Raw genomic sequence first — 54,704 nt, 5'->3', positions numbered from 1 at the left:
CCTCCCGGAAGGAACCGGGGTCGAGGAGCAGTTCGATGCGCTCCCGTGCGGTCAGCTTGCCCTTGGCGTGCTGCGCCTCGGTCGCCTTCTCGCTCGGGCCGGCCAGAGCCCGCGCACGGATGTCGTGCAGTTCGGCCACTCGCCCGCGCGCGTCCGTCGGCTCGCCCGTCGACTCACCCGGCGCCTCATCCAAAACGGTCATGTAGCGACCTTACGAAGCCCGCCAAGAAAAGCTCGCCGTCGACTCCGTACAGTCTCCGGAGCGTTTTCCTGGTAGCACTGAACAGAACCTCACCGGCATGCAGCCGTTCCGACTGCTCAGGGGGCCCGCCCCTTGTAGGAGTCGCACAAAGCGGTCAGCTGAGAGTCACCTCACATTCATGCGTGACACAAGCCGTCCCCGGGGTGACACGGACGCGCAGACGGCGGCCCGTGGCCAGCACCTCGACCGAGTCGTCGGCCCGGATCACCCGGCGGACCGGGCGGTCCCAGGTGATCTCCAGCGGCTCACCGGTGCGGGGCGGCTCGCTGACGTGCAGGGTAGCGGTACGGCCCCGGCGGCGGACCAGGACGCTCGCACCGGCGGAGGCGGTCAGGCCGCCGGCCGTGCCGGCCCGCCAGAAGGTGGCCGCCGTCACCCCGGGGACCCGGACCGCCTGGCAGGTGGTGTCGTTGGCGAGGACCGACAGCCAGTGCCGGTCGGCGGCGCGGGCGGCGACCGTACGGCGGGAGGCTCCGGGCAGCAGGACGTAGCGGTAGCCGGCGTCCGTCGGGTCGGTGCCGTGGTCCAGCCAGAGGGTCTGCCAGCGGCGGGTGCGGCGCTCGGTCGCGCTGGTGGTGTTGATGTCGGACCAGGCGCCGGTGCGGTCCTCGCGCAGGGTGCGCAGCCCGCCGTCGGGGACCAGCCAGCCGCCGTGGCCCTCCAGATGGGCCCAGCCCCGTCCCCGTACGAACTCCCGCGTGCCGCCCTCCCCCAGGTTGCGGTTGTCGACGACCGTCTCCACCGGGACGCCGTCGGCGCAGGTGATGCCCGCGCCGAGGCAGACGATCGCGTCGGGCAGGCAGAACCACGACTTGCGGGCCTGGAGCGTGGATTCGAGCCCCTTGAGGTGTTGCCCGATCGCCGCGTACTCGCCGTCGGTGGCGCCGCCGACCCACCGCACGTCCGGCTTGGGCGCGCCCCACTCTCCGCCCGCCCGGTCGGGCAGGCGCTTGGTGGAGACGGTGGTGCCGGGCAGGCGGTACCAGTCGACGGTGGGCCAGAACCAGTCGGTGTACTGGTCGGAACGGCCGTCCGGCCACCAGGAGAGCATGCCCGCGCCGGTGTGCCAGCCGCGCGGGTTCTCGCCGTTGCCGCACTCGTAGTACGCGATACGGTCGCTCGCCATCGCGATGCTCGCGGTGAACCCGGGGCCGCGGTGGACGGCCCGGTCCATGGCTGCGAAGAGCCGGTGGCCGCGGGGTTCGGGGGCGGCCGGGACCGGGGAGGCGGCGACCGTGTGCAGGCGGGCGAGGTCGGCCACGTCGTACTGCGGGGCGGTCAGGATCGGCTGGACCGTGTCCCGTTCGATCCAGCCCTTGATCCGGCCGTACCAGCGCTCGCGCTCCGCCGGGCTCGCGCCGGCCGCGAGGAGGGCGATGGCGGCGATGACGCCCTGGCCGTGGAAGTGGTCGCCGCGCAGGACGTGGCGGTCGTCGCTCTTGAGCAGGCCCCGGCTGATGGCACGGCCGTTGACGCTGTCCATGACCAGGCCGTCGTGGATCAGGGGCGCGTAGGCGTGTTCGACGCTGTCCAGGACGATCTGCCGGTTCGGGTCGGTCACCTCCCACTCGGATCCGGCGAGCAACGCGAAGAGGCGGCCGAGCCCGTCGAGCATGACCTGTCCGTAGGTCCCCGAGTAGGCGACCCAGGTGTGCTGCACGAAGGAGCCGTCGGCGTAGAGGCCGTCGCCCCGGGTGACGTGGGGGAAGACCGGGGAGAGCGCGTCGCGGGCGAGGGCGATCCGGTCGGGGGCCCTGCCGACGATCCCCCGCACGGCGACCGAGCGGCACAGGTCGACGCGGTTGGCGCCGGTGGAGGTGCCGGAGTAGTCGGTGAGCATCGTGTCGGGGATGAAGTGGTCGACGGCGGCGCAGGCGGCGGCCCGCTGGGCGTCGGTGAGGTGGTCGTACAGGGCGGCCGTGGTGTCCATGAGCAGGCGGGGGCTGCCGATCTGCCATTCCCACCAGTTGCCGTAGCGGGTGGTGGAGGGGTTGTAGACGGTCGCGGAGAGGTGGTCCAGGCCGCGCAGGATGTCGGCGAGGAGGCTCTCGTCGCCGGTCGAGCCGGTGCCCGGGCAGACGTAGGCACGGGTCATGGTCCACAGGCGGCCGTAGCTCTGGGTGATGCCGGTGGGCGGGTCGTAGGGGTGACCGGGCCACAGGGAGGTGGGGGCCGGGGTCATGCTCGCGCGGAAGCCGCGGGCGAGCCGGCCGGTCTCGGCGAGGCGGGAGGCGTAGGGCTCGGCGGCGGGGTCGTGGCCGGTGCCGAGGGTGATGTCGAGCCAGCGGTGGCGGAGCGTGGCGTAGGGGTCGGCGGGGGCGGTGGGATCAGCGGGGTCGGCGGAGTCGGCGCGTCGGGTGGGGGCGGCCGTGGCGAGGAGCGCCGCCGTGAGCAGGACGGCTCGGCGGCTGGGCCGGCTCATGCCGGGGCTCCCGACGACTCTCGCGGCGACACTCCCGCCGAGTCACTCGCCGAGTCTCTCGCAGACACTTCGTCGATGATGTTGAAAGTTGAATGGAATAGGTCTACGGTCGTGCGCGTTAGGTAGTTCAACGTTCAACATCCTCACTTCTGGGAGCACGTCATGGCGAACACCGACCTGACCGCACTGACCGGCGACTACACGATCGACGCCGCCCACTCCACGATCGGCTTCACCGTGCGCCACGCCATGGTGACCAACGTCAAGGGCAAGTTCCTCGACTTCAGCGGCTCGCTGCACCTGGACGGCGGCGACCCGGCCGCGTCGACCGCCTCCATCGACGTCAAGATGGACAGCATCGACACGGGGTCGCCGGACCGTGACGGGCACCTCAAGAGCGCGGACTTCTTCAAGACCGACGAGTTCCCGACGATGACGTTCCGCTCCACCGCGGCGGAGGCGCTCGGGGACGAGGACTACCGCATCACCGGCGACCTGACGATCCTCGGCACCACCAGGCCGATCACCATCGACCTGGAGTTCAACGGCGCCGCCAAGGACCCCTTCGGCAACGAGCGCGTCGGCTTCGAGGGCAAGGCCGAGATCAAGCGCTCCGAGTGGGGCCTGACCTGGAACGCCACGCTGGAGACGGGCGGCGTCCTGGTCTCCGACAAGATCAAGCTGAACTTCGACATCTCCGCGATCAGGAACGCCTGAGCCCTCGGCGGTCATGCCGGTGGGTCCCCGGTCAGCCGGGTGAGCGCGGCCGACAGGCGCTGCGCCCGGCTCCGCGGGGTGCGGGCCCGCAGGAGCGGCAGCACGAGCAGGTAGCGGTCCGTCCTCCCGAGGCCTTCGAAGGCCGCCCGGGCCACCGGGTCCCGTTCCAGCGCGGCGGCCAGGTCGTCGGGAACCACGGCCTCGCTCTGCGACGCGTACGCCTTCTCCCACCGCCCGTCCGCCTGCGCCGCGGCCACCTCCGCGAGGCCCGCGGGGCGCATCCGGCCGGCCGCGGTCAGCTCCTCCACCCGGCGCACGTTGACCATCGACCAGAGGCTGCCGGGCCGGCGCGGGGTGATCCGCTGGAGGTAGTGCACGGCGTCGAGGCCCTTGCGGTGCCCGGTGATCCAGCCGTGGCACAGGGCCACGTCGTTGACCTCGGCGGCGGTCACGGAAGGCGGACCCGAGCCCTTCTTCGCGACCTTCACCCAGAGACCGGGGTACGGCGCGGGATGGGCGGTCAGCCAGGCGTCCAGGTCGGCGGCGGACGGGAAGGCCAGGGATTCGTCGGAGTCGGAGGACGGAAAGGCCACGGTTTCGTCGGAGTCGGAGGACGGCACGACGACACCGTAGAGGGGAACGCGTCCCGGCGCCGGGGGATCAACAGGTCCGGCGGTAGGGGATGTCCGGGAGGTACGTCTTCCAGTCGGCGCGGGAGAGGCCGGAGCCGGCGCGGGCGCAGACCTGGGCGACGAGGTGGTCCGGAGCGAGGTCGTACCGCTGTACGGCGATATGGGTGCCGGAGGCGTACAGCGTGCCGTCGTCCGGGCCGAACGCCAGCGCCTGCGTCTGGTCGCCCGGGGCCGGCAGGGCGGTGCCGAGCAGCCGTTGGGAGGAGACGTCCCAGAGCCGTACGGTGCCTTCCGAGCCCGCGACCGCGAGGGTGCGGCCGTCGTGGGAGAAGGCCAGCGCGGTCACTCCGCCCGTCGGGTCGGCACCGGCGTCGGAGGCGGATCCGTCCAGCACGCCCAGGCGGGTGCGCGCCGACCCGTCCCAGAGGGTGACGCGGCCCAGGATGTCGCCCACCGCCAGACGGGTGCCGTCCGGGCTGAAGGCCGCCGTCTGGAGCATGTCCTCGCCGAGCACGCGGGGCTCCATGCGTCCCGCGCCGAGGTCGGCGACCAGCCCGTCCTGGGTCACCAGCCGGTCCCCGTCAGGGCGCAGGGCCATGACCGTGCCGGTGGAGCCGAAGACGACGGAGTCGCCGGGGCGGCCGCTGTGCACGGTCCTCACCCGCTTCTCCCGGCGCAGGTCCCACACCTCGACGGACGGCCGGAACGCCGACCGGAACACCACCAGGGTGCGGGCGTGGGCGTCGAGGGCGATCCCGTTGACGGCGGGGGCGTCCTGCCCGTCGTTCGGGATGTCCACGGTGGCGTACGCGCGACGGGTCCTGAGGTCCCACACGGTGATCCGGGTCGCGTCCGGCGCCCCGGCCCGGTCGGGGTTCAGGCTCCGGCCGCGCGCGAGGTGGCGGCCGTCGTCGCTGAGGGCCAGGAGGTCGGCGCAGCTCTGGTCCTCGCCGTCGGGGCAGGTGCCGCCCGGGGGCTCGAAGACCACCCGGCCGCTGCGGGTGTCCACGACCTGCCAGCGCTGTCGGCCTCCTTGTTCGACCGCGCGGGCCAGGGTGCGGCCGTCGCCGGAGAGCCGCGCCCGGTACGCCATGGTCGTCGGCCACTTCCCGGTCGTGGCCCCGCCGAGGGCCAGTGAGCGCACGACGGTTCCCGAGCCGCTGAGGTAGCGCACGGCGCGGGCGCCGCGGTCGAGGGTGACGCCGGTCCACTCGTCGGCGGTCAGCCGCTTGCGCAGCACGGGCAGATACGGGTTCGCCACCCGCCACACCAGGAGTTGGTGGGGTCCCGTGGCCATGAGGAACCTGTCGTCGGCGCCGGACCAGACCTGGGTCAGCCCGGCCGCCTCCAGGTGCAGGGTCCGGCGGCCGGTGCGCAGGTCCCATCCGTGGACGCCGTCGTCGCCGACGGCGGTGAGTGTCCGGCTGTCCGGGGTGAACGCCAGGGTGTGGTCGAGGCAGTCGGCCGGGCGCACCCGCGCGGCCCAGGGGGCGGTGGTCTCCCTGCGGTGCGTGACGTCCCAGAGCCGCACCGACCGGGTGCCCGTGCACAGGGCGAGCCGGCGGCCGTCGGGGCTGACGGCCAGGCCGTCCGCGGTGACCCCGGAGATCCGCAGCATCCTGCGGCCGGTGCGCAGGTCCCAGGCGTGGACGGTCCCGTCCCAGTCCGCTGCGGCGAGGGTGGAGCCGCCGAAACCGACCTCCGGCTGCTCCGTGGCGTCCACACCGGGGAGCGTCCTGGTCACGCGCGCGGTCCGCACGTCCCACAGCCTGATCCCGTCGCCGGTCAGCAGCGCGAGCGTCCGGCCGTCCGGGCCGACGGCGGCCGGGACACCGTCCATCAGCTGTCCGGGACCCGGTGCGGAGACGGTGAGGCGGTGTGTCCGCAGGTCCCACATCCGGACCCGGTCGGCGGTGACGGACACCACCGATCTGCCGTCCGCCGTCACCCGGCGCACGTCGTTGCCCGAGCCGTCGAAGCCGTCGTCCGCGCCGGGCACCGCGAACACGTCCTCGTCCCGCTGGGCCATCGCGCCGATCAGCGCCGACCGGGTCTCCGTCGTGTCGGCGAGCCGAGCGGCGGCCACACCGAGCCGCATCGCCGTGCGGGGGTCGGAGAAGCGCACGCTCTCCGCCACCGCGGCGATCCGGCGGGCCTCGGCCTCCACATGGCGCCGGTCGCTGGTCCGGCCCTGCTGCCAGGCCATGGCACCGGCGACGAGGGCGAGCACCAGCAGGGTCGCGAGGGCCCCGACGAGACCGCGCCGCCTGCGCCGTTCGGCCCGGCGCGCACGACTGCTCGCGGTCAGGAAGGCGCGCTCCGGCGCGGTGAGCGAGGCGTCGGCGAGCTGCTCCTCGGCGGTGGCCAGCCGGGTGCCCCGGTACAGCGCGCCCGGGTCCCGGCCGAGCTCGTCCCAGGTGCGCGCCGCCTCGGTCAACCGCCGGTGCGCCCGCAGCTGTTCGCGCTCGGCGTCGATCCACCCGGACAGCCGCGGCCAGGCGGTGATCAGCGCCTCGTGCGCGAGATCCACGGTGCCGTGGTCGAGCGTGATCAGCCGGGCACGGGCGAGACGGTCCAGGACGAGGGAGATGTCGGCGGCCTCGGCGGGGGTGTGCGCGGCGAGGGGGGTGTCCGGTCCCGGGGAGCGCGTGAAGTCGAGTTCGGCGCGCTCGATCGGGCGGCGGGTGTCCTGGGAGCCCTCGCCGGGGGTGATCAGCCGCAGCAGGATCAGGCGGGCGAGTTCCGCGTGGTCGGCGGAGAGCCCGGCGTAGACCTCCTCGGCGGTCTGGGCGATGGCGCCGTGGACGCCGCCCGCGGCCTCGTACGCCTCCAGGGTCAGTGCCCGGCCGTGGCGGCGCCGCCAGGTCTCGCGCAGGACGTGGGACAGCAGCGGGAGACCGCCGGGTTCCTCCGCGGTCTCCTCCATCAGGCGGGCGGTCAGGGCCCGTTCGACGATGTGGCCCGCCGTCTGGGCCGGTTTGACGATCACCTCGCGCAGTTCGGCCGGCTCCAGCGGCCCCACCAGCAGCCCGGCCTCCCCCAACGCGTCCGCCAGGCCCCGGTGTTCGGCGCACCGGCCGTAGAAGTCCGCGCGCACGGCGATGACGACCCGCAGCCGGGACGCGGGCGCGCGGGCGGCGAGCAGCAGGTCGATGAAGGCGCGGCGCTCGGCCGCGTCCCGGCAGAGGGTGAAGACCTCCTCGAACTGGTCGACGACGAGGAGGACATCGCGGCCGGGCTCCCCCGACTGCGGAGCGGCCTCTTCCCGTACGGCAGGTTCTGCTACCGCCTTCAGGGCGTCGGCGTGGGTCCGCGCCGGGTGCTCGCCCGGGGTGAGGACGCGGATGGCGGCGAGTTCGCGCTCGGCGCGCAGGGCGGGGATCAGTCCGGCCCGCAGGAGGGAGGACTTGCCGCTGCCGGAGGGTCCGAAGACCGCGGTGAACCTGCGCTCGTGGACCAGCTCCCGCAGGGCGGTGACGAGGCGGTCGCGGCCGAAGTAACGGTCGTGGTCGTCGGGTTCGAAACGGGCCAGACCTTGGTACGGCGGCTCGGCGTCGTCGTCCTTACGGGCGGCGGCCTCGCGGACCTCCCGTTCCGTCTCCTGCCAGCGCCGCTCCCACTCCCGCTCGTCGCCCCCGCAGGCCCGGACGTAGGCCAGGGTCACCTGGAGCGAGGGCAGTTGCTCGCCGGCGGCGGCCTGGGAGAGCGCGGTGACCGAGAAGTGGGCGCGGCGGGCGAGTTCGCGGTAGGTGACGCCGCCGGCCTCCTGGCGCAGTTTGCGCAGCGCGTAGGAGAAACGCGGGACCGGCCCGGCGGCCGGATCGACAGGAGTCTCGCGACGGCCCATGTCCGCTCCGTCTCCCCCCGCCCCCGCCTGCCCCGTCCGACACAGACGCCTGTTCGCCGTCGCCACCCTAAGGAACCCCGCGGACCGCCCGCAAGGCGTCTCCCCGCCGACCACCAGGCACTTTCGCTTTGTTCGGAGTGGCGTGCGGTGGCTGCTGAACAACGCGCCGGCCGCTGAACTCGTTGTCGCGGGCCTCGTTCCAGGGACCGCACCGCATCCGTATCCGTGCGGTCCCTTCCGACGACTGCGACGACGCTCGTGCGAGGCGACATGACGATCACCCAGAGGGCCTCCACGCGGCCCTCGCGGACCGCCCGAGGTGTCCTCACGGGGGTGGGACACCTCGGCCGGTCCGCGTCCTCCGCTACCTCGGCCCGCCGGGCCCGGACCCACTGGACCTGGGCCTACTGGGCGGCGTGCGCGGGGTTCGCCCTCGTGCTGGCCGCGACGACGGCGCTCGGTCCGCACCGGGTGTGGGGCATCTGCGCGGCCGTCGGGTACGCCACGGCGGCGGTGCTCACCCTGCGGGACGCGCGTCCCCGGAACCGGGCCGGTGCGCTCGCCGCGCTGGCCGGCGCGGTCGTCGTACCGCTGGCGGTGCTCGTGGCGACGGGCGACGCCCAGTCCGAGGTCGGTGTCGTCGAGCGTTCCGGCGCGCTGCTGCTGCACTCCGGGAGCCCGTATCTGCCGGATCCGGCGCGGACCGTGGAGTACACCCCGTATCTGCCCGGCATGGCGCTCTTCGGCCTGCCCCGGGCCCTGTTCGGCGGCGGAGCGCTCACCGACGCGCGGGTGTGGTTCGGCGTCGCGTTCCTGGTCTGCATGTTCTTCGCCGCCCGGCGGCCCGCCCGAGCGGCGCTGGTCCCGTCGGCGGCGGGGCCCGTGAGCGCGGTGACGCTGCTCGCCGGATTCCCGGCGGTCGCCCTCCCGCTGGCCGTCGGTGGAGTGGACCTGCCGGTGGTCGGGCTGATGTGCCTGGGCCTGGCGCTGGCGGGCCGGGGCGGGTCGGGCGTGGCGGCCGGTGCGGCCATGGGAGCCGCGGCCGCGCTGAAGTGGACGGCGTGGCCGCTGCTGCCGGTCGGGCTGGTCCTGCTCGCGGTCACGGCGGGCCGCCGGACGAGCCTGCGCGCGGCGGCCACCGCCCTGTCCGTGTCGGCCCTGGCCGTCGTACCCGTCGCCCTCGCCGACCCGCACGCCTTCGTCGAGCACGTCGTCCTCTTCCCCCTCGGTGAGGGCGGTGTCCGTTCCCCGGCCGCCAGCCCCCTGCCGGGCCACCTGCTGGCCGCCCACGTCCCCGGTGGCTCCACCCTCGCCACAGCCGCCCTCGGGCTCGCCGCGCTCGGGGTGGCGCTCTCGCTCCTGATACGCCCGCCCCGCACCGTCCGGGCCGCGGCGTACCGGCTGGCCCTCGGCCTGGCCATCGCCATCTGCCTGATCCCGGCCACCCGCTTCGGCTACCTCGTCCTCCCCCTGGTCCTCACGGCCTGGTTCCGGCTGCCGTCGTTCGCCGCCGAACGCTCCCCCACCGCGTCCCCTCCCGCCGGCCACCCGGACCGCGTTTATTCGGTCGCCTCGCCGGCCGCCCGCGAGTAGCCTGCCGCCGTGTCCAGTCCCGAGGCGTCCAGACTCCGGCCACCGGTTCTCCGGTGGCTGGTCGTGATGCCGGGCTGAGTCCCCTCTCCTTCTCCGGGTGGTGTGTTCCGCACCCCGGAAGTCGTCGTGCCCATGTCGCTCGCCGCTGCCGGACGGCCGGTTCCGCGTGTCGTGTGTGTCTTCTTCTACGACTTCGGGTTGCGGAGTTTCCTCATGCCGTTCGCGTTGTTCCTGCTGGGCGTCGCCGTGTTCGCCCAGGGCACGTCCGAGTTCATGCTGTCCGGTCTGGTGCCGGACATCGCCCGGGATCTGCACGTCTCCGTCCCCGCCGCGGGGGCGCTCACCTCGGCCTTCGCCGCGGGGATGGTCGTCGGGGCGCCCCTGATGGCCGGGCTCGCCCGGCGCTGGTCGCGGCGGGGTGCGCTGCTGGGTTTCCTGGTCGCCTTCGTGGGTGTCCACGTCGTCGGTGCGCTGACCGACAGTTTCGGGGTGCTGCTCGCCACCCGGGTGGTGGGGGCGCTCGCCAACGCCGGGTTCCTGGCCGTCGCGCTGGCGACCGCCGTGGCCATGGTGCCGGCGGACGCCAAGGGCCGGGCCACGTCGGTGCTGCTGGGCGGGGTGACCCTCGCCTGTGTGGTGGGGGTGCCCGCCGGGGCGCTGCTGGGCCAGTTCTGGGGGTGGCGTTCGGCGTTCTGGGCGGTGACGGTCCTGTCGTTGCCCGCCGTGGTGGCGGTGGCCCGGTCCGTGCCGGCCGGTACCGCCGAGTCCGTACGGCCCGCCCCGGCGCTGCGGGCGGAACTGGGGGCCCTGCGCGAACCCCGGCTGCTCACCGTCCTGCTGCTGGGTGCGCTGGTGAACGGGGCGACCTTCTGCACGTTCACCTATCTCGCGCCGCTGGTCACGCAGGTCACCGGGCTGGACGGGGGTGGGGTGCCGGTGGTGCTCGCGCTGTTCGGGCTCGGGGCGTTTCTGGGGGTGCGGGTCGGCGGGCGGTTCGCCGACCGGCGGCCCGGGGCGGTCGTCGGCGCGGGCGGCACCGTCCTCTGCCTCGGCTGGTGCGCCCTCGCCCTCGGCGCCGGGCACCCGGTGCTGGCCCTCGGGCTCGTCCTCTCCCAGGGCGCCCTCTCCTTCGCCGTCGGCTCCACCCTCATCTCCCGGGCCCTCTACACGGCCCCCGCCGCTCCCACCCTCGCCGGTGCCTTCGCCACGGCGGCCTTCAACATCGGCGCCGCGTGCGGGCCCTGGCTCGGGGGCGCGGTGATCGACGCCGGGGGCGGTTATCGGTCACCGGTGTGGGTGAGTGCGGGGCTGGTCGCCGTGGCGATGGTCGTGGCGCGTGGGGTGGCGTGGCAGGGCACGGGCGCGGATCGGGGCCGTACTCCCGCGACGCGGCGGGCCTGACCGGCGTGACGGAGGCCGGGGCGCTTCGGTGGCTCGGCCTCCTCCGGTCCCGGCGGCAGAGCTGTGCTGGCCGGTTCTCGCCCCTTGTGCGGGTGCTCACAGGGTTCTCATAATCCAGCAACAGAAATTTGTCCTGCCCATGCCATCCGGTGGGCCTTTCTTTGTTGCCCCTTATGACATGTGCGCGTCAGTTCTGTGGTTCGTCTCTGTGGTTCGTTCGCACGTCCCCCGGTCAACCCCCCACGGAAGGCATCACGTTGAAGAGACTTCTCACGGCCCTCAAGAGATGCGCGGCCGTCGGCGCCGTCGCCCTCGCGGTCGCCAGTCTTCAGCCCGTCTCGGCCGCCCAGGCGGCTCCCGCGCCCGTCGTCGGCGGAACCCGCGCCGCGCAGGGTGAGTTCCCGTTCATGGTCCGGCTCTCCATGGGCTGTGGCGGCGCGCTCTACACGCAGCAGATCGTGCTCACGGCGGCGCACTGTGTGGGTGCGACCGGGCCCAACACCAGCATCACCGCGACCGCCGGGGTCGTGGACCTCCAGTCCAGCACCGGGCGGGTGCAGGTCAGGTCCACGTACGTGTACCGGGCGCCCGGGTACAACGGCACCGGCAAGGACTGGGCGCTCATCAAGCTCGCGCAGCCCATCAATCTGCCGACCCTGAAGATCGCCACCAACACGCAGTACAACACCGGGGACTTCACCGTCGCCGGGTGGGGGGCGGCGCGCGAGGGCGGTGCTCAGCAGCGGTATCTCCTCAAGGCCACGGTGCCGTTCATCAGTGACGCCACCTGCAAGGCGTACGGCGGGCTGTACAACGGGCTCGTCGCGGGTGAGGAGATCTGTGCCGGGTTCGACGCGGGTGGGGTCGACACGTGCCAGGGGGACTCCGGTGGGCCCATGTTCCGCAAGGACAACGCCGGTGCGTGGATCCAGGTCGGGATAGTCAGTTGGGGTGACGGGTGTGCGCGTGCGGACGCGCCCGGCGTGTACACCGAGGTGTCCACGTTCGCCACGGCGATCGCGGCGGGGGCGGCGACTCTCTGACGCGGTCCCTTCTCTCGTACGGCGTCCCACGGGCTCGGCGGGTGTTTCGCGCCGGGTCCGTGGGGCTGTCCGGGCGGGATGTTTCTCGCCCCCGCCGCCCCTACCCGTCCCATCCCCAGGGCTGCCGCCCCCAGGGGGCTCCGCCCCCTGGACCCCCGTATCGACCCTGAAGGGGCCTCGTCCTCAAACGCCGGACGGGCTGAAAACGCCCGGGCCGGTGACGAGGAAGCCAGCCTCGCCCGCACCCGCACCCGCACCCGCGTGCTCGGCTTCCGCGCCGGCACCCACACCCGCACCTCGCCGACGGCGCTGCATCCCCACCGGAGCCACCCGCACCCGCCAACGGCGTTACACCCCGCCGAGGCCACCCGCACCCGCCAACGGCGCCGCACCCCCGCCGGGCCACCCGCACTTGCCGACGGCGTTACATCCCCACCGAAGCCACCCCCACCCACCGACGGCGTCGTGCCCCCACCAGAACCACCCGCACCCGCCGACGACGCCCAGCCCCCACCAGGGCCACCCGCACCCGACCACGAAAGTTGCACGGGTGGTGCGAGTGGGAACAACCGGCCCGGCCGAAGGCCAGGGCCGGGGCGGGCCGGAGACGCCTCGGGGTCAGAATCCGCCGCCGCCGAAGTCTCCTCCGCCGCCACCGAAATCGCCGCCGCCCCCGAACCCCCCGCTGAAGTCGTCGCTGTTGAAGTCCGCGCCGGAGACGTCGCCGCCCTGGTGGCCGGTGCCGAAGTCGCCGTAGCCGGAGCCGTAGTCGGCGGCGTAGGCGGGGGTGGACATGAGGGAGCCGAGCATGGTGCCGACCAGGAGGGCGGGGAGGAGGCCGGAGGCGAAGTAGCCGCCGGCCCAGGGGCCGTAGGCGGGGCCGGCCTCCCAGTAGGGGCGGCGGCCGTACTCGGTGTCGACCTCGCGGATGACGGGGTCGCGGCCGTCGGCGAGGCGGGTGCGGTCGGCGGCGCAGACGGGGACCTCGCGGGGAGCGCCGCCGGGCGGGGTCCAGGTGGCGTCGGCGACGGACGGACCGTGGCGGGGGTCGAAGAAGCAGGGGGACCGGCGCTCGGGCGGCGGCCGCCCCTCGCGGCGGGCGGCGAGCCGGGCGAGGGAGAAACGGCCGTCCGCCAGGGCCTGGGTGACGGCCCGCACGTCCTCCGGTTTCCGGGCCGCGCCCATCAGGGACTTCGCCTGGTCGTAGGTGTCCAGCGCCCGTTCGTAGTCCGCGCGCATCGCGTCGTCGGCGCCCGCCTCCCCCGGATGGAAGTCCAGTCGGTCCAGTTCCTCGCCGAACGCGGTGATGTCCTCGTCGACCACCACCCGCAGCTGCTCCAGCGCGGCCCGCTGCTCCTCCTCGTGCCGCCGGCGGTTGCGGCGAACCAGGGCGTACGCGCCCCCGCCGCCGGCCACGAGCACCGCGCCGACGGCGATCAGCGCGGTGGCGGAGACCCGGCCGCCGTCGTCGGAGGAGCTCCAGGACGACGGGGCCGAGCCGCCCATGTTCAGCAGGGCGCGGTCGGTGAAGTCGTCCAGCTGGGTCCGGGCGCTGCTCGTGCCCTCGACGCTGGTGACCAGGTTCCGTACGGCGGTGCGGGGCAGGACCGAGGAGTCGGCGCCGGCGTCGAAGCGGTCGCCGACCCGGACCGCGTACAGGCCGGTCACGCCGGTGGCGGTGCGCAGGTTCTTCAGGAGGTTCTCGGTCGGGAAGTCGGCGGGCAGGACGGCCACGAAGAGGGCCTTGTCCGCGCCCCTGATCCGGTCGGCCAGCGCGTCCGCGTCCGCCGCGGACAGCTGGGCGGAGGCGGCCGGGTCGACGTAGACGGGACTCTCGCGCAGGGCCTCGCCGACGGCGGACACGCTCGTGGCCGCCGAGGCGCGCGGGGCGCCCGCCGTCAGGACCGCCAGAGCGGCCAGGACGGCGAGCGCCGCGGCGAGCAGCAGGGCGAGGGGGCCTCGGTTCGTGAGCGCGGCCTTCATACCTCGAACATACCGCGAACCCATCCGAAAGACGCACAATCGGACATGTGTGCAAGCGGGGTTCTCAGGCCGCCCGGTAGGCCGTCGTCAGCCGGTCCACCGCCTCTGCGTACCGTCCGGTCAGGAGCAGGTGGTCCGCGTCGGCGAAGGGTTTCGCGAACGCGGCGGTGATGTCCTGGCCGGCCTTCCCCTGGACGATCAGCCGCGCCTTGCCGACGATCGCGCGGCCCGCCTCCTCGGCACCGGTCCGCTCGGCCGCCCGTGCGGCCACGGCGAGCGCCCTGAGGGTCGCCTCACCGCCGTCGGGGATCCTGGTGAGGGTCGTCAGGCCCCAGCCGTAGGGATACTGCGGGTCGTAGGCCGTGTCGCCGACGTTGATCGGCAGCTGGGCCTCGGACCTCGGCCAGGTCACCGGGAGCTGCCCCGTGAAGGGGCGCCTGCCGTACAGGACGTCGGCCACGCCGTCGCCCTCCGTGCCCGGGAGCCAGGAGGCGACCAGCGCGTCGATGTCACCGAGCCGGTCGCCGAGCAGCTGGGGGCGCCCGGAGACGATCAGCACCGCGCACTTCATGGCCGCGCACACCGTGTCGACCGCGGCCTTGTCGGCGGCGGAGAACTCCAGGTCGTGGCCGTTGCCCACGTCGCCCTGGCCCTCGGCGTACGGGGTCTCCCCGACGACGACCACACCGACGTCGTGGCCGGTGGTCGGGGCCGAGGCGTCCTTGGAGTACGTCAGCCGCCCGGAGTCGGCCCGCATCGCCTCCAGGATCGTCGTGCCCGGGGTGATGTCACCCGAGGACCCCTGCCAGGTGACGGTCCAGCCGCCGGACTGGTTGCCGATGTCGTCGGCGTTGGATCCGGCGACGTACACCTTCTGGTCCTTGCGGAGCGGCAGGACACCGCCCGCGTTCTTCAGCAGTACCTGCGACTCGGCGGCCGCCTCGCGGGCCACGGCCCGGTGCGCCGCCGAGCCGATCCGGTCCGCGCCGCTGGTGTCGGCGTACGGCTTCTCGAAGAGCCCGAGCCGGAACTTCTGCGTGAGGATGCGGGAGACGGCGTCGTCGATGCGCCGCTCGTCGACGCGGCCCGCGCGGACCTCGGCGACGAGGGTGGTGTGGAAGTCCCGGTAGGCGTTCGGGACCATGATCATGTCGAGTCCGGCGTTGACCGACGTACGGACGTCGGAGGCGTAGTCGCCGGGCAGTTGGTCGATGGCCGCCCAGTCGCTGATCACGAAGCCGTCGAAGTCCATACGGCCCTTCAGCACGCCGGTGAGCAGGTCGGCGCGGGCGTGCATCTTCACCGGACCCCGTCCGTCGCCGACGATGTCGAGCGAGGAGAACGAGGGCATGACCGTACCGACACCGCGGTCCACGGCTGTTCGGTACGGCGCGAGGTGGACGGCCTCCAGCTCCTGCCGGGTGACCTTGGTGACGCCCTGGTCGATGGTGTACCCGTCCGTGGTGGAGGAGCCGTACTCGGTGCCGCCGTCGCCGACGAAGTGCTTGGCGGTGGCGAGGACCTTGTCGTCGTCCTTCAGGTCCCGCCCGTCGCGGGCGCCCTGGAAGCCCTGGACGACGGTGGCCATGGCGTCGACGAGGGCCGGGTCCTCGCCGAAGGACTCGTAGGCGCGGCCCCAGCGGTCGTCGCGGGTGACGCAGAGGCAGGGGGCGAAGTCCCACGGGACGCCGGTCGCGCGGACCTCGGCGGCGGTCACCGAGGCGGTCCGCTGCGCGAGGCGGGGGTCGCGGGAGGCTCCGAGTCCGATGTTGTGCGGCATGATCGTCGCGCCGACCAGGTTGTTGTGGCCGTGCACCGCGTCGACGCCGTAGATCAGCGGGATCTGGAACCGGGTGGCCCGCGCCCGGAGCTGGAAGCCGTCGATCATCCGCGCCCAGGCCTCGGGGGTGTTGGGCGTGGGCGTGGAGCCGCCGCCGGACAGCAGCGAGCCGAGGTCGTACGCGGCGATGTCGCCGGGAGCGGCGCCGACGGCGGCACGCTCGGCCTGCGTCATCTGGCCGGCCTTCTCGGTCGGGGTCATCCGGGCCAGGAGGTCGGCGACGCGCTTCTTCACCGGCAGCCGCGGGTCGAGATACGGCAGGCCGTGCGCGTCCACGACGATCTGCGGGCTCTCGGCCGGGGGCTTGGCGCCGGTGACGGTGAGCTTCAACGGGACGGTCTCGGCGGCCTCGGCGCCCCTGTCCTTCAGGGTCGGGACCCGGACGGACCGCGTGGCGCCCGAGGCGGTGCCCGCGGGGAAGGTGAGGGTGCCGGAGACGGGTGTGTAGTCCTTGCCGGGTTCCGCGGTGCCGGTCGCGGCCGTCTCGTAGGCGACGGTCACCGGCTCGTCGAGAGGGGCGGAGCCGGTGGTGGCGACAGCGACCTCGACGGTGGCCGTGCCGCCCTCCGTCACCGGGTACACGGCGGCGTCGGTCAGGACGTTCGCCCGCAGGGACTGGTCGGCCCTGCCGTACAGCTCCACCCCGTCCATGGCGAACCGGCCCTTGACGCCGGTGGGCAGGGTGACGGCGTACCCCCACATCTCGGTCAGTCCGAGGATGTGGTCGATGCCTCCGACGGGCTGGTAGTCGGTGCGGTACGCGAAGTCGGTGAAGGGGATCTCGATCTGCTTCCAGCCGCTGAAGTCGTCGGTGAACGACGTCGTCCACAGCTCGGACGCCTCGCCGTTCGCGCCGCCGTCCTTGAGCTCGAAGGCGATCTTCTGGCCGTTGTCCTGTCCCTCCCACCAGAAGCGGATCCCCTTGCGGGCGGACCAGTCGTGGGCGGGCTCGGCGAAGGCGAAGTCGTGCGTGAAACCGCCGTAGCCGCTGATGTCGTAGGTGCCGGAGAGCACGTGCGCGCCCTCGGGGGCGTCGGTCCGCGGGGTGAGTTCCAGTCGCGGCGGGTCGTCGGTGTCGCCGCCCCAGGTGAAGATGCCCTCGGCGGGCGGCGACGCGAAGGGGACCTCCCCCTCGAAGCGGTCGACGGGGGTGGGGGCGGGGTCGTCGGGGGCCGCCTGTGCGGTGGTCAGCGGGATCAGTGCGGCGAGCAGGGTGGCGGAGGCTAGCAGGGCGGTTCTTCGCATGGAACGTCCCTTCGGCTCTCATGGTCCACGTGTGGCTTGGAGCACGGCGTGAGTGAACTGAACTGGTGTCCCTCGACACCGTCAAGACCAACGACTTGCGCGCCAGTGGGATTTGGGCATCCGGGAAACAAGTGCCCCCGCGCCCCATACGATGCGTTGTTGCCGCCGTGGGTCGCACGGTCGGCCGGCGACGGCGGAAGGGCAGGGGCGGCATGGTCATCAGGCGCAGACCCGCGGACATGGTGGTGTCCGAACTCACCGAGCTGGACCGCTCGCGGAGCCGGGCGGACCTGCTGTGGGAGCTGTTCCGGCACGCCGAGGCCGAGGTGACCACGGCGATCGGCTGGTATCTGGAGCGGCGCCGGGCGCCCTCCCGCTGGTCGCGCTCACTGCGCGCCCTCGCCGCCCTGCTCGGGATCGTGGGCACGCTCACACCGCTGGTGCACTCGGCCGCCCCGGCGGCCGTGCGGCCGGAGTGGGGCTTCGTCTTCCTGGCCGCCGGCGCGGGCTGTGTCCTGTTCGACCGGATCTTCGGCTTCTCCGCGTCCTGGACCCGGTACATCCGTACCGAACTGGCCCTTCAGCAGGTCCTGAAGAGGGCCCAGTCCGACTGGGCGCAGCTGTATCTGCGGGCCACCGACGCGCCCAGCGACAAGGAGCAGACGGCCCTGCTCGCGGTGATCGAGCGGCTCCGGCGGGACACCCAGCGCGTGATGGAGGAGGAGAGCGCGGCCTGGGTCGGCTATCTGGCGGAGGGGGTCGAGGAGTTGACCCGTTCCACGGCCGGCGGGGCCGGTCAGCGACCGGCGCCCGCGGGTCTGTTCCGCATGGACCGGCTGTCCGGCCGTGACCGGGTCGGCGAGCAGACCCAGCGGCCCCGCGACACGGCTCTGTGACCGCGGGGCCGCCGGCCCGCCCGGCGCGCCTGCGCCCCGCTCCCTACTCCGCCGGTGCCACCCCGGCGCGCAGCAGCCCGTACGCGTAGGCGTCCTCCAGGGCCTGCCAGGAGGCCGCGATGACGTTCTCGGCGACGCCCACGGTCGACCACTCCCCCGCCCCGTCCGAGGTGGAGATCAGGACGCGGGTGGTGGACTGGGTGCCGTGGACGCCCTCCAGGATGCGGACCTTGTAGTCGACGAGGTCGAGCTTGGCGAGCTGGGGGTAGATCTTCTCCAGGGCCACCCGCAGCGCCCGGTCCAGCGCGTTGACCGGGCCGTTGCCCTCCGCCGTGGCGACGATGCGCTCGCCCTTGGCGAAGAGCTTGACCGTGGCCTCGTTGGCGTGGGTGCCGTCGGGGCGGTCCTCGACGATCGCCCGCCAGGACTCGACCTGGAAGTACTTCAGGGGGCGGCCCTCGACCTCCGACCTCAGCAGCAGCTCGAAGCTCGCGTCGGCGGCCTCGTAGGTGTAGCCCTTGAGTTCGCGCTCCTTGACCCGTTCGACCACCCGGCCGACCAGTTCGCGGTCGCCGCCCAGGTCGATGCCGAGTTCCTTGCCCTTGAGCTCGACGGAGGCCCGGCCCGCCATGTCGGACACCAGCATCCGCATGGTGTTGCCGACCTGCTCGGGGTCGATGTGCTGGTACAGGTCCGGGTCGACCTTGATGGCCGAGGCGTGCAGGCCGGCCTTGTGGGCGAAGGCCGAGACGCCCACGTACGGCTGGTGCGTGGACGGGGTGAGGTTGACGACCTCGGCGATGGCGTGGGAGATGCGGGTCATCTCGCGCAGCCTGCCGTCGGGCAGGACCTTCTTGCCGTACTTCAGCTCCAGGGCCGCGACCACCGGGAAGAGGTTGGCGTTGCCGACCCGCTCGCCGTAGCCGTTGGCCGTGCACTGGACGTGGGTGGCGCCCGCGTCCACGGCGGCCAGGGTGTTGGCCACCGCGCAGCCGGTGTCGTCCTGGGCGTGGATGCCGAGCCGGGCGCCGGTGTCGGCGAGGACGGTGGCGACGACCGCCTGGACCTGGGCGGGGAGCATGCCACCGTTGGTGTCGCAGAGGATGACGACGGAGGCGCCGGCCTCGGCGGCGGTCCGTACGACGGCCTTGGCGTACTCGGGGTTGGCGCGGTAGCCGTCGAAGAAGTGCTCGCAGTCGACGAAGACGCGGCGGCCCTGTGCGGTCAGGTGGGAGACGGTGTCGCGGACCATCTCCAGGTTCTCGTCGAGTGTGGTGCGCAGCGCGAGTTCCACGTGCCGGTCGTGGGACTTGGCGACCAGGGTGATCACCGGGGCGCCGGAGTCCAGGAGCGCCTTGACCTGCGGGTCCTCGGAGGCCTTGGCGCCGGCCCGGCGGGTGGCGCCGAAGGCGACCAGCTGGGCGTGTTTGAAGTCGATCTCCGCTTGCGCGCGGGCGAAGAACTCGGTGTCCCGCGGGTTGGCGCCGGGCCAGCCGCCCTCGATGAAGCCCACGCCGAAGTCGTCCAGGTGCCGTGCGATGGCCAGCTTGTCCGCGACGGTGAGGTTGATGCCCTCCCGCTGGGCGCCGTCGCGCAGGGTGGTGTCGAAGACGTGGAACTGATCGTCGAGCTCGCTGGTTTCGGTCATGGTCTCAAGGCTCCTGAGGATTTGGATCTCGGTCGTACCGGAATGACCGGCTCCACCGCCCCCACACAGTCCCTCACGCTCTCGCCTCCGGCTACGGATGGGCCAGAAATGCGAAAAACCCCTCGCGGGTGCGAGAGGTCTGCGCGCGGGTCGAGGACGACGGTGTCCACCCGTACCTGGTCGTACGTGGTGGTCACTGCGGACCGGCGCGCCTGCTGCCAATAATCATGGCGAACGAGAGCACGGGGGCAGTCTGGCACAACCGGCCCCCGCGCTCACCGCCCGTCTCAGGATGCGAGCAGAGTGCTGGTCACCGCAGGTGGCGCACGAAGGCGTCGGTGGCGTCGTTGGTGTCGCCGGCCGGGATCAGGGTCGGGTCGGCGGACTCGAACATGATGCGCCGGGCGCCGTCGGAGATCCGCCCCGGCAGGACGTCGGCCGTGGCCGTGCCGCCGTTGGTGTCGGGGGTGACCAGGGTGGTGGTGCCCTTCTTGAGGTCCCGCAGGTAGACGGGGTACTCCGTGCCGTACTGGCTGCCGGGCTCGGTCACCTCCGACTTGAACGTGACGTACCGGCCGTCGGCGCTCACCGCGGCGTTGCGGGTGTAGACCTGGCCGGGCCCGCCCTGGGTGCCGTGGATGCGCTGGTTCTTGCCGCCGGCGATGTCGTGCACGAAGACGTTCCAGCTGGCGTCGTTGTCTTCGGGGACCAGGTGGGTGTCCCGGGACTCGAAGACGACCGTGCGGCCGTTGCCGCTGATGGACGGGTTCAGGGACTCCTTCTCGGTCTGCGAGCCGTCGTGGGAGCGGTCGATCTGGGTGCGCTTGCCGCTGGTGCGGTCGTACATCCAGACGTCGCCCCAGTCGTCGCCGCGCGGGCCGTTGGCGTAGTTGTACTGGTAGACGATCCGGCGCCCGTCGTCGCTGACGGTCGGTTCGGAGGCGTTGCGGGGCTCCCAGGTGGGCCTCTCGTGGCTGATCCGCTCGGTGGTGCCGGCGATCCGGTCCCGCAGGAAGACCACGCTCGTGCCCTCGGCGTCCTGGAGCGTGTAGACCGCGAAGCGGCCGTTGGGGCTCACCGACAGGTCGGCCGGCTGCCCCGAGTACCCCTCGGGGATCTCGATGCCGAAGCCGACGCGCTCGCCCGTGGCGTGGTCGTGGATCCACACGTCCGTGTCCTCCGGGGGCGAGGTGAACTGGGCGTAGACGTAGCGGCCGTCGTTCAGGACCGCCAGCAGGCCGCCGAACCCGGCGAAGCGGAGCTTGCCGGTGTGCGGGTCGCGCAGGTACATGCCGCTGTGCGGCACGTTGGGGTCCAGGTCCTCGGCGTCCGAGCTGAGGGCGATGTGACGGCCGTTGCGGCTGATGACGGCCACGCGGTTCTCGCCGTTGCCCGCCTTGCCCTCCGGTGTGACGCTGACCGGCTCGGTGTACGGCGCCCTGGGCGCGGCGGCGGCGCTCGTGGCCGGAACGGCCAGGGTCGCCGTGGCGGCGACGGCGGCGATCGCGAGCGCCAGGACGCGCTTGTTCCTGTGCATGCTTGTTCCCCCGTGATGGTGCATGGCTGTTCCCCCGTCGTGATGCATGCTCGCTCCCCCTGAAGTCCCCGTGGACGCATTTTCCCCGGCCCCGCGCCGAGGGCTCTCCATGAGGCAAACGCACCACACGGCACACAGTCAATCCCCCGAATTGAGTACAACCCGGACAGGATCTCAAGCGTCCGCGAGAAGACCGGTGTCCAGGAACTCCCGGACGTGGCCGAGAATCATCCCCCGGTCCGTGCCCCGGAGTCCGATCGCCACGTGGATGGAGAAACCGTCCAGGAGCGCCCGCAGCCGGGCGGCGAACCGGTCCGGGTCGACCGTCCGGAACTCCCCCCGGGACATCCCTTCCGCGATCAGCGCCACCAGGTCGCGGTGCCAGGCGCCCTCGATGGCGGCCTGCCGGTCGCGCGCCTCGTCGTCGGCGTTCTGCGAGCGGTTCCAGACCTCCAGCCAGAGGGTCCAGTGCGGGTCGCGGTGGCCGTCGGGGACGTACAGGTCGACGTAGGCGTCGAGCCGTGCGCGCACCGTGCCCGTGCGCGTCAGCAGCCGGGCCCGCTCGGCGCCGAGGCGTCCCTCGCTCCACTCCAGGGTCTGGAGCAGCAGTTCGTCCTTGGAGCGGAAGTAGTAGAGGAGGTGGCCGCTGCTCATGCCGACCGCCCGGCCGAGCGCCGCCATGGTGAGCTTCTCCAGGCCGCGTTCGGCGATCATCTCCATGGCGGCGGCGAGGACGTCCTCGCGGGGCGGGGCCTGCTTTCGCCCACCGGCCATGCGCGCTCTCCTAGCTCCTCGGTTGCTGCTGCTGCGGGCGGATCCTCGGCTGCTGCTGCGTGACGCAGTGGATGCCGCCACCGCCCGCGAAGATCGTACGGGCGTCCACCGGCGTCACGGTCCGCTCGGGGAACAGCCGGCGGAAGATGCCGGCCGCGATCTCGTCGCGCGGGTCGTCGAAGCCGCACAGCACGACCCCGCCGTTGCAGAGGTAGTGGTTGATGTAGGAGTAGTCGGCCCAGTGGCCGTCGGCCTCCAGGACGGTCGGGGCGGGCACCTCCACGACCTCCAGGCGTCGGCCGCGCGCGTCGGTCTGCGACCTGAGCAGGCCGATGAGCTCCTCGGTCACCTCGTGGTCGGGGTGGGCCGGGTCCGGCTGGGAGTGCGCGACGACCACGCCGGGGCGCGCGAAGGCCGCGACGATGTCGACATGGCCGAGGGTGCCGAAGCCGTACGGAGGATAGTCACCGGTCAGTCCGCGCGGCAGCCAGATCGCCTTGCGGGTCCCCAGCATGGCGTGGATCTCGCTCTCCACCTCCTCCCGCGTCCAGCCGGGATTGCGCTCGGGACCGAGCTGGACCGTCTGGGTCAGCAGGACCGTTCCCTCGCCGTCGACATGGATCGCGCCGCCTTCGTTGACGAGCCTCGAGGCGTACGTCCGGTGCGAGCCGGCCAGCTCCGAGACATGCGCGGCGATCTTCGCGTCGTGCTCCCAGCGGGCCCACTCCTGGGCGCCCCAGCCGTTGAACGTCCAGTCGACGGCGGCGAGTTCACCGCGGTCGTTGGTCAGGAAGGTCGGCCCGACGTCCCGCATCCAGGCGTCGTCGAGATCGCGTTCGACCGTCTCGATGCCGTCGCCGTCGCCGAGCAGACCGCGGGCCTCCCGCGCCTCCCCCGGCCCGCAGACCACCGTCACCGGCTCGAACCGGCGGACCGCGCGGGCCACCGCGGCCCAGGCGCGGCGGGCCTCGGCCAGGTCGGCGGGGTCGTCGAAGGTCGGGTTGGGGCCCGGCCAGGCCATCCAGGTGCGTTCGTGCGGGGCCCATTCGGCGGGCATGCGGAAGCCGTCGGCGGCGGGCGTGTTCATCAGGCGGATCCTCAGAGGAAGTACAGGCGGTTGAGGGAGACGGAGTCGGCGGGCTCGGAGCGCAGCGGTTCGCCGTCGAGGGTGACCAGGCCGGTGCGCTGGTCCACGTCGACCGATCCGGTACGGGAGTTGAGGCGCAGGTCGGCCGGTCCGATGCCCCGGGTGCCGCGCACGGCGACCCTGCGGCGGCGCGTCGGCATGGTGTCGTCGCCCTGGTCGAGGGCGGCCTGCGCGACGAAGGCGACCGAGATGTCCGCGGGCGTGGCGCCGTACGCGCCGAACTGCGGGCCCAGGACGAGCGGTTCACAGGTGTCTGTCGCCGCGTTGGGGTCGCCGGTCACGCCGTACGCCGGGAAGCCGGACTTCAGCACCAGCTGGGGCTTCGCGCCGAAGTACTCCGGGCGCCACAGCACGATGTCGGCCAGCTTGCCGACCTCGATGGAGCCGACCTCGTGCGAGAGTCCGTGCGCGATGGCCGGGTTGAGGGTCAGCTTGGCCATGTAGCGCAGGACGCGTTCGTTGTCGTGGCCGTCGTCCGGGGCGCCGAACTCGGCCTTCATCTTCCCGGCCATCGCGAAGGTGCGGCGGACGGTCTCGCCCGCCCGTCCCATGCCCTGCGCGTCCGACGAGGTGATGCCGATGGCGCCCAGGTCGTGCAGCACGTCCTCGGCGCCCATCGTCCCGGCGCGGATGCGGTCGCGGGCCAGGGCGGCGTCGCCGGGCAGGTCGGTCTTGAGGCCGTGGACGGAGACGATCATGCCGTAGTGCTCGGCGACGGCGTCCCGGCCGAAGGGGAGGGTGGGGTTGGTGGAGGAGCCGATGACGTTCGCGACGCCCGCCATCTTCAGGACGTTCGGCACGTGCCCGCCGCCGCAGCCCTCGATGTGGAAGGCGTGGACGGTACGGCCTTCCAGGACCCCGAGCGTGTCCTCGACCGAGAGGCATTCGTTCAACCCGTCGCTGTGCAGGGCGACTTGGACGTCGTACTCCTCGGCGACCCGGAGAGCGGTGTCCAGGGCCCGGGTGTGGGCGCCCATGTCCTCGTGGACCTTGAACCCCGAGGCGCCGCCTTCCGCCAACGCCTCCACGAGAGGCGCCGGACCGGACGACGAACCCCGGGCCAGGAACCCGATGTTGACCGGCCAGGCGTCGAAGGCGTTGAACGCGTGCCGCAGCGCCCAGGGCGAGTTGACCCCGACGCCCCACACCGGGCCGAACTCCTGCCCGATGATCGTGGTCACCCCGGAGGCGAGCGATGCCTCCATGATGCGCGGCGACAGCAGATGGACGTGCGTGTCGACGGCCCCGGCGGTGGCGATCAGCCCCTCGCCGGAGACGATGGAGGTGCCCGTGCCGACCACGACGTCGACCCCGTCGAGGGTGTCCGGGTTCCCGGCCCGCCCGATCGAGCTGATCCGCCCCTCCCGGATGCCGATCGAGACCTTGCGGATGCCCTGCACGGCGTCGATCACGACGACATTGCCGATCACGACGTCACAGGTCTCCCGCACGGCGGCGGCCTTGAGGTGCAGTCCGTCCCGGGCGGTCTTGCCGAAGCCGGCCAGGAACTCGTCGCCGTGCCGCTGGGAGTCGGACTCGACGCGGATCACCAGCCCCGAGTCACCGAGGCGGATCCGGTCGCCCGCGCGGGGGCCGTGGGTGGCGGCGTACTCGTACGGATTCACCGCGCGCTCCCCTCGGCGGCCGCCGCGCCCAGATACCCGCAGGCGGCGGCCCGGAGCAGGGCCTCCTCCTTCGCTCCCGGCGCGTCCAGCGGTCCGTCGACGAGCCCCGCGAACCCGATCGCGATCCGCTCGCCCCCGATCGGCAGCAGCCCGACCTCGACGCTCTCCCCCGGACCGAAGCGCACGGACGACCCGGCGGGGACGGCGAGCCGCATGCCGTAGGCGGTCGCCCGCTCGAAGTCGAGCCGCGGGTTGACCTCGAAGAAGTGGAAGTGGGAGGTCACGGAGACCGGCACACCGGCCGTGTTGGTGACGGTGAGCCGTACGACCGGCTCGGGTTCGGTGTGCGCCGGTCCCGGCAGCAGCGCGCCGGGCCCTTCCCGGTCCCGCCCCGCGCCGATCGGATCGCCGACCACCGCGAGCCGTGAGCCGTCGTCGAAGACGGCTTCGACATGCACCTCGGTGACGATGTCGGCGACCCCCGGCAGCACGTCGTCCGGGCCGAGCACCGACCGGGCCCGCTCGACCGCCTCCGCCAGCCGCACACCGTCCCGGGCGGCCTCGCACACGGTGTCCGCGATGAGCGCGGTCGCCTCGGGGACGTTCAGCCGCAGCCCTCTGGCCCTTCTCGCCCGGGCCAGCTCGGCCGCTCCGAAGAGCAGCAGCCGGTCACGTTCCGTCGGGGTCAGTCTCATGGCGTGGCACCTTCTTGCCTTGTCTCGCTTTAGAGCGTCACTCTAAAGCGAGACACCACCGATCGAAAGACCCAAGCCGGATCATTGAGCCCTCTTCTTTGAACATCACTCCAATCGAGGCGGCTCCGGAGGCTCAGCGCGCCTCGGCGACCCCGTAGGCGGTCCGTGTCTCCCGCAGGTCCTCGTCCTCGGTGAACGCGCCGCCGCCCGCGAGCGCCCCGCCGAGGAGGGCGGTGAGGAGGGCAGCGACGCCGATCGACATCCGCCGGCGGGAGGGCCCGTGCCGTACGGGCGAGGGTTCGGGGGGCACCGCCCCGCACGCGATGCGGCTCCGCGCGTCCACCCACGCCTCCGCCTGCGCCCCGCGCAACCCGCAGGCCGCGACGAACGCGGCGACGAGTTCGGCGCGGGGCAGCCGGTCGCGGCCGAGCATGGTGGCCGCCGTGGAGTAGGGCAGCGCGTGCCCGGCGTCGGCCGCCCGGCGCTCCAGCGACCGGTAGCTGAGGCCCGACCAGACCTTGAGGCGGCGCAACGCCGCGACGAAGGCGGCCGGGTCGGTCTCGGGCGGTGCGGGCGGTGCGGTGGTCATCGTGGCCCCCTGTGAGCTGGACGTACGCGGTCTCGCACAAGCTCGAACACCCTGACAGCTTGAGGAACGGCGAGAGCGGTGGTCAACCTCGGTGCGGATTCCCGGTGTTGGAGGTCACATGGTTCTGTACCGCAGCTCTCGCCGTCATTTCGGCACCACGGTCGCGGGCGTCGCGGCACTGCTGACGCTCGGCGTCCCCGCCGCCGGGTCCCGGTCCCGGCCGGCGCGCCGCGACGGCGACACGCTCGCCGACTTCGTCCGGCGCACCTGGCCCGAGGGGGCCGGCGGCACCGTGCTCGCCGCGCGGGGCACCGAGCCGGTGTACTGCGCCGGGTTCGGCGCGTCGGACCGCGCCGTCGGCACCCCGGCGAGCTGCCGCACGGTGTACGACGTCATGTCGGTCACCAAGCAGTTCACCGCGGCCGCGGTCCTGAAGCTGGAGGTGCTGGGGCGCCTGCGGGTGAGCGACCCGGTCAGCCGCCACCTGGGACCGGTGCCGGACGACAAGCGCGCCGTCACGATCGAGCACCTGCTCACGCACACCTCGGGTCTGGTCGAGGGGCTCGGCGACGACTACGACCCGCTCTCCCGCGAGGAGTTGGTGCGCGGGGCGCTGGCGTCGAGGCTCCGATCGGCGCCGGGAGCGGAGTTCCGCTACTCCAACACCGGGTACAGCCTCCTCGCCGCGATCGTCGAGAAGGCGTCCGGGGAGGGCTACGAACCGTTCCTGGCCCGGCACCTGTTCGCCCCGGCCGGGATGACCCGGACCGGATACGTGCTGCCCCGGTGGCCACGGCACCTGGTCGCCGTGGAGTACGACAGCCGGGGACGGAGCCAGGGCAGGCCGTACGACCATCCCTGGGCCGCCGACGGGCCGTACTGGAACCTGCGCGGCAACGGCGGCATGCTCTCCACCGCGGGCGACATGCTCCGCTGGCACCGCGCACTCCTCGGCGAGCGGATCCTGCCGGCGCAGGCCAGGGACAGGCTGTTCGCGCCACACGTGCCGGAGCCCGGCTCGGAGAGCTTCTACGGCTACGGCTGGAGTGTCCAGGACACTCCCGAGGGCCCGCTGGCCTGGCACGACGGCGGCAACGACTGGTCCTCGGCACTCCTGGGCCGCTCCCTGCGCGACGGCGTCCTCGTCTTCTGGGTGAGCAACCAGGCCCGCCGGGACGGGAAGTGGAACCTGGAGGACCGGGCGGAGGACCTGACCCTGGGCATCATCGAGCGGGTACGGGCCGGGGACGCGTGAGCGCCGGGACGGACGGAGCCCGCCGCACGGTCGCGGCGGGCTCCGACAGGGCCGGACAGGGCGGACGGGCTCAGCCCAGCTTGTGCATCCAGCCGTGCTTGTCCTCCGTGACACCGCGCTGGATGCCGAGGAGGGCCTCGCGCAGACGGAGGGTGACGGGGCCGGGTGTGCCGTCACCGTGGCTCCAGGCGGCGTCCTTGGTCTTGGCGTGGCCGATGGGGGTGACGACGGCGGCGGTGCCACAGGCGAAGACCTCGGTCAGGGCGCCGGAGGCGGCGTCCTCACGCCACTGCTCCAGCGTGACCACGCCCTCCTCGGCGGTGTACCCGAGGTCGCGGGCGACCTGGAGGAGGGAGTCACGCGTGATGCCCTCCAGGATCGAGCCGGTGAGCTCGGGGGTGACGATCCGGTCGCCGTAGACGAAGGCGATGTTCATGGAGCCGGACTCCTCGACCTTGGTGCGGGTCACCGCGTCGAGGTAGACGACCTGGTCGCAGCCGTTCTTCGCGGCTTCGGCCTGCGGGAGCAGGGAGGCCGCGTAGTTGCCGCCGGTCTTGGCGTCGCCGGTGCCGCCGGGGACGGCACGGACGTAGTCCTCGGAGACCCAGATGGTGACCGGCTTGACGCCCCCGGCGAAGTACGCGCCGGACGGGGAGGCGATCAGCATGAACAGGTACTCGTTGGCCGGGTGGACGCCGAGCGCGGCCTCCGTGGCGAACATGAACGGGCGCAGGTAGAGGGACTCCTCGCCGCCGTGCGGCGGGACCCAGTCGCCGTCCTGCGCGATCAGCGCGTCGAGGGCCTCGATGAACAGCTCCTCGGGCAGCTCGGCCATGGCCATCCGGCGGGCGGAGTTGCGGAAGCGGCGGGCGTTGGCCTCGGGGCGGAAGACCGCGACCGAGCCATCGGCCTGGCGGTAGGCCTTCAGGCCCTCGAAGATCTCCTGACCGTAGTGCAGGACGTGGGTGGAGGGGTCGAGGGAGATCGGCCCGTACGGGACGAGCTGGGCGTCGTGCCAGCCGCGGCCCTCGGTCCACTTGATCGTCACCATGTGGTCGGTGAAGTGCCGGCCGAACCCGGGGTTGGCCAGGATCGCCTCGCGCTCTGCGGCGGCGAGCGGACTGGCGGAGGGCTTGAGCTCGATCGTGGGCTGCGTCATGAGTGGGTGTCCTTCACCGGTGTGGGTAGTGACGGGCCGCGCTCACGCCCGTACTGCCAGTGGCCAGTGCTAGGACGTCCGAGCATTCCCTCATTCCGCGGCTCCGCGTTCGATTATCGCAAGCGGAGGTCCGTGGACGAAACGGCGTGATTGCGACCCAGGGATGATGGTGGCACCCGGCGGGGACATACGAAAGCCGCCGGGTGGTGAGTGACCCGGCGGCTTCGAGGGTGATCGAGTGCGCGGCGGGTCAGCCGGCTACTCGTACGGCGAGCGCGTCGCCGATCTCGGAGGTGCTGCGGGCGGGCTTGCCTGCGCGCTCCGCGAGGTCGGCGGAGACGGCCTCCTCGATGCGCGCGGCCTCGGACTCGTGGCCGAGGTGACGCAGCAGGAGGGCGACGGACAGGACCGTGGCGGTGGGGTCGGCCTTGCCCTGGCCGGCGATGTCCGGGGCCGAGCCGTGCACGGGCTCGAACATGGACGGGAACTCGCCGCTCGGGTTGATGTTGCCGCTCGCGGCGACGCCGATGCCGCCGGAGACGGCCGCGGCGAGGTCGGTGATGATGTCGCCGAAGAGGTTGTCGGTGACGATGACGTCGAACCGGCCCGGGTCGGTGACCAGGTAGATCGTGGCCGCGTCGACGTGGATGTAGTCGGTGGTGACGTCGGGGAACTCCTCGGCCACCTTGTTGAAGACGTTCGTCCACAGGTGACCGGCGAAGGCCAGCACGTTGTTCTTGTGGACCAGCGTGAGCTTCTTGCGGGGGCGGGCCTGGGCGCGGGCGAAGGCGTCCCGGACCACGCGCTCGACACCGAAGGCCGTGTTCACGGAGACCTCGGTGGCGACCTCGTGCGGGGTGCCCTTGCGGATGGTGCCGCCGTTGCCGGTGTAGGGGCCCTCGGTGCCCTCGCGGACCACGACGAAGTCGATCTCCGGCTCGCCGGCCAGCGGGGTGGCGACACCCGGCAGCAGCTTCGACGGGCGCAGGTTGACGTGGTGGTCGAAGAGGAAGCGGAGCTTCAGCAGGAAGCCGCGCTCCAGGACACCGGACGGCACCGACGGGTCGCCGATGGCGCCGAGCAGGATCGCGTCGTGCTTCTTGAGCGCGTCCACGTCGGCGTCGGTGAGGGTCTCACCGGTGGCGTGGTAGCGCTTGGCGCCGAAGTCGAACTCCTTGGTCTCCAGCTTCACATCCTGCGGAAGGACGGCGGAGAGGACCTTGAGACCTTCGGCCACGACCTCCTGGCCGATGCCGTCACCGGGAATCACTGCGAGATTGATGCTGCGAGACATGCCGGGCACACTACTCCTCGTCCCATGGGATGACACGGGCCGTCCGCCATACGGACAAGGCGACCGCCCCGACGGTCAACCCGTTGCCACCCGTTCACCCGTACGTAGGACGGGTGTTGAGGTCCGCTGGGAAGTTCTCCCTCATGACTGTGCCTTCCAGGGGGAAACCCCCCGGACCCCCCGTCCCCGACTGCGGCATTCCGCCCGAGCTCGCGCGCCGGATGAGCATGGCCGAGCAGTACGAGTACCTGCGGACCCGGCTGACCCGGCGGCGCACGCTGGTGACGGCGGGCGCGGTGGCGGGCGGCCTGCTGACCGGTTGCTCGGGCGGGGACGGCTCCCCGGTGCGGAACACCCCGTCCCCCTCCCCCACGCCGACGGTCTCCGGCTCGGTCGTCTCCCCCTTCGGCCGCCACCTCGCCTTCGGCGCGGACCCCACGTCGCAGATGCGGATCTCCTGGCAGGTACCGCTCGCGGTGAAGAAGCCGTACGTCCGGATCGGCACCCGCCCCGACGACCTGGGCCGGAGGATCGAGGCCGAGATCCGCGACCTGCACACCCCCGGCCTGGAGGGGGTGCGTGCCGCCCTCGACCAGTTCTACGTCCACGCGGCCCTGGACACCCTGCGGCCGGGCACGACGTACTACTACGGCGTCGGCCACGACGGCTTCGACCCGGCCGCCCCCGAGCACCGCCGGACGATCGGCTCCTTCCGTACGGCGCCGGCGACCCCGGAGCGGTTCGTCTTCACGGCCTTCGGCGACCAGGGGGTGAGCCGGGCCGCCGCCGCGAACGACGACCTCCTGCTGCGCGAGAAGCCGGCCTTCCACCTCCACGCGGGCGACATCTGCTACGCCAACGGGAACGGCAGGGGCACCAAGGAGGACGGCTACGACCCGGCGTTCTGGGACCTGTTCCTGAAGCAGAACGAGCCGGTGGCGAAGTCGGTCCCGTGGATGGTGACGACCGGCAACCACGACATGGAGGCCTGGTACTCGCCGGACGGCTACGGCGGCCAGCTGGCCCGCTGGTCCCTCCCGGACAACGGCTTCGACCCGCGCACAGCGCCGGGTGTGTACGCCTTCACCTACGGCAACGTCGGCTTCGTGGCACTGGACGCGAACGACGTGTCGTACGAGATCCCCGCCAACCTCGGCTACAGCGGCGGACGGCAGACGGCCTGGCTGGACCGGAAGCTGGGTGAGCTGCGGGCGTCCTCGGCGGTGGACTTCGTCGTCGTCTTCTTCCACCACTGCGCGTACTCGACGTCCACGCACGCCTCCGACGGCGGGGTGCGGGCGGAATGGCCGCCACTGTTCGCCAGGCACCAGGTGGACCTGGTGATCAACGGGCACAACCACGTCTACGAACGCACCGACGCGATCCGCGACGGCCGGGTCGGCCGGCCGGTCCCGATCGGCGCGTCGACCGACCCGACCCGCGACGGGATCGTGTACGTCACGGCGGGCGGCGGCGGCCGTGATCTGTACGGCTTCCCCTCCGGCGTACCGGAGAGCTACGAGGGCCACGTGCGGGACCGCGAGTCCGTCGAGACCTTCCGGTGGACGAAGTCGCAGAAGTCCGACACGGAGACCGTGGAGTGGTCACGCGTGCGCTACCGGGGCTTCTCGCTGCTCTCGGTGGACGTGGAGAGCGGGACGAGGCCGCGCCTGAAGGTGTCGGCGCTGGCGCAGAACGGTGAGCGGATCGACCATTTCGAGGTGCGGCGCGGCGGTTAGACCGCGCCGCACCTCGTGCGGGTGCGGCTCCCGGGTCTGTGTGATGCGTGGCGCGCGGCTCAGTGGCCGGTCGAGCCGCCGTTGTCGCGGCGGTCGAGGGCGCGCTGGAGCGCGGCGGCGGCGTTCTTGCGGTCGGACTCGCTGGTGCGGGAGCTGTGACGGACTCGACGGCGGGCGGTCGTCTCGGCCATGGGAAATCGACTCCTTCGAAGGCTTCGAGAGGGGTTACGACGAGACGCCGGAAGAGGCGGGGAGCGCTGGCCGCAGGGGTTGCCTGCACGGGGCCCGGCTCACGACCGCCATTCGCTGGATCGAGCGAGACGTTCGGCTTCTACAAAGCTAGAGGAGGAGGGCCGGTCTGTCTCCACAATTACTCGGACTTCCTACTATCTGAGACGGCGGGTCGGTGGGAAGTGGACGCGCGGAGGGGCCGGGCATGGTGTGCCCGGCCCCTCATGACATCCGACCGACGGTCAGCCCATGTGCGGGTAGGTGTAGTCGGTCGGCGGGACCAGGGTCTCCTTGATGGCGCGGGTCAGGGTCCAGCGCATCAGGTTCTGCGGGGCGCCGGCCTTGTCGTTGGTGCCGGAGGCGCGACCGCCGCCGAAGGGCTGCTGGCCGACGACGGCGCCGGTGGACTTGTCGTTGATGTAGAAGTTGCCGGCCGCGTAACGGAGCTTGTCCATCGTGTACGCCGCCGCCGCACGGTCGGCCGAGATGACCGCGCCGGTCAGCGCGTAGTCGGAGGCCGACTCCATCTGGGTCAGCATCTCCTCGTACTGCTCGTCCTCGTAGACGTGCACCGCGAGGAACGGGCCGAAGTACTCGGTGGTGAAGACCTCGTTCGCCGGGTCCGTGCACTCCACGACGGTCGGCCGGACGAACCAGCCCACCGAGTCGTCGTAGGAACCGCCCGCGACGATCGTGCAGGTGGGGTCGGACTTCGCCCGGTCGATGGCGGCCTTGTTCTTGGCGAAGGCGCGCTCGTCGATGACCGCGCCGATGAAGTTCGACAGGTCGGTGACGTCCCCCATGGTGATGCCGTCCACCTCGGCCGCGAACTCCTCCTTGAAGCCGGAGTTCCAGATCGACGCCGGGATGTACGCCCGGGAGGTCGCGGAGCACTTCTGGCCCTGGTACTCGAAGGCACCCCGGGTGAGGGCGGTCTTCAGGATCGCGCGGTCGGCGCTCGGGTGGGCGACGACGAAGTCCTTGCCGCCGGTCTCGCCGACCAGGCGGGGGTAGGTGCGGTACTTCTCGATGTTGGCGCCGACCGTCTTCCACAGGTGCTGGAAGGTCCGGGTGGAACCGGTGAAGTGGATGCCGGCGAGGTCGCGGTGCTCCAGGGCGACCTTGGAGACCTCGATGCCGTCACCGGTGACGAGGTTGATGACGCCCTTGGGCAGGCCCGCCTCCTCCAGCAGCCGCATGAGCAGGACGGCGGCGTGGGTCTGGGTCGGGGACGGCTTCCAGACGACGACGTTGCCCATGAGGGCGGGGGCCGTCGGCAGGTTGCCCGCGATCGCCGTGAAGTTGAAGGGCGTGATCGCGTAGACGAAGCCCTCCAGCGGACGGTGGTCGAGGCGGTTCCAGACGCCCGGGGAGTTCGCCGGGGGCTGCTCGGCGAGCAGGTCGCGGGCGTACTTGACGTTGAAGCGCCAGAAGTCGATCAGCTCGCAGGGCGTGTCGATCTCGGCCTGCTGGGCGGTCTTCGACTGACCGAGCATGGTGGAGGCGGCGAGCGTCTCGCGCCACGGGCCGGACAGCAGCTCGGCCGCGCGCAGGATGATCGCCGCGCGGTCGTCGAAGGCCATCGCGCGCCAGGCGGGCGCGGCGGCGAGGGCCGCGTCGATGGCGTCCTGGGCGTCCTGCTGGGTGGCGTTGCGGTAGGTGCCGAGGACGGCCTTGTGGTTGTGCGGCTGCACGACCTCGAAGGCGTCACCGCCGCCCAGCCGCTTCTCGCCGCCGATGGTGCAGGGCAGGTCGATCGGGTTCTCGGCGAGCTCCTTGAGCTTGGCCTCCAGCCGGGCGCGCTCGGGAGAGCCGGGGGCATAGCCGTGCACGGGCTCGTTGACGGGGGTGGGGACCTGGGTCACAGCGTCCATGGGATCCGTAACTCCTTGTACGTGAGCGGGTGTTCGGTCAGCCCTTGCTGAGGGTCGAGCGGGCGAAGAAGAGGAGGTTGGCGGGCTTCTCGGCCAGTCGCCGCATGAAGTAGCCGTACCAGTCGGTGCCGTAGGCCGTGTAGACGCGCATCCGGTGGCCCTCGGCGGCCAGCCGCAGGTGTTCGTCGCCGCGGATGCCGTAGAGCATCTGGAACTCGTACTCGTCGAGCTTGCGCCCGGCGCGGTGGGCGAGTTCCTGGGCGATGGAGATCAGGCGGGGGTCGTGGGAGCCGATCATCGGGTACCCCGCGCCTTCCATGAGGATCTTCAGGATCCTGACGTACGCCTTGTCGATCTCGTGTTTCTGCTGGTAGGCGACGTCGGCGGGCTCCTTGTAGGCGCCCTTGACCAGGCGCACCCGGCTGCCGGCGTCGGCGAGGCGGCGGGCGTCGGCCTCGGTGCGGAAGAGGTACGCCTGGATCACGCAGCCGGTCTGCGGGAAGTCCTTCCGCAGGTCCTCGTGGATGGCGAACATCGAGTCGAGGGTGGTGTGGTCCTCGGCGTCGAGCGTGACGGTCGTACCGATCTCGGCGGCGGCCTCCACGACCGGCCGGACGTTGGCGAGCGCCAGTTCGTGGCCGCCCGGCAGGGACTGGCCGAACATCGACAGCTTCACGGACATCTCGGCGCGGGTGCCCAGTTCGAGGGGCTTGAGCCGGTCGACGAGCTCCAGGTAGGCGTCCCGGGCCGCGGCGGCCTGCTCGGGGGTGGTGATGTCCTCGCCGACGACGTCCATCGTCAGCTCCAGGCCCTTGGCGGTCAGCTCCTCGACGACCGGGACGATGTCGTCCACGCGCTCGCCCGGGATGAAGCGGTCGACGACCTGCTTGGTCACCGGGGCCGCCGAGACCAGGCGTCGCATCCGGTCGCTGCGCGACGCGGCGAGAATCACGGGACCCAGCACGGGGCACCTCCACAAACCAGCAGAACCAGCAGACAGGACCACCGTGAAACCTAAGGATCCCTCCGATCCCCGACCATCGACAGCTGTCACGCGTTCGTGCCGCAGATCTCAGACAGATGTATGAAGTGTCGGCGAAATGCGGGAGAATGCCCGGGTGACGACGTCGGACCACAAGGACTACAAGGACCACAAGGGCGAGTACCAGGAGCTGGTGGACGAGCTCTCGGAGCTCCTCGGCGCCCCGGCGACGCTGGAGAACCGCGACTTCGAGCTGATCGCCTTCGGCGCGTACGACAGTGAGGGCGAGCTCGACGCGTCCGCGCTGGATCCGGTGCGCACCCGCTCCATCCTGACCCGCCGGTCGACGGCGGCGGTCCGGACCTGGTTCGAGGGCTTCGGCATCACCCGGGCGACCGGCCCGGTCCGCATCCCGCCCACCCCGGAGGCCGGGGTGTACCGCGGACGCGTCTGCCTCCCCGTCCGCCATCGCGGTGTCGTCCTCGGCTACGTCTGGCTCCTGGACGACGATCCGGGCCCGACCGAGCGGCAGCTGGACGCGGCCATGGAGGTGACGGCCCGGATCGGCGCGCTGCTCGCGGACGAGGCGCAGCACGGGGCGGATCTCAGCCGGGAGCTGCGGGCCGTCCTCACCGCGGAGCGCGGCTGGCAGCAGGACATGGCCGTCGCCGACCTCCGCACCGCCCTCGGCCCCCGCGCCGACACCCTCCACGCCCTCGTCTGCGTAACCCCCTGGCCCTCGGCCGACCCCGCCGACGCCCCGTCGGTCCGTACGATCCCGGGCGCGACCGCCCTGTGCACGGTGCCGTGGGGGACGGCCGCCCAGTCCCTCGCACTCCTGGTGCGCCTCCGCTCGGCGGACGCCCTGACCCCGGCGACATCGGCGGCGGGCCGGCTGCTGGAACTCGCGGGCCGAGGGGACGGGGAGGGACGCCGGGAGTCCGGAGCCGAGGGGCGCCCACGGACGGGGACGCCGGGGCGCGGGACCGGTGGCGCGAAGGCCGCCGGAGCATCCGCCGCCGGAAACGCGGGTGCCGGAAACGCGGGTGCCGGGGCCCCCTCCGTCCGGACCGTCGGGATCTCCGCCGCCAGGGCCGGCCTCGCCGAGCTGGGCACCGCCTGGCAGGAGGCTTCCGCCGCCGCCCGGGCCGCCCTGGCGGAGCCGCACCTCGGGCCGGTCGCCGAGTGGGCGTCCATCGGGCCGTACCGGCTGCTGACCTCCCTGCCCGCCGACGCGGCCCACGACCCCGCCGTACGCGCCCTCCTCTCCCCCACCCACCGCGAACTCGCCCGCACCGCCGAGGTCTACCTCGACTGCGCGGGCCAGGCCGGCCGTACCGCCGCCGAGCTGGGCATCCACCGCCAGACCCTCTACTACCGCCTCTCCCGCGTCGAACAACTCACCGGCCTGGATCTCGACGACGGCGAGGACCGGCTGTTGCTGCACATGGCGTTGAAGGGGACGCGGCTCTAGGTGTGCTGTTCGGAGAGGTCGGTGACGCGGGCTGCGGTGTGCCCGCTCACGGGAGCGTGATGAGGGCGATGCTGTCCGTCTGCGCGACGGCCAGCCGGGTGCCGTCGGGGTGGAGGGCGGCCACGGGAGAGGGGATGTCCTCGGCGCTGAAGCAGGTGTCCTTGACGGGGAAGACGACCTCGGGCCATTCCGCGACGAGGCGCCCGGTGGCCGTGTCGATCAGGCGCGGATGACCGCGGAAAGAGACCACTTGATCGCCGCGGGGCAGCAGAAGGACACCCGGCTCGGCGTGGGCGAGCGGGTTGCGGTGGAGCCAGCGTCCCTCGGACATCGACCACACACCGAGACGGCCGGGAGGAAGCTCGGACTCGTCGGCACCCCCCGCTTCCGTCCCCGTCGCCAGCACCAGCCGATCGGCGTCGAGCCAGCAGCCCGCCGTCACCTCGCCGTTCGCGGCGTCGGCCGTCGGCACCAGACCGTCGCCGTCCAGAGTGCCGGGGTCGGTGAGCGCGCGTGCCGTGTCGTAGACCATGGCGACCCCGAAGGGATGCCAGAGCCATGCGACCGAGAGCAGGTACCGGCCGTCCGGGCTCAGACTGAGCCTGGAGTGGAAGACGTCCTGCGGCTCGCGCTCGCCGACGGTCAGCCGCTCGCCACTGGCCGCGTCCTCGATCTGGAGCGCGTTGTACTCGTCGGGGCAGTGCACGACGACCTCGCGCCCGTCGCTCAACGCGCCCAGGGCGAGCGGGTAGTCGTAGTCCCCCGCCAGCTCGTCGAAGCGGTGCAGCTCCCGCACGACCCGTCCTCGTTCGAGCAGCACCCCCTCGATGCCGCGCTCGTGGTACAGCGCGGAGTACCGGCCCGAGGCCGAGGTGGTCCCGGCGTCGAAGTAGTAGCTCTCCGCGAGGGCCTCCTCCCGCTCCACCCCACCGCGGCCCAAACCTCGACCGCCGGCCGCGGAGACCAGCTCGTCGCCTTGCCACACCAGCGATTTCGGCGCGGCCGGCACCGGTATCGACTCCACGGTCATGGATGACCACCCCCCTGTTGATGGTACGTGTGGTGCGGGGCCGGGCCGTGCTGATCAGCAGATGGACCCGACTGTTGAAAACGATTGTCATCGTGTTAACGTCAGCGCACTCACCCTTGACCGCCCCTTTACCCGGAGGGTTCCGTGCGCCTGTCCGCCCGCCGCCTGCTCCCCGCCACGGCCCTCACGGCCGCCTCCGTACTGCTCACCGGCTGCTTCGCCGGCGCGGAGTCGACCACGGGTGAGGGGGGCGACGGCAAGCGCGTCCGTCTCGCGATGATGCAGCCCCCACGTTCCGGGCTGTCTCCGCTCACGGACGACGCCTTCAAGCTGTCGCGCTGGTCGACGGCGGAGACGCTGGTGAAGCTGGACGCCGACGGGAACGCCGTACCGGCACTGGCCACCGAGTGGCGGCAGTCCGGCCGTACCTGGACCTTCGAGATACGCACCGGTGTCACCTTCCACGACGGCACGAAACTGGACGCGCAGGCCGTCGTGCGCTCCCTGACCAGAGCCGCCGGCGCGGCCCCCAAGCCCCGCATTCTGGACGGCGTCGAGCTGACCGCGAAGGCCGTGGACGCCGGCACGGTCACCGTCACGACCGCCGCAGAGGACCCCCTCGTCCCGCAGCGGCTCAGCTCGCCGCAGCTGTCGATCCTGGCGGCGAAGGCATACCGGGGGAAGTCGGTGAACCCGCTCGACGCCGGCACCGGCCCGTTCGAGCTGACCAAGGTCAACGGCACCTCGTCCGCGAGCCTCGACCGCTACGACACCTACTGGGGCCGCAAGGCCAAGGCCCCGGGGATCGACGTGAGGTTCGTGCCCGACGGCACCGCCCGCGCCGCCGCCCTGCGCAGCGGTGAGGCGGACATCGTCGAGGCCGTGCCGGTGTCGCAGGCCGCGCTGCTCGACGAGGACCTGATCACCGAGGTGCCGATGCCCCGCACCAACACCCTCTACCTGAACACCGGCAAGGGCGTCTTCAAGGACGCCGCGCTGCGCGCCGCCGCCCGCGAGGCGATCGACGCGAAGTCGATCGTGGACGGTGTGTACGAGGGGCGGGCGGACGTCGCCGAGGGGCTGCTCGGTCCCGCGCTGCCCTGGGCGGCGGAGCTGCGCACCCCGGTCGAGCGGACCAAGGCCCGCGCGGCCGACGGCGAGACGATCACCATCGGCACCTTCACCGACCGCGCCGAACTGCCCGAGGTCGCCGCCACGCTCCAGCAGCAGCTGCAGAAGGCCGGCTTCAAGGTGAAGCTGGACATCCGCGAGTACGCCAATATCGAGGCCGACATGCTGGCCGGCGCGTTCGACGCGTTCATCCTGTCCCGGGCCACCGTCCTCGACTCCGGCGACCCTGCCGCCTACCTCTACAGCGACTTCGCCTCCGACGGCTCCTTCAACATCCCCCAGCTCGCCGACACCAAGGTGGACGCGGCGGTGACGAAGGCCGGCGAGACCAGGACCGGTGAGACGCGCCGCAAGGCGGTCATGGCCGCCGAGGCCGCCGTGCTCGGCACCGACGCGGCCGTACCGATGCTCCACGAGCGGGTGATCCAGGGCGACGCCGCCGGAGTCGTCGGCGCCGCCCACGACCCGCGCGAGCGGGAGCTGGTCACGGCGGACACCTACGTCAAGTGAGGATCCGCACACGGAGGCCGGTGAGCGCGGCCGGGCTGACCCGGCTGCTCTGCCTCCTCGCCGTCCTGGCCGCCGTCGGTCTGCTGCCCTGGCTCTCCGGCAGGGACCCCGCGCTGACCGTGCTGCGGGCCCGTTCCGCCGAGCAGGAGCCGACGAAGGAGGCGCTGGACGCCGTACGACGGGATCTCGGGCTGGACGCGGGTCCCCTGTCCCTGCTGGGGAGTTGGGCGTCGGACCTGGTGCGCGCAGACCTCGGCACGTCCTGGGTGTCCGGCACCGACGTGCTGCCGTCGGTCCTCGCCGGGCTCCAGGTGTCCCTCGGTCTGATGGGCGCGGCCTTCGGGGTGGCCCTGCTGCTGGCCTGCGCCCTGGTCGCGCCCGTGCTGGTGCGGGGGCGCCGGTCGGCCGGGGCGTGGGGCGCGATGCTGGCGGCGGTCCCGGAGTTCCTGCTGGCCACGGTCGCGCTGCTGGTGGGCGGGGTGTGGCTGGGCCTGCTGCCGACCTCCGGCTGGCAGGGCCCCGCGTACATGGTGCTGCCCGCGCTCGCGCTCGGCGTCCCGGCGGGCGGTCTGCTCGGCCGGCTGGTCGCGGACGCGCTGCCCGCCGTGCTGGACGAGCGGTGGGTGGAGCTGTGGCGGGGCGCCGGAGTCGGCCGGGGCAGCGTCTCGGCGGCCGCCCTCAAGCGGGTCCTGCCGCCCCTGGTCCCGCAGTTCGGCATGGCCGCCGTGGGGCTCACCGGCGGCGCGGTCGCCGTGGAGACGGTGTTCGCGGTGCCCGGGATCGGGCGTACGGCCCTCGGCGCGGCGAAGTCGCAGGACCTGCCGCTGCTCCAGGGGTCCGTCCTGGCCCTGCTGCTGCTCGGCCTGGTCGCCGGCGCGGCCTCGGCCCTGCTGCGGCGCCGGCTGCTCGGTCCTGCCCTGCGGGACGCCGGGCTGTCGCTGCCGCCGGTCCGTCCGGTGCGTACCCACCCGGCGATCCCGCTGGCCCTGTTCGCCGCCCTCGCCGTGACGATCGGCTGGGGTCTGCTGCGCGACCCGTACACCGTGACCACGACGGCCCGCCTGGCGGCGCCCTCCTGGTCGCATCCGCTCGGCACCGACGGTCTCGGCCGCGATGTGCTGGCCCGGCTCGGCCACGGCGCCGCCCCGACGGTCGGCACGGCCGCGGCCGTCTGCCTGCTCAGCCTGGTGATCGCCCTGGTCCTGGGCTTCCTTCCGGGCGTCGCGGCGGGCGCGGCCGACATCGCCAACGCGCTTCCCCCGGTGATCGTCGGCATCCTGGTCGCGGCGGCCGCCGGTCCCGGCACCGGCGGGGCGGCCTTCGCGGTCGCGCTGATCTCCTGGCCGCCCCTGGCCGCGCACGCGGCGGCGCTGGTCCAGGAGGTGCGGGCGTCCTCCTTCCTCACCGCCCAACGGGCCATCGGCGCACCGCCGTCGTGGATCCTCACCCGGCACGTGCTGCCCTCGGTCGCCGGCCCCGTCGCCCGGCACGCCCTGCTGCGCCTGCCCGGTATCGCCCTCGCCCTGGCCTCCCTCGGCTTCCTGGGCCTGGGCGCCCAGCCGCCGGCCCCCGAGTGGGGCCTGCTCCTCGACGAGTCCCGCGCCTACGTGGAACGCGCCCCCTGGGCCGCCCTCGCCCCGGCGGTGGCCCTGGCCCTGCTGGCGGGACTCGCGGTGTCGGGCGCGTCGTACGCGCAGGGCCGCGACACCGTGGTCCGGCGCCGGAAGGCCACGCCCGGGTCCCGAACGTCCGTGAAGGAGACCCCCGTTGGCGTCTGAACCGCTGCTGTCCGTGCGGGACCTCAGGATCGCCTTCGACGGCGTCGAGGTGGTGCGCGGGCTGTCCTTCGACCTCCACCCGCGCGAAGTCCTCGCGATCGTCGGCGAGTCGGGCGCGGGCAAGTCCCTCACGGCCCGGGCCCTGCTCGGCATGCTGCCGCACGGGGCGACCGCCACCGGAACCGTCCGGCCGGACCTCTCGGCCGAGCGCGGCCGCCGGATCGCCCTGGTCCCGCAGGACGCCCTGTCCGCCCTCTCCCCCGTGCACCCGGTGGGCGACCAACTCGCCGCCGCCGTACGGTCGGTGGCCCGCGTCCCGCGCAAGGAGGCCCGGGCCCGGGCGGTGGCGGCGCTCGACCGGGTCGGCATCCCGGACGCGGCCCGCCGGGCGCGGGCGTATCCGCACGAGTTCTCCGGCGGTATGCGCCAGCGCGCCGTCATCGCCATGGCGACGATCAACGAACCGGACGTCCTCGTCGCCGACGAACCGACCACCGCCCTGGACGAGGAGCGCCGCGACCAGGTCCTGCGCGTCCTGGCCGAGCAGCGGGAGGCGGTCGGCGCCGCGCTCGTCCTGGTCACGCACGACCTGGACGTCGTACGGGAGCACGCGGACCGCGCGCTCGTGATGTACGCCGGCCGGCTCACCGAACTCGGCCCGGCGGACGAGGTGTTGACCCGCCCGCTGGCTCCGTACACGGCCGGCCTGCTGGCCTCGCTCCCCGAGCACGCGCGGGACCGCCGGCTGCCCACCCTCCCCGGCACCCCGCCGGCCCCGGGCACGCTGCCGCCGGGCTGCGCGTTCGCCCCGCGCTGCCCGCTCGCGGCGGACGACTGCCACCACGAGGAGCCGGAGCCGCGCCCGGCCGAGGGCCGGCTGACCGCCTGCCACCACTGGGCCGAACTCCCCCACCCCGCCGTCGAGTTGTTCCGGGACCAGCAGCATGCCTCTTCTTGACGTCCGCGACCTCGTCGTCCGCTACGGGACCGTCACGGCGGTGGACCACGTCTCCTTCGCCCTGGAACCCGGTGAGACCCTCGCCCTCAACGGCCCCTCCGGCTGCGGCAAGTCCACGACGGCCCTCGCGGTGCTCCAGATCCGCCGCCCCGCCTCCGGCGAAGTCCGCTTCGAGGGGCAGGAGTTGACCACGCTCACCGAGGCCGAGCTCCGCCCCCTGCGCCCCCACATGCAGCCCGTCTTCCAGGATCCCTACGGCTCCCTCAGCCCCCGCCACCGCATCCGCGACGCGGTGGCCGAACCCCTGAAGGTCCAGGGCCGCTGGGACACCGACAGCGGCCCCGCCCGGGTCGCCGACCTCCTCGACCGGGTCGGCCTGGACCCGTCGTACGGCGACCGCCGGCCGCACGAACTCTCCGGCGGCCAGTGCCAACGCGCCGGAATCGCCCGGGCGTTGGCCTCCGACCCGCGCCTGCTGGTCCTGGACGAACCGGTGTCGGCCCTGGACCCGTCGGTGCGGGCCGGTGTGCTGAACCTGCTCGCCGACCTCCAGGACGAGCTGGGCCTCGGCTATCTGTTCATCTGCCACGACCGGTCCGTCGTACGGCACTTCGCGGACCGGGTGATCGAGATGCGGGACGGGCGGGTCAGCTCCCCTTGACCCCCTCGACGATCCGGCGCAGCCCTTCGGCGAGCTGGTCCGCCTCGGGGGCGGTCGCCGGGTCGAAGGTCCACTGCGCCATGAGGCCCATCATCAGGGTCAGATAGAAGTAGCCGAGCGTGTCCACGACGTCGTCCGTGACGTCCTCCTCCCGGCCGCCGTGGAAGACGGTGACGATGCCGCGCGCACCCTCCCGCTGCGCCCGCGCCAGATGGTCGCGCACCTCGGGCACCTGGTCGCCCATGACGACGATCTCCAGGCTGAGCCGCCACAGCGACCCCGGGTCCCGCATGGTCCCGATGATGTTCGACCACACCTCGGCGAACCGCTCGATCGACCCGGGCTCCCCCCGGATCTCGCCGCCGCCCTCGAAGGCGTCGGACATGCCCTCCACCATCTCGACGTAGGCCTGCGCGAGCAGCGCGTCCTTCGAGCCGTAGTGGTAGCCGATCGACGCCAGGTTCGTCCCCGACTCCTTGACGATGTCCCGCGCCGTCGTCCGGACAAAGCCCTTCGCCAGCAGGCAGCGCTTGGCGCCTTCGAGCAGATCCTCACGGTGTCCCATACGGCCACTCTATCTAGACGGCCGACTTATACGACCGTCCAATACAGTCGTCATATACGGTTGTCATAGACAAGCGTTTAATACGTTCGTATAGTCACCGTCATGACGAACCCGACCCCCGTCGGCCGCCCTTCCGTGGCCGGCCGCCGTGAATGGACCGCCCTCGCCGTCCTGATGCTTCCGCTGCTCCTGGTCTCCATGGACGTCTCGGTCCTCTACTTCGCCGTCCCGGCGATCAGCGCGGACCTGGAACCCACCGGCACCCAGCAGCTGTGGATCTTCGACATCTACGGCTTCGTCCTGGCCGGCCTGCTGATGACGATGGGCGCGCTCGGCGACCGCATCGGCCGGCGCAGGCTGCTCCTGATCGGCGCGGCCGCGTTCGGAGCCGCGTCCCTCACGGCGGCGTACGCCCAGAGCGCCGAGATGCTGATCGTGGCCCGCGCGATCCTCGGCATCGGCGGCGCCACCCTGATGCCGTCCACGATGGCGCTGGTCCGCACGCTGTTCACCGACCCGGCGCAGCGGACGAAGGCGATCGCCATCTGGTCCGGCGTGATGACGGCGGGCGTCGCGCTCGGCTCGGTGATGAGCGGCCTGCTGGTGGAGCACTTCTGGTGGGGCTCGGTCTTCCTGGTCAACCTGCCCGCGATGGCCCTGCTGCTGCTCCTCGGCCCGCTCCTGCTCCCCGAGGCGAAGAACCCCGAGCCCGGCCGCTTCGACTGGCCGAGCATCCCGTTGTCGATGGCCGCGGTGCTCCCCGTGGTCTACGGCCTCAAGGAGATCCCCTCCGAGGGCTGGAACGTCCGCTACGTCGTCTCGATCACCGTCGGCCTGCTCTTCGCCGCGCTCTTCGTCCACCGCCAGCGCACGACCGCCTCGCCGATGATCGCCCCGGACCTGTTCCGCCGCCCCGGCTTCACACCGGCGCTCACGCTCTACCTGATCACCATGTTCGCGATGATGGGCTCGGCATACTTCACCACCCAGTACATCCAGTCGGTCCTCGGCAAGAGCGCCCTGGAGGCGGCCCTGTGGGCCCTGCTCCCCTCGGTCCCGATCGGCCTGGCGGCGCCCCTGTCCACCCAGCTGGTGCAGCGGGGCATGAGCCGCGTGCACGTCGTCGCGGCCGGCTTCGCGATCGGCGCCTGCGGCTACGGCCTGCTGGCCCTGGCCGGAACGGACTCCATGGCGCTGGTCCTGACCGCGTGCGGTGTGCTCGCCTCCGGGATCACCCTCGTCTCGGTCCAGATCGCGGACCTCGTGCTGACCGCGGCCCCCGTGGAACGGGCCGGCTCGGCCTCCTCACTCATGGAGACCGGCGCGGAGTTCGGCGGCGCCCTCGGCATGGCCCTGCTCGGCTCCATCGGTACGGCCGTCTACCGCCACGAGATCCCGGCGTCCGCGCCGGACGCGGCCCACGAGACGCTGGGCGGCGCACTGGCCCTCGCCGACCGTTTCCCGGGCCTCGCGACCGCGGCCCGCGAGGCCTTCACCGACGGGATGCAGGGGGCGGCGATCGCGGGGACGCTGCTGCTGGCGGGGGCGGCCTGCCTGGCACCCCTGGCCCTGCGCGGGACGCGAGGGCACGCAAAAACGCCGGACGAGCCGAGTTCCCTCAGCCCGTCCGGCGTTTGATGTGGTCTCAGACCAGGTTCACCGCGCGAGCCGACGTCGCGCCGATCTCTTCGGCCACCTCGGTCAGCACACCCGCCGGCACCGTGTCGTCCACGGTCAGGATGGCGAGCGCCTCGCCACCGGCGACCGCACGGGAGACCTGCATCCCCGCGATGTTGATGCCGGCCTCGCCGAAGACGCGGCCGACGGTGCCGACGACACCCGGACGGTCCTCGTAGTTGAGGACGACCATGTGGTCGGCGAGGGCCAGGTCGACGTCGTAGTCACCGACCGCGACGATCTTCTGCAGGTGCTTGGGACCGGCCAGCGTGCCGGAGACCGACACCTCCTCGCCGTTGCCGAGCGTGCCGCGCACGGTGACGACGTTGCGGTGGTCGGCCGACTCCGAGCTGGTCGTCAGCCGCACCTCGACGCCGCGCTCCTGCGCGAACAGCGGGGCGTTGACGTACGACACGGTCTCGTCGACGACATCCTCGAAGACACCCTTGAGGGCGCTGAGCTCCAGCACCTTCACGTCGTGCTGGGTGATCTCGCCGTAGACCTCGACGTCGAGGCGGACCGCGACCTCACCCGCGAGCGCGGTGAAGATCCGGCCGAGGCGCTCGGCGAGCGGCAGACCGGGCTTGACGTCCTCGGCGATGACGCCGCCCTGGACGTTCACCGCGTCCGGGACCAGCTCGCCGGCGAGCGCGAGCCGCACCGAGCGGGCCACGGCGATACCGGCCTTCTCCTGCGCCTCGTCGGTGGAGGCACCGAGGTGCGGGGTGCAGACGACCTGGTCGAGCTCGAAGAGCGGGGAGTCCGTGCAGGGCTCCTTCGCGTACACGTCGAGGCCGGCGCCGGCGACGCGGCCCTCCTTGAGGGCGGAGTACAGCGCCTCCTCGTCGACGATCCCGCCACGCGCGGCGTTGACGATGCGCACGCTCGGCTTGACCTTGTGCAGCGCCTCGTCACCGATGAGACCGAGGGTCTCGGGGGTCTTGGGCAGGTGCACGGTGATGAAGTCGGAGACTTCGAGCAGCTCGTCCAGCGACAGCACCTTGACGCCCATCTGCGCGGCCCGCGCGGGCTGCACGTAGGGGTCGTAGGCGACGACCTTCATGCCGAAGGCGGACATGCGCTGCGCGACGAGCGCGCCGATGCGGCCGAGGCCCACGACACCGAGGGTCTTCTCGGCCAGCTCGACACCCGTGTACTTGCTGCGCTTCCACTCGCCGTTCTTCAGGGCGGTGTTGGCCTGCGGGATGTGGCGCGCGGTGGCCAGCAGCAGACCGCAGGCCAGCTCGGCGGCGGTCACGATGTTCGAGGTGGGGGCGTTGACGACCATCACGCCGGCCTTGGTGGCGGCGGAGACGTCGACGTTGTCCAGGCCGACGCCGGCTCGTGCGACGACCTTCAGCTTGTTCGCGGCGGCGACCGCCTCGGCGTCGACCTTGGTCGCCGACCGGATCAGGATCGCGTCCACGTCGGCGATGGCCGGGAGCAGCTCGGCCCGGTCGGCGCCGTTGCAGTGGCGGATCTCGAAGTCGGGGCCGAGCGCGTCCACGGTCGCGGGCGACAGCTCTTCAGCGATGAGTACGACAGGTTTCGAGCTCACGTGAGTCCTCACAGGTCCAATGCGGACGGCCGTCCCGACGGCCGCAGGCGGTGGAGGTTACTGGCCGCGTGGAAGACGCACGACGCTGTGGGCCCGACGCGTATGTAGTACGGCAGTGTAGTGGCGCTACGAAGGTCGTCCCGCGCCTCCGCGGAAGGATCACCCGTCCGTGATGCGACGGGGTGGACGAGGGGGCCGGAGCTGTTGGCTCCGGCCCCGTCACCCGAGGCTCAGGCCTCTTCGTCGTTCACCCACGACATGAGCTTGCGCAGCTCCTTGCCGGTGGTCTCCAGGAGGTGGTTCTCGTCCTGGGTCTTGTACTCGTTGTACTTCTTCAGGCCGCCGTGGTACTCGGCCATCCACTCACGGGCGAAGGTGCCGTCCTGGATCTCGGCGAGGACCTTCTTCATCTCGGCCTTGGTGGCGTCGGTGATGATCCGCGGGCCGGTGACGTAGTCGCCCCACTCGGCGGTCTCGGAGATCGACCAGCGCATCTTCTCCAGGCCGCCCTCGTACATGAGGTCCACGATCAGCTTCAGCTCGTGCAGGCACTCGAAGTACGCGATCTCCGGCTGGTAGCCGGCCTCGGTCAGCGTCTCGAAACCGGCCTTGACCAGCGCGGCCGTACCACCGCAGAGAACGGCCTGCTCGCCGAAGAGGTCGGTCTCGGTCTCCTCGGTGAAGGTGGTCTTGATGACGCCGGCGCGGGTGCCGCCGATGCCCTTGGCGTACGACAGGGCCAGCGCGAAGGCGTTGCCGGTGGCGTCCTGCTCGACGGCGGCGATACAGGGAACGCCGCGGCCCTCCTCGTACTGGCGGCGGACCAGGTGGCCCGGACCCTTCGGGGCGACCATGCAGACGTCCACGCCGGCCGGGGGCTTGATGAAGTCGAAGCGGATGTTCAGGCCGTGTCCGAAGAACAGCGCGTCGCCGTCCTGGAGGTTGTCCTTGACGGACTCCTCGTAGACCTGGGCCTGGATCGGGTCCGGCACCAGGATCATGATGACGTCGGCCTCGGCGGCGGCCTCCGACGGCGTCACCACGCGCAGGCCCTGCTCCTCGGCCCTGGCCTTGGACTTGGAGCCCTCGTGCAGACCGACACGCACGTCGACACCCGAGTCACGGAGCGACAGCGCGTGGGCGTGGCCCTGGCTGCCGTAACCGATGACCGCGACCTTGCGGCCCTGGATGATGGACAGGTCGGCGTCGGCGTCGTAGAACAGCTCGGCCACTTTGGGTTCTCTCCTTGGGGTGCAGGTGTTGCGTCCCACCGTATGACGGAGGGCGGAAGGGAAGTTTCGGGGTCTCGGTATACGGGCGGCCGGTGACCCCGGCCGCCCGTGTCCGTCGTTATGCCGACCGGTCGAGGGCGCGCAGCGAGCGGTCCGTGATCGAGCGGGCGCCGCGGCCGATCGCGATCGTGCCGGACTGCACGAGCTCCTTGATGCCGTACGGCTCCAGCATCTTGAGCATCGCGGACAGCTTCTCGCTGCTGCCGGTGGCCTCGATCGTCACGGCCTCCGGGGAGACGTCGACGGTCTTGGCGCGGAACAGCTGGACGATCTCGACGATCTGGGAGCGCGTCTCGTTGTCGGCGCGCACCTTCACCAGAACGAGTTCGCGCTGCACGGCCGAGCCGGGTTCCAGCTCGACGATCTTCAGCACGTTGACGAGCTTGTTGAGCTGCTTGGTGACCTGCTCCAGCGGCAGGTCCTCGACGCCCACGACGATGGTGATGCGGGAGATGTCGGGGTGCTCGGTGACACCGACGGCGAGCGAGTCGATGTTGAAGCCGCGGCGGGAGAACAGGGCGGTGATCCGGGCGAGGACACCGGGCTTGTTCTCGACCAGGACGGAGAGCGTGTGCTTGGACATTTCTCGGTGGTCTCTCTCGCTCAGTCGTCTTCGTTGTCGCCGAAGTCGGGGCGGACGTCCCGGGCGGCCAGGATCTCGTCGTTGGAGGTGCCGGCGGCGACCATCGGCCAGACCATCGCGTCCTCGTGGACGATGAAGTCCACGACGACCGGGCGGTCGTTGATGGAGTTCGCCTCTTCGATGACCTTGTCGAGGTCGTCCGGCGACTCACAGCGGATCGCGTAGCAGCCCATGGCCTCCGACAGTTTCACGAAGTCGGGGACGCGGGTGCCCCTGGCCTCGGGGTTGACGTCCTCGGGCCCGGAGTGCAACACGGTGTTGGAGTAGCGCTGGTTGTAGAAGAGGGTCTGCCACTGGCGGACCATCCCGAGGGCGCCGTTGTTGATGATGGCGACCTTGATCGGGATGTTGTTCAGGGCGCAGGTGGTGAGCTCCTGATTGGTCATCTGGAAGCAGCCGTCGCCGTCGATCGCCCAGACCGTCTGGCCCGGGGCTCCGGCCTTGGCGCCCATGGCGGCCGGGACCGCGTAGCCCATCGTTCCGGCGCCGCCGGAGTTCAGCCAGGTCGCGGGCTTGTCGTACTCGATGTAGTGCGCGGCCCACATCTGGTGCTGGCCGACCCCCGCGGCGAAGATCGTGCCCTCAGGGGCGAGCTGCCCGATGCGCTCGATGACCCGCTGCGGCGACAGCGAACCGTTGTCCGGCTGCTCGTAGCCCAGCGGATACGTCTCGCGCCACCGGTTGAGGTCCTTCCACCAGGCGCTGTAGTCCCCCTGGTGACCCTCGCTGTGCTCCTTCTGGACGGCCTGGACCAGGTCGGCGATGACCTCGCGGGCGTCCCCGACGATCGGCACGTCCGCGGCGCGGTTCTTGCCGATCTCGGCCGGGTCGATGTCGGCGTGGACGATCTTGGCGTACGGGGCGAAGCTGTCCAGCTTGCCGGTGACGCGGTCGTCGAAGCGGGCTCCGAGGGCGACGATCAGGTCGGCCTTCTGCAGCGCGGTGACGGCGGTGACCGCACCGTGCATGCCCGGCATTCCCACGTGCAGCGGGTGGCTGTCGGGGAACGCGCCGAGCGCCATCAGGGTGGTGGTGACGGGCGCTCCGGTGAGTTCGGCGAGGACCTTCAGCTCGGCGGTGGCCCGGGCCTTGATCACGCCGCCGCCCACGTAGAGGACGGGCCGCTTCGCGGAGGTGATCAGCTTGGCGGCCTCGCGGATCTGCTTGGCGTGCGGCTTGGTCACCGGGCGGTAGCCGGGCAGGTCCATGACCGGCGGCCAGGAGAACGTCGTCTGCGCCTGGAGGGCGTCCTTGGCGATGTCCACCAGGACCGGGCCGGGGCGGCCGGTGGCGGCGATGTGGAAGGCCTGCGCGATGGTCCGCGGGATGTCCTCGGCCTTGGTGACCAGGAAGTTGTGCTTGGTGATCGGCATCGTGATGCCGACGATGTCCGCCTCCTGGAAGGCGTCCGTGCCGATCGCCTTGGAGGCCACCTGCCCGGTGATCGCCACGAGCGGCACCGAGTCCATGTGGGCGTCCGCGATCGGCGTCACCAGGTTGGTCGCGCCGGGGCCGCTCGTCGCCATGCAGACCCCGACCCTGCCGGTGGCCTGCGCGTAACCGGTGGCCGCGTGGCCGGCGCCCTGCTCGTGCCGGACCAGGACGTGCCGCACCCGGGTCGAGTCCATCAGCGGGTCGTACGCCGGAAGGATCGCACCACCGGGAATGCCGAATACCGTGTCGGCGCCGACCTCCTCGAGAGAGCGGATGAGGGACTGCGCACCCGTGACGTGCTCGGGGGCGGACTGGTGTCCTCCGGATCGGGGCCGCGGCTGCGGGTGATGGGCCCCGGTGGCCTGCTCGGTCATCGTCATTCTCTTCTCGATGCTGAGGGTTTTTGCGAGGTTTGTGCGGTGTTCGGCTGCTGCACTAAAGGCGCCTGTGCAACAAAAAACCCCTCGTGCCGAAAGGCAAGCGAGGGGAGCGCGCCGGGTGGGGTCGCTGGGAGTTCCGGGTCCGTCCGGAGGTCACCAGCGTCAGCCGACGCGCTGTCCAAGTACGAGAATTCGGGTGCGCATGGCACTGACCCTCCCCCCGGCACGCACTCACTGTCAAGTGGGTGGGACGGGAGTCTCATTATGTGAGCGCAGGGCGCTGCCGCCGCCGAGAATGGCCGCGACACCTCCGGTGTACACCCCCGAGCCCCCGCCCGCGAACGCGGGCTCCGCCGGGCCGTGCGGCACCGGATAGTGGCCGGATCCCAGCGCCCGGCGCAGCCGGTACTCGTCCAGCGGACCGGAGAACGCCATCCCCTGACCGTGCGTGCAGCCCATCGCGCGCAGCGCCACGACCTGCTCCGGCAGATCCACGCCGTCGGCCACGGACTTCAGCCCGAGGTCCCCGGCGATCCGCAGCAGCCCGCTGGTGATCTTGTGCAGCCGCGCGGACTCGACGACCCCCTCGACCAGGCCGCGGTCGAGCTTCAGTACGTCGACGGGGAGTCTGCGCAACGCCGTGATGGCCGCGTACCCGCTCCCGAAGCCGTCCAGGGCGATCCGGACGCCGAGTCGGCGCAGCGCGCTCAGACGGCGCTCCAGCTCGTCCAGGGGGACCCGGGGGTCGAGATCGGCCAGCTCTATGACCAGGGATCCCGACGGCAGGCCGTGCCGGGTCAGCAGCGCCTCGACGGAACCGAGCGGCATCGAGCGGTCCAGCAGTCTGCGGGCGCTCGTCCGCACCGCCACGGGTACGGACAGGCCCGTCGCGGCCCGCTCGGCGGCCTGTTCGACGGCCTCCTCCAGGATCCAGCGGCCCAGCTCCTGCGTCTTGTCGCTGTCCTCGGCGACCCGCAGGAACTCCGCGGGCGTGAACAGCACGCCCTGGGAGGAGCGCCAGCGCGCCTGTGCGGCGACCGACGTGATCCGGCCGTCCTCCAGCCGGACCACGGGCTGGTGCAGCAGCGTGAACTCGCCGTCGTGCAGCGCGGCCCGCAGACGCGTGGCCAGCTCCGCCTTCCGTACGACGTCCTGCTGCATCTGCGGGGCGTACAGCTCGACGCGGCCCTTGCCGCCCGCCTTGGCGCGGTACATGGCCAGGTCGGCGTTGCGCAGCAGCTCGCCCGCGCCGAGGCCCGCCTCGGCGAAGGCGACGCCGATGGAGGCGTTGACGCGGACATCGTTGCCGTCGATGAGGTAGGGCTGCGAGAGCGTGCCTCTGAGCCGGTCGGCGAGTTCCAGGATGTGGCGCTCGCGGGCGCCGCGGTCCCGGGTGCCGTCGCCGGCGATCAGGGCCGCGAACTCGTCGCCGCCGAGCCGGGAGGCGGTGTCCCCCTGACGGACGGCGTCCTGGAGTCTGCGGGCGGCCTGGACGAGCAGCTCGTCCCCGGCCTGGTGCCCGATCGTGTCGTTGACGGCCTTGAAGCCGTCGAGGTCGATGAAGAGCACGGCAGTGCCCCGCAGGGCGGCGCGGTCGGAGGCGCGACGGCCGGAGAGGGCCTGCTGGACGCGCCGGGTGAACAGGGCGCGGTTGGGCAGGTCGGTCAGCGGGTCGTGCTCGGCGTTGTGCTGGAGCTGTGCCTGGAGGCGCACCCGCTCGGTCACGTCCCGGCTGTTGAAGATCAGGCCGCCCTGGTGGCGGTTGACGGTGGACTCGACGTTGAGCCAGCCGCCGTCGCCGGACCGGAAACGGCACTCGATGCGCGTGGTGGGTTCTTCGAGCGGGCTGGCGGCGAGGAAGCGGCGCACCTCGTGCACCACGCAGCCCAGATCCTCCGGGTGGATGAGACCGGCCAGTTCGGTGCCGACGAGGTCCTCCGCGGGGCGGCCGTAGACCCCTGCGGCGGCCGGGGAGACATAGCGGAGGATGCCGTTGGGCGCGGCGATCATGATGACGTCGCTGGAGCCCTGCACCAGGGAGCGGAAGTGGTTCTCCTTCTGCGCCAGTTCCTGGGTGAGGGTGATGTTGTCGAGGAGCATGATGCCCTGGCGCACCACGAGGGCGAGCACCACGGTGCCGCCGGTGAAGAGCACCACGCGGTCGACGCTGCGACCGTTGAGGACGTTGTAGAGGATCCCCAGGGTGCAGACGGCGGCGGCCATGTAGGGCGTGAGCGCGGCCAGGGAGCCGGCGATGGGCCGGGCGGCCGGATACCGGCTGTGATCACCTCCCTGGGGCTGCTGGTGCGGGTGCGGGTGGTGCCCGGTGCGCTGTCCGGGCAGGTGCTCGCGCACCACGCGCGTGTGCCCGGCGGCGCGCCGCCGCTCGGCCTCCGTGCCGTGCCGGGGGGTGGCCCAGGGCGCGTAGGCGAGCAGCAGCGAACCGGCGAACCAGCCCGCGTCGAGCAGCTGGCCCGAGCGGTAGTTGTTGTGCAGCAGCGGTGAGGTGAACAGGGCGTCGCACATCACGGTCAGCGCGAGCGCCCCGATCGCGGTGTTGACCGCGGTGCGGTTCACCGCCGAGCGCCTGAAGTGCAGCGCGAGCACCATGCTGACCAGGGCGATGTCGAGCAGCGGGTAGGCGAGCGAGAGCGCGGTGCGCGAGACGCTCACGCCCCCCTGCGAGTCGACCTTGGCCGCCTGCGCCAGGGCGAGGCTCCAGGAGAGCGTCAGCAGCGAGCCGCCGATCAGCCAGGCGTCCAGGCCCAGGCAGACCCAGCCCGCCTTCGTCACCGGCCGCTTGGCGAGGACCAGCAGTCCCACGATCGCGGGCGGGGCGAAGCACAGGAAGAACAGGTCGGCGTAGCTGGGGCTGGGCACGGCCCGCCCGAGGACGACTTCGTACCACCCCCAGACGAGGTTGCCGGCGGCCGCCATCGCCGAGGAGAGGGCGAAGAGCAACCAGGCGGGTCGAAAGCGGATCCGGCGGCCGCGGGCGTACAGGAAGCAGGACACGGCGGCGGCGCCAGCCGCGGCGCTCAGTCCGAAGTCCCCCATGATCAGGGCGACTTCGCGGGAGCCCCAGCCGAGCGCGGAACCGACGGCGTATCCCGCGCACACCAGGGCCAGGGCGAGTTGGTGGACCAGGCTCGATCCCAGGCCCATGGCCGGGGGGCGGGTCGGCGACGCCCCCGGCGCGGGCTTGGCCCGCGGCATCGAGTCGAGGGTGGTCGTGGAAGGCGACGGCGAACTCACCGGGCCCTCCCGGTCCGCGCCGCTCCCGGGTCCCTCGGATCCCGGAGCGCTGGGTGCGCATGCCTCCTGCGGCCGCTGTGCCTGCGGTGATTGCTGTGGTGGCTGTGGTGGTGAAGGCTGTGGTGACCGGCGTGGCCGGCGTGACCGCCGTGGTGGCTCGGATGGCTGGCGTGGTGGCCGCGTCTGCGCGCTGCCGTGTGCCAGGGTCGCCGCCGGCGGTCCCGCCGCGTCGGATCGTTCGTCCATAGGCCGTGCATCGCCCGTCGCCCCCCTCACAGTCTGAAATGTCCATCCCCGGCGCCGAACGGTGCGCGGCGCAGCCCCTGTCGGGACGATACACCAGTCTCGTCACTCAGGGACATAGTTCCTCTACGCTCCGTGACGACCAGCGGAGATGCGGGCACGGACCGCGTCCGGGAAGTTGCGGAGGGTACCGGAAACGGACTCTGTGCCTGTCGCACCGGAGCGCGGATCGCGCGCCCCGGAGCTCAACCGGCGGGCGTCACGCGCTGGTCGCGCCGTTGATCGGTCCTGTCGTAAGGATCACGTTGCCCAGCGGCTCCCGGTTCACGAAACGGCTCAACTGGTCGATCAGCAGGCGCTTGGCGCGCGGCAGGAAGGCGGACGTGGGCCCCCCGACGTGCGGGCTGACGAGGACTCCGGGCGCCTGCCACAGGGGGTGGCCCGGGGGCAGCGGTTCGGGGTCGGTGACGTCGAGGGCGGCGGTGAGACGTCCGCTCTCCAGCTCGGCGAGCAGCGCCTTGGTGTCGACGACCGGGCCGCGGGCGACGTTGACGAGCAGCGCGCCGTCCTTCATGCGGGAAAGGAAGTCGGCGTTCACCAGGTGGCGGGTGGTCTCGGTGAGGGGCGTGGACAGGACGACGACGTCCGCCTCGGGGAGCAGGGAAGGGAGTTCGGTGAGCGGATGCACGGGACCGCGCGCCGTGGTGCGCGCGGAGCGCGCGACGCGCGCCACCCGCGCGACCTCGAACGGAACGAGCCGGTCCTCGATCGCGGCTCCGATCGAGCCGTAGCCCACGACGAGCACGTTCTTGTCGGCGAGCGCCGGATGGAACCCGCCGCCCCACTCCCCCTTGTCCTGGGCGCGGACGAAGCCCGGGACGCCGCGCAGCGAGGCGAGGATGAGCGTGAGCGCGAGTTCGGCGGTGCTCGCCTCGTGCACCCCGCGCGCGTTGCACAGCCGTACGCCCGCGGGCAGGTCCTTCAGACCCGGCGTCACGTTGTCGACGCCGGCCGACAGGGTCTGCACGACCTGCACGGAACTCAGGTGGGGCATCGGCCGCAGGACGACGTCGAGGGGCTGCATGTAGGGGACGACGTAGAAGGCGCAGTCGGCCGGGTCCGCGGGGAAGTCCTCACCGCCGTTCCAGAAAAGGTAGTTCGGCCCCTCGGGGAGCCCTTCGATCTCTTCCGGCGGGATGGGCAGCCAGACAACGGGAGCAGTCATGGTCAGGAGGCTATGTCAGGCGCCTCGGACCGCAGAGGTTAGGTTGGGGGGTCTGGAGAGGGAGGGTCACGAGCAGGTGGAGCGCAGGACGATCGGCGCGGCGGCGCTCGCGGTGGGGGCCGTCGGACTCGGATGCATGCCGATGAGCTGGGCGTACTCCGGTTCGCGGCAGCGTGGCGAGGAGTCGCTCAGGGCGGTGCACCGGGCGCTGGACCTGGGCTCGACGCTCCTGGACACGGCCGACATGTACGGCCCGTTCACCAACGAGCTGCTGGTGGGGCGGGCGTTGAAGGAGCGCCGCCAGGACGCCTTCGTGTCGACCAAGGTCGGTCTGTTGGTGGGCGAGCAGCACATCGTGGCCAACGGCCGTCCCGGGTACGTGAAACGGGCGTGCGACGCCTCGTTGCGGCGCCTCCAGACGGACGTGATCGACCTCTACCAGCTGCACCGGGCGGATCCC

40 protein-coding genes (1 of these 40 only partly in view) are annotated in these 54,704 nt (G+C 72.2%); 14 read left to right on the top strand and 26 right to left on the bottom strand.

The features are described from left to right. The coding region (locus K4B79_RS43230) for a carboxyl transferase domain-containing protein (RefSeq protein ID WP_308280637.1) at window positions 1–202 on the bottom strand (202 nt) is incomplete at its 3' end. Window positions 203–356: 154 nt separating this feature from the next. Further along, complete coding sequence (locus tag K4B79_RS43225; RefSeq protein ID WP_232032938.1) at window positions 357–2,684, bottom strand: polysaccharide lyase 8 family protein; 2,328 nt, start codon at window positions 2,682–2,684, stop codon at window positions 357–359. 162 nt (window positions 2,685–2,846) lie between these two features. Between K4B79_RS43225 and K4B79_RS43220 the strand changes: the two genes are divergently transcribed. Continuing rightward, window positions 2,847–3,401 (top strand): YceI family protein, encoded by a 555-nt coding sequence (locus K4B79_RS43220; protein WP_232032937.1) that lies wholly within the window; start codon window positions 2,847–2,849, stop codon window positions 3,399–3,401. An 11-nt stretch (window positions 3,402–3,412) separates the two neighbouring features. Here the strand turns inward: K4B79_RS43220 and K4B79_RS43215 are convergent, their stop codons facing one another. Together K4B79_RS43215 and K4B79_RS43210 are read right to left on the bottom strand one after the other, a co-directional pair. Next, entirely contained in the window at window positions 3,413–4,021 is a 609-nt protein-coding gene (locus K4B79_RS43215; RefSeq protein ID WP_232032936.1) for a YdeI/OmpD-associated family protein, read from the bottom strand. Between the two features lie 40 nt (window positions 4,022–4,061). Further along, complete coding sequence (locus K4B79_RS43210) at window positions 4,062–7,880, bottom strand: nSTAND1 domain-containing NTPase (RefSeq protein WP_232032935.1); 3,819 nt, start codon at window positions 7,878–7,880, stop codon at window positions 4,062–4,064. Window positions 7,881–8,150: 270 nt separating this feature from the next. Here K4B79_RS43210 and K4B79_RS43205 point away from each other — a divergent pair, with 270 nt between their 5' ends. From K4B79_RS43205 to K4B79_RS43195, 3 genes are all read left to right on the top strand, one after another. Continuing rightward, entirely contained in the window at window positions 8,151–9,473 is a 1,323-nt protein-coding gene (locus K4B79_RS43205) for a glycosyltransferase 87 family protein (RefSeq protein ID WP_232032934.1), read from the top strand. Window positions 9,474–9,686: 213 nt separating this feature from the next. After that, on the top strand, window positions 9,687–10,874 hold the full coding sequence (locus K4B79_RS43200; protein ID WP_232032942.1) for a Cmx/CmrA family chloramphenicol efflux MFS transporter: 1,188 nt from the start codon (window positions 9,687–9,689) through the stop codon (window positions 10,872–10,874). Between the two features lie 257 nt (window positions 10,875–11,131). Beyond that, window positions 11,132–11,917: a S1 family peptidase gene (locus K4B79_RS43195; RefSeq protein WP_232032933.1), complete on the top strand. Its 786-nt coding sequence runs from the start codon at window positions 11,132–11,134 to the stop codon at window positions 11,915–11,917. A gap of 618 nt (window positions 11,918–12,535) precedes the next feature. Here K4B79_RS43195 and K4B79_RS43190 read toward each other — a convergent pair. Then, entirely contained in the window at window positions 12,536–13,900 is a 1,365-nt protein-coding gene (locus tag K4B79_RS43190; protein WP_232032932.1) for a hypothetical protein, read from the bottom strand. 64 nt (window positions 13,901–13,964) lie between these two features. Beyond that, entirely contained in the window at window positions 13,965–16,985 is a 3,021-nt protein-coding gene (locus K4B79_RS43185; RefSeq protein ID WP_232032931.1) for a glycoside hydrolase family 3 protein, read from the bottom strand. Window positions 16,986–17,197: 212 nt separating this feature from the next. On the opposite strand from K4B79_RS43185, the gene K4B79_RS43180 reads away from it, so the two are divergent. After that, the gene (locus K4B79_RS43180) at window positions 17,198–17,881 is read left to right on the top strand and encodes an SLATT domain-containing protein (protein ID WP_232032930.1); all 684 of its coding nucleotides are present in this window, start codon (window positions 17,198–17,200) and stop codon (window positions 17,879–17,881) included. Window positions 17,882–17,924: 43 nt separating this feature from the next. Here the strand turns inward: K4B79_RS43180 and cimA are convergent, their stop codons facing one another. The 7 genes from cimA to K4B79_RS43145 form a co-directional block, all read right to left on the bottom strand. Continuing rightward, entirely contained in the window at window positions 17,925–19,529 is a 1,605-nt protein-coding gene (gene cimA, locus K4B79_RS43175; RefSeq protein ID WP_232032929.1) for a citramalate synthase, read from the bottom strand. A 310-nt stretch (window positions 19,530–19,839) separates the two neighbouring features. Beyond that, window positions 19,840–21,066: a hypothetical protein gene (locus K4B79_RS43170; RefSeq protein WP_232032928.1), complete on the bottom strand. Its 1,227-nt coding sequence runs from the start codon at window positions 21,064–21,066 to the stop codon at window positions 19,840–19,842. A gap of 174 nt (window positions 21,067–21,240) precedes the next feature. Further along, complete coding sequence (locus K4B79_RS43165; protein ID WP_232032927.1) at window positions 21,241–21,840, bottom strand: TetR/AcrR family transcriptional regulator; 600 nt, start codon at window positions 21,838–21,840, stop codon at window positions 21,241–21,243. 10 nt (window positions 21,841–21,850) lie between these two features. Beyond that, the gene (locus K4B79_RS43160; RefSeq protein ID WP_232032926.1) at window positions 21,851–22,927 is read right to left on the bottom strand and encodes an agmatine deiminase family protein; all 1,077 of its coding nucleotides are present in this window, start codon (window positions 22,925–22,927) and stop codon (window positions 21,851–21,853) included. 11 nt (window positions 22,928–22,938) lie between these two features. Then, window positions 22,939–24,612 (bottom strand): urease subunit alpha, encoded by a 1,674-nt coding sequence (locus K4B79_RS43155; protein ID WP_232032925.1) that lies wholly within the window; start codon window positions 24,610–24,612, stop codon window positions 22,939–22,941. After that, entirely contained in the window at window positions 24,609–25,307 is a 699-nt protein-coding gene (gene ureA, locus K4B79_RS43150) for an urease subunit gamma (protein ID WP_232032924.1), read from the bottom strand. The genes K4B79_RS43155 and ureA overlap by 4 nt, the downstream gene beginning before the upstream one ends. Window positions 25,308–25,440: 133 nt before the next feature. Next, window positions 25,441–25,896, bottom strand: a complete 456-nt coding sequence (locus K4B79_RS43145) for a hypothetical protein (RefSeq protein WP_232032923.1) — start codon at window positions 25,894–25,896, stop codon at window positions 25,441–25,443. Between the two features lie 118 nt (window positions 25,897–26,014). On the opposite strand from K4B79_RS43145, the gene K4B79_RS43140 reads away from it, so the two are divergent. Beyond that, complete coding sequence (locus tag K4B79_RS43140) at window positions 26,015–27,151, top strand: serine hydrolase domain-containing protein (protein WP_232032922.1); 1,137 nt, start codon at window positions 26,015–26,017, stop codon at window positions 27,149–27,151. A gap of 70 nt (window positions 27,152–27,221) precedes the next feature. Here K4B79_RS43140 and K4B79_RS43135 read toward each other — a convergent pair whose 3' ends face one another. Together K4B79_RS43135 and K4B79_RS43130 are read right to left on the bottom strand one after the other, a co-directional pair. After that, a complete protein-coding gene (locus K4B79_RS43135) occupies window positions 27,222–28,310 on the bottom strand; it encodes a branched-chain amino acid aminotransferase (RefSeq protein WP_232032921.1) in 1,089 nt (362 codons plus the stop codon). A gap of 250 nt (window positions 28,311–28,560) precedes the next feature. After that, on the bottom strand, window positions 28,561–29,604 hold the full coding sequence (locus tag K4B79_RS43130) for a 3-isopropylmalate dehydrogenase (protein ID WP_232032920.1): 1,044 nt from the start codon (window positions 29,602–29,604) through the stop codon (window positions 28,561–28,563). Window positions 29,605–29,747: 143 nt separating this feature from the next. Here K4B79_RS43130 and K4B79_RS43125 point away from each other — a divergent pair, with 143 nt between their 5' ends. Then, the gene (locus K4B79_RS43125; protein WP_232032919.1) at window positions 29,748–31,343 is read left to right on the top strand and encodes a purple acid phosphatase family protein; all 1,596 of its coding nucleotides are present in this window, start codon (window positions 29,748–29,750) and stop codon (window positions 31,341–31,343) included. 59 nt (window positions 31,344–31,402) lie between these two features. Here K4B79_RS43125 and K4B79_RS48120 read toward each other — a convergent pair whose 3' ends face one another. The 3 genes from K4B79_RS48120 to K4B79_RS43115 all read right to left on the bottom strand — a co-directional run bounded on the left by K4B79_RS48120 (window position 31,403) and on the right by K4B79_RS43115 (window position 34,412). Then, window positions 31,403–31,534 (bottom strand): hypothetical protein, encoded by a 132-nt coding sequence (locus tag K4B79_RS48120; RefSeq protein ID WP_106981133.1) that lies wholly within the window; start codon window positions 31,532–31,534, stop codon window positions 31,403–31,405. Window positions 31,535–31,816: 282 nt separating this feature from the next. Further along, window positions 31,817–33,448: an L-glutamate gamma-semialdehyde dehydrogenase gene (pruA, locus tag K4B79_RS43120; RefSeq protein ID WP_232032918.1), complete on the bottom strand. Its 1,632-nt coding sequence runs from the start codon at window positions 33,446–33,448 to the stop codon at window positions 31,817–31,819. 37 nt (window positions 33,449–33,485) lie between these two features. Further along, on the bottom strand, window positions 33,486–34,412 hold the full coding sequence (locus tag K4B79_RS43115) for a proline dehydrogenase family protein (RefSeq protein ID WP_232032917.1): 927 nt from the start codon (window positions 34,410–34,412) through the stop codon (window positions 33,486–33,488). Between the two features lie 136 nt (window positions 34,413–34,548). Between K4B79_RS43115 and K4B79_RS43110 the strand changes: the two genes are divergently transcribed. Next, window positions 34,549–35,904: a PucR family transcriptional regulator gene (locus tag K4B79_RS43110; protein ID WP_232032916.1), complete on the top strand. Its 1,356-nt coding sequence runs from the start codon at window positions 34,549–34,551 to the stop codon at window positions 35,902–35,904. A 46-nt stretch (window positions 35,905–35,950) separates the two neighbouring features. Here K4B79_RS43110 and K4B79_RS43105 read toward each other — a convergent pair whose 3' ends face one another. Next, window positions 35,951–36,934, bottom strand: a complete 984-nt coding sequence (locus tag K4B79_RS43105) for a hypothetical protein (protein WP_232032915.1) — start codon at window positions 36,932–36,934, stop codon at window positions 35,951–35,953. Window positions 36,935–37,078: 144 nt separating this feature from the next. Here K4B79_RS43105 and K4B79_RS43100 point away from each other — a divergent pair, with 144 nt between their 5' ends. Genes K4B79_RS43100 through K4B79_RS43085 form a run of 4 tightly spaced genes read left to right on the top strand, consistent with a single transcriptional unit; the run spans window position 37,079 to window position 41,972 of the window. Next, window positions 37,079–38,575 carry an ABC transporter substrate-binding protein gene (locus tag K4B79_RS43100; RefSeq protein WP_232032914.1) on the top strand — a complete coding sequence of 499 codons (1,497 nt, stop codon included), beginning with the start codon at window positions 37,079–37,081 and terminating at the stop codon, window positions 38,573–38,575. A gap of 20 nt (window positions 38,576–38,595) precedes the next feature. Continuing rightward, window positions 38,596–40,353 (top strand): ABC transporter permease subunit, encoded by a 1,758-nt coding sequence (locus K4B79_RS43095; RefSeq protein ID WP_232032913.1) that lies wholly within the window; start codon window positions 38,596–38,598, stop codon window positions 40,351–40,353. Further along, window positions 40,343–41,311 carry an ABC transporter ATP-binding protein gene (locus tag K4B79_RS43090; RefSeq protein ID WP_232032912.1) on the top strand — a complete coding sequence of 323 codons (969 nt, stop codon included), beginning with the start codon at window positions 40,343–40,345 and terminating at the stop codon, window positions 41,309–41,311. The genes K4B79_RS43095 and K4B79_RS43090 overlap by 11 nt, the downstream gene beginning before the upstream one ends. Continuing rightward, on the top strand, window positions 41,298–41,972 hold the full coding sequence (locus tag K4B79_RS43085) for an ATP-binding cassette domain-containing protein (protein ID WP_232032911.1): 675 nt from the start codon (window positions 41,298–41,300) through the stop codon (window positions 41,970–41,972). The genes K4B79_RS43090 and K4B79_RS43085 overlap by 14 nt, the downstream gene beginning before the upstream one ends. On the opposite strand, the gene K4B79_RS43080 is transcribed toward K4B79_RS43085, so the two are convergent. Further along, window positions 41,959–42,537, bottom strand: a complete 579-nt coding sequence (locus K4B79_RS43080) for a TetR/AcrR family transcriptional regulator (RefSeq protein WP_232032910.1) — start codon at window positions 42,535–42,537, stop codon at window positions 41,959–41,961. The two genes, K4B79_RS43085 and K4B79_RS43080, sit on opposite strands and share 14 nt — an antisense overlap. 102 nt (window positions 42,538–42,639) lie before the next feature. Here K4B79_RS43080 and K4B79_RS43075 point away from each other — a divergent pair, with 102 nt between their 5' ends. Further along, a complete protein-coding gene (locus tag K4B79_RS43075) occupies window positions 42,640–44,175 on the top strand; it encodes an MFS transporter (RefSeq protein ID WP_232032909.1) in 1,536 nt (511 codons plus the stop codon). A gap of 7 nt (window positions 44,176–44,182) precedes the next feature. Here the strand turns inward: K4B79_RS43075 and serA are convergent, their stop codons facing one another. From serA to K4B79_RS43045, 6 genes are all read right to left on the bottom strand, one after another. Further along, window positions 44,183–45,772 carry a phosphoglycerate dehydrogenase gene (gene serA / locus K4B79_RS43070; protein WP_232032908.1) on the bottom strand — a complete coding sequence of 530 codons (1,590 nt, stop codon included), beginning with the start codon at window positions 45,770–45,772 and terminating at the stop codon, window positions 44,183–44,185. 230 nt (window positions 45,773–46,002) lie between these two features. After that, window positions 46,003–47,004, bottom strand: coding sequence for a ketol-acid reductoisomerase (gene ilvC, locus K4B79_RS43065; RefSeq protein ID WP_232032907.1), 1,002 nt, complete (start codon window positions 47,002–47,004; stop codon window positions 46,003–46,005). Window positions 47,005–47,122: 118 nt separating this feature from the next. Then, entirely contained in the window at window positions 47,123–47,647 is a 525-nt protein-coding gene (gene ilvN, locus K4B79_RS43060) for an acetolactate synthase small subunit (RefSeq protein WP_210588023.1), read from the bottom strand. Between the two features lie 20 nt (window positions 47,648–47,667). Then, entirely contained in the window at window positions 47,668–49,515 is a 1,848-nt protein-coding gene (locus K4B79_RS43055; protein WP_232032906.1) for an acetolactate synthase large subunit, read from the bottom strand. Window positions 49,516–49,758: 243 nt separating this feature from the next. After that, window positions 49,759–52,776 carry a putative bifunctional diguanylate cyclase/phosphodiesterase gene (locus tag K4B79_RS43050; RefSeq protein ID WP_232032905.1) on the bottom strand — a complete coding sequence of 1,006 codons (3,018 nt, stop codon included), beginning with the start codon at window positions 52,774–52,776 and terminating at the stop codon, window positions 49,759–49,761. 502 nt (window positions 52,777–53,278) lie between these two features. Further along, window positions 53,279–54,244, bottom strand: coding sequence for a 2-hydroxyacid dehydrogenase (locus tag K4B79_RS43045; protein ID WP_232032904.1), 966 nt, complete (start codon window positions 54,242–54,244; stop codon window positions 53,279–53,281). Between the two features lie 76 nt (window positions 54,245–54,320). Here K4B79_RS43045 and K4B79_RS43040 point away from each other — a divergent pair, with 76 nt between their 5' ends. Beyond that, window positions 54,321–54,704 carry the start of an aldo/keto reductase gene (locus K4B79_RS43040; protein ID WP_232032903.1) on the top strand. The gene runs 615 nt beyond the window's last position, so 384 of the gene's 999 nt are visible here — the first part of the coding sequence; the start codon lies at window positions 54,321–54,323; its stop codon lies beyond the right edge, outside the window.

Source organism: Streptomyces lincolnensis (assembly GCF_021173675.1).
Lineage (GTDB): Bacteria > Actinomycetota > Actinomycetes > Streptomycetales > Streptomycetaceae > Streptomyces > Streptomyces lincolnensis_B.
Note: the sequence above shows the minus strand (reverse complement) of the source record. Positions and strands in the feature narration are given on the sequence as shown.

Coding starts and splice junctions, on each gene's coding strand:
- K4B79_RS43225 (WP_232032938.1), bottom strand. CDS start 2,684: ATGAGCCGGCCCAGCCGCCGAGCCGTCCTGCTCACGGCGGCGCTCCTC.
- K4B79_RS43220 (WP_232032937.1), top strand. CDS start 2,847: ATGGCGAACACCGACCTGACCGCACTGACCGGCGACTACACGATCGAC.
- K4B79_RS43210 (WP_232032935.1), bottom strand. CDS start 7,880: ATGGGCCGTCGCGAGACTCCTGTCGATCCGGCCGCCGGGCCGGTCCCG.
- K4B79_RS43205 (WP_232032934.1), top strand. CDS start 8,151: ATGACGATCACCCAGAGGGCCTCCACGCGGCCCTCGCGGACCGCCCGA.
- K4B79_RS43200 (WP_232032942.1), top strand. CDS start 9,687: ATGCCGTTCGCGTTGTTCCTGCTGGGCGTCGCCGTGTTCGCCCAGGGC.
- K4B79_RS43190 (WP_232032932.1), bottom strand. CDS start 13,900: ATGAAGGCCGCGCTCACGAACCGAGGCCCCCTCGCCCTGCTGCTCGCC.
- K4B79_RS43185 (WP_232032931.1), bottom strand. CDS start 16,985: ATGCGAAGAACCGCCCTGCTAGCCTCCGCCACCCTGCTCGCCGCACTG.
- K4B79_RS43180 (WP_232032930.1), top strand. CDS start 17,198: ATGGTCATCAGGCGCAGACCCGCGGACATGGTGGTGTCCGAACTCACC.
- cimA (WP_232032929.1), bottom strand. CDS start 19,529: ATGACCGAAACCAGCGAGCTCGACGATCAGTTCCACGTCTTCGACACC.
- K4B79_RS43170 (WP_232032928.1), bottom strand. CDS start 21,066: ATGCACAGGAACAAGCGCGTCCTGGCGCTCGCGATCGCCGCCGTCGCC.
- K4B79_RS43165 (WP_232032927.1), bottom strand. CDS start 21,840: ATGGCCGGTGGGCGAAAGCAGGCCCCGCCCCGCGAGGACGTCCTCGCC.
- K4B79_RS43160 (WP_232032926.1), bottom strand. CDS start 22,927: ATGAACACGCCCGCCGCCGACGGCTTCCGCATGCCCGCCGAATGGGCC.
- ureA (WP_232032924.1), bottom strand. CDS start 25,307: ATGAGACTGACCCCGACGGAACGTGACCGGCTGCTGCTCTTCGGAGCG.
- K4B79_RS43145 (WP_232032923.1), bottom strand. CDS start 25,896: ATGACCACCGCACCGCCCGCACCGCCCGAGACCGACCCGGCCGCCTTC.
- K4B79_RS43140 (WP_232032922.1), top strand. CDS start 26,015: ATGGTTCTGTACCGCAGCTCTCGCCGTCATTTCGGCACCACGGTCGCG.
- K4B79_RS43135 (WP_232032921.1), bottom strand. CDS start 28,310: ATGACGCAGCCCACGATCGAGCTCAAGCCCTCCGCCAGTCCGCTCGCC.
- K4B79_RS43130 (WP_232032920.1), bottom strand. CDS start 29,604: ATGTCTCGCAGCATCAATCTCGCAGTGATTCCCGGTGACGGCATCGGC.
- K4B79_RS43125 (WP_232032919.1), top strand. CDS start 29,748: ATGACTGTGCCTTCCAGGGGGAAACCCCCCGGACCCCCCGTCCCCGAC.
- K4B79_RS48120 (WP_106981133.1), bottom strand. CDS start 31,534: ATGGCCGAGACGACCGCCCGCCGTCGAGTCCGTCACAGCTCCCGCACC.
- pruA (WP_232032918.1), bottom strand. CDS start 33,448: ATGGACGCTGTGACCCAGGTCCCCACCCCCGTCAACGAGCCCGTGCAC.
- K4B79_RS43110 (WP_232032916.1), top strand. CDS start 34,549: ATGCGGGAGAATGCCCGGGTGACGACGTCGGACCACAAGGACTACAAG.
- K4B79_RS43105 (WP_232032915.1), bottom strand. CDS start 36,934: ATGACCGTGGAGTCGATACCGGTGCCGGCCGCGCCGAAATCGCTGGTG.
- K4B79_RS43085 (WP_232032911.1), top strand. CDS start 41,298: ATGCCTCTTCTTGACGTCCGCGACCTCGTCGTCCGCTACGGGACCGTC.
- K4B79_RS43080 (WP_232032910.1), bottom strand. CDS start 42,537: ATGGGACACCGTGAGGATCTGCTCGAAGGCGCCAAGCGCTGCCTGCTG.
- K4B79_RS43075 (WP_232032909.1), top strand. CDS start 42,640: ATGACGAACCCGACCCCCGTCGGCCGCCCTTCCGTGGCCGGCCGCCGT.
- ilvN (WP_210588023.1), bottom strand. CDS start 47,647: ATGTCCAAGCACACGCTCTCCGTCCTGGTCGAGAACAAGCCCGGTGTC.
- K4B79_RS43055 (WP_232032906.1), bottom strand. CDS start 49,515: ATGACCGAGCAGGCCACCGGGGCCCATCACCCGCAGCCGCGGCCCCGA.
- K4B79_RS43045 (WP_232032904.1), bottom strand. CDS start 54,244: ATGACTGCTCCCGTTGTCTGGCTGCCCATCCCGCCGGAAGAGATCGAA.